Origin of the sequence: Desulfoluna butyratoxydans, from assembly GCF_900699765.1 — a bacterium.
GTDB classification, from domain to species: domain Bacteria; phylum Desulfobacterota; class Desulfobacteria; order Desulfobacterales; family Desulfolunaceae; genus Desulfoluna; species Desulfoluna butyratoxydans.
In genome coordinates this window covers 57672-115342 of the sequence record NZ_CAADHO010000014.1, presented here as the reverse complement: position 1 = coordinate 115342, position 57671 = coordinate 57672, and the positions used below count along the sequence as shown (strand labels likewise).

Annotated in this window: 48 protein-coding genes and 3 tRNA genes (2 of these 51 cut by a window edge); 32 read left to right on the top strand and 19 right to left on the bottom strand. The window is 57.4% G+C overall.

The window, feature by feature from the left end; genetic code table 11:
- From MSL71_RS24645 to MSL71_RS24635, 3 genes are all read left to right on the top strand, one after another.
- Positions 1–1033 carry the 3' portion of an RNA ligase RtcB family protein gene (locus MSL71_RS24645; RefSeq protein ID WP_180146598.1) on the top strand. Its footprint begins 101 nt before the window's first position, so the window shows 1033 of its 1134 coding nt (coding positions 102–1134); its start codon lies beyond the left edge, outside the window; the stop codon is at positions 1031–1033.
- Positions 1030–1656 (top strand): peptide chain release factor H, encoded by a 627-nt coding sequence (prfH, locus tag MSL71_RS24640; RefSeq protein WP_180146595.1) that lies wholly within the window; start codon positions 1030–1032, stop codon positions 1654–1656. Before MSL71_RS24645 ends, prfH begins: the two co-directional genes overlap by 4 nt.
- A gap of 1602 nt (positions 1657–3258) precedes the next feature.
- Complete coding sequence (locus MSL71_RS24635) at positions 3259–4917, top strand: hypothetical protein (RefSeq protein ID WP_180146592.1); 1659 nt, start codon at positions 3259–3261, stop codon at positions 4915–4917.
- Here MSL71_RS24635 and MSL71_RS24630 read toward each other — a convergent pair.
- The 5 genes from MSL71_RS24630 to MSL71_RS24610 all read right to left on the bottom strand — a co-directional run bounded on the left by MSL71_RS24630 (position 4901) and on the right by MSL71_RS24610 (position 15754).
- Positions 4901–6244, bottom strand: coding sequence for a helix-turn-helix transcriptional regulator (locus tag MSL71_RS24630; RefSeq protein WP_180146589.1), 1344 nt, complete (start codon positions 6242–6244; stop codon positions 4901–4903). The two genes, MSL71_RS24635 and MSL71_RS24630, sit on opposite strands and share 17 nt — an antisense overlap.
- 1419 nt (positions 6245–7663) lie before the next feature.
- Complete coding sequence (locus MSL71_RS24625; RefSeq protein ID WP_218951131.1) at positions 7664–11788, bottom strand: OmpA family protein; 4125 nt, start codon at positions 11786–11788, stop codon at positions 7664–7666.
- A 659-nt stretch (positions 11789–12447) separates the two neighbouring features.
- Positions 12448–13557: a hypothetical protein gene (locus tag MSL71_RS24620; protein ID WP_180146586.1), complete on the bottom strand. Its 1110-nt coding sequence runs from the start codon at positions 13555–13557 to the stop codon at positions 12448–12450.
- Between the two features lie 875 nt (positions 13558–14432).
- Entirely contained in the window at positions 14433–15101 is a 669-nt protein-coding gene (locus MSL71_RS24615; RefSeq protein ID WP_180146583.1) for a 3-oxoacid CoA-transferase subunit B, read from the bottom strand.
- A 5-nt stretch (positions 15102–15106) separates the two neighbouring features.
- On the bottom strand, positions 15107–15754 hold the full coding sequence (locus tag MSL71_RS24610; RefSeq protein WP_180146580.1) for a CoA transferase subunit A: 648 nt from the start codon (positions 15752–15754) through the stop codon (positions 15107–15109).
- Between the two features lie 593 nt (positions 15755–16347).
- Between MSL71_RS24610 and MSL71_RS24605 the strand changes: the two genes are divergently transcribed.
- The 10 genes from MSL71_RS24605 to MSL71_RS24560 all read left to right on the top strand — a co-directional run bounded on the left by MSL71_RS24605 (position 16348) and on the right by MSL71_RS24560 (position 27701).
- The gene (locus MSL71_RS24605) at positions 16348–16941 is read left to right on the top strand and encodes a TetR/AcrR family transcriptional regulator (protein WP_180146577.1); all 594 of its coding nucleotides are present in this window, start codon (positions 16348–16350) and stop codon (positions 16939–16941) included.
- A gap of 87 nt (positions 16942–17028) precedes the next feature.
- Positions 17029–18084 (top strand): L-erythro-3,5-diaminohexanoate dehydrogenase, encoded by a 1056-nt coding sequence (gene kdd / locus MSL71_RS24600; protein ID WP_246317917.1) that lies wholly within the window; start codon positions 17029–17031, stop codon positions 18082–18084.
- Between the two features lie 141 nt (positions 18085–18225).
- Positions 18226–19494, top strand: coding sequence for a lysine 2,3-aminomutase (gene kamA, locus MSL71_RS24595; RefSeq protein ID WP_180146574.1), 1269 nt, complete (start codon positions 18226–18228; stop codon positions 19492–19494).
- 185 nt (positions 19495–19679) lie between these two features.
- A complete protein-coding gene (locus MSL71_RS24590; RefSeq protein WP_180146572.1) occupies positions 19680–20651 on the top strand; it encodes a hypothetical protein in 972 nt (323 codons plus the stop codon).
- Positions 20641–22221: a P-loop NTPase family protein gene (locus MSL71_RS24585; protein WP_180146569.1), complete on the top strand. Its 1581-nt coding sequence runs from the start codon at positions 20641–20643 to the stop codon at positions 22219–22221. Before MSL71_RS24590 ends, MSL71_RS24585 begins: the two co-directional genes overlap by 11 nt.
- 52 nt (positions 22222–22273) lie before the next feature.
- A complete protein-coding gene (kamD, locus tag MSL71_RS24580) occupies positions 22274–23836 on the top strand; it encodes a lysine 5,6-aminomutase subunit alpha (protein WP_180146566.1) in 1563 nt (520 codons plus the stop codon).
- Positions 23829–24572, top strand: coding sequence for a lysine 5,6-aminomutase subunit beta (kamE, locus tag MSL71_RS24575; RefSeq protein WP_180146563.1), 744 nt, complete (start codon positions 23829–23831; stop codon positions 24570–24572). The genes kamD and kamE overlap by 8 nt, the downstream gene beginning before the upstream one ends.
- A gap of 83 nt (positions 24573–24655) precedes the next feature.
- The gene (gene kal, locus MSL71_RS24570; protein WP_180146560.1) at positions 24656–25057 is read left to right on the top strand and encodes a 3-aminobutyryl-CoA ammonia lyase; all 402 of its coding nucleotides are present in this window, start codon (positions 24656–24658) and stop codon (positions 25055–25057) included.
- Complete coding sequence (gene kce, locus MSL71_RS24565; RefSeq protein ID WP_180146557.1) at positions 25050–25871, top strand: 3-keto-5-aminohexanoate cleavage enzyme; 822 nt, start codon at positions 25050–25052, stop codon at positions 25869–25871. The genes kal and kce overlap by 8 nt, the downstream gene beginning before the upstream one ends.
- A 345-nt stretch (positions 25872–26216) precedes the next feature.
- The gene (locus tag MSL71_RS24560; RefSeq protein WP_218951130.1) at positions 26217–27701 is read left to right on the top strand and encodes a Na+/H+ antiporter NhaC family protein; all 1485 of its coding nucleotides are present in this window, start codon (positions 26217–26219) and stop codon (positions 27699–27701) included.
- A gap of 112 nt (positions 27702–27813) precedes the next feature.
- Here MSL71_RS24560 and MSL71_RS24555 read toward each other — a convergent pair whose 3' ends face one another.
- The gene (locus tag MSL71_RS24555; protein WP_246317915.1) at positions 27814–28161 is read right to left on the bottom strand and encodes a nucleotide pyrophosphohydrolase; all 348 of its coding nucleotides are present in this window, start codon (positions 28159–28161) and stop codon (positions 27814–27816) included.
- The gene (locus MSL71_RS24550) at positions 28158–28331 is read right to left on the bottom strand and encodes a hypothetical protein (protein WP_180146551.1); all 174 of its coding nucleotides are present in this window, start codon (positions 28329–28331) and stop codon (positions 28158–28160) included. The genes MSL71_RS24555 and MSL71_RS24550 overlap by 4 nt, the downstream gene beginning before the upstream one ends.
- Before the next feature lie 109 nt (positions 28332–28440).
- On the opposite strand from MSL71_RS24550, the gene MSL71_RS24545 reads away from it, so the two are divergent.
- The 5 genes from MSL71_RS24545 to MSL71_RS24525 all read left to right on the top strand — a co-directional run bounded on the left by MSL71_RS24545 (position 28441) and on the right by MSL71_RS24525 (position 30423).
- Positions 28441–28527: transfer RNA gene (locus tag MSL71_RS24545), tRNA-Leu, on the top strand.
- 221 nt (positions 28528–28748) lie between these two features.
- Positions 28749–28835 (top strand) — tRNA-Leu (locus tag MSL71_RS24540).
- A 222-nt stretch (positions 28836–29057) separates the two neighbouring features.
- Positions 29058–29144: transfer RNA gene (locus MSL71_RS24535), tRNA-Leu, on the top strand.
- Between the two features lie 158 nt (positions 29145–29302).
- On the top strand, positions 29303–29890 hold the full coding sequence (locus tag MSL71_RS24530) for a hypothetical protein (protein ID WP_180146548.1): 588 nt from the start codon (positions 29303–29305) through the stop codon (positions 29888–29890).
- A gap of 11 nt (positions 29891–29901) precedes the next feature.
- Complete coding sequence (locus tag MSL71_RS24525) at positions 29902–30423, top strand: GNAT family N-acetyltransferase (protein ID WP_180146545.1); 522 nt, start codon at positions 29902–29904, stop codon at positions 30421–30423.
- A 136-nt stretch (positions 30424–30559) separates the two neighbouring features.
- Here the strand turns inward: MSL71_RS24525 and MSL71_RS24520 are convergent, their stop codons facing one another.
- The 4 genes from MSL71_RS24520 to MSL71_RS24505 all read right to left on the bottom strand — a co-directional run bounded on the left by MSL71_RS24520 (position 30560) and on the right by MSL71_RS24505 (position 33727).
- Entirely contained in the window at positions 30560–30973 is a 414-nt protein-coding gene (locus MSL71_RS24520; RefSeq protein ID WP_180146542.1) for a hypothetical protein, read from the bottom strand.
- Between the two features lie 94 nt (positions 30974–31067).
- On the bottom strand, positions 31068–31520 hold the full coding sequence (locus MSL71_RS24515) for a hypothetical protein (protein ID WP_180146539.1): 453 nt from the start codon (positions 31518–31520) through the stop codon (positions 31068–31070).
- A 120-nt stretch (positions 31521–31640) separates the two neighbouring features.
- Positions 31641–32210 (bottom strand): GNAT family N-acetyltransferase, encoded by a 570-nt coding sequence (locus tag MSL71_RS24510; RefSeq protein ID WP_180146536.1) that lies wholly within the window; start codon positions 32208–32210, stop codon positions 31641–31643.
- Positions 32211–32830: 620 nt separating this feature from the next.
- Positions 32831–33727, bottom strand: a complete 897-nt coding sequence (locus MSL71_RS24505) for a DMT family transporter (protein WP_218951129.1) — start codon at positions 33725–33727, stop codon at positions 32831–32833.
- A gap of 587 nt (positions 33728–34314) precedes the next feature.
- Between MSL71_RS24505 and def the strand changes: the two genes are divergently transcribed.
- The 9 genes from def (at position 34315) to MSL71_RS24460 (ending at position 42487) form a co-directional block, all read left to right on the top strand.
- Positions 34315–34824: a peptide deformylase gene (gene def / locus MSL71_RS24500; RefSeq protein WP_180146533.1), complete on the top strand. Its 510-nt coding sequence runs from the start codon at positions 34315–34317 to the stop codon at positions 34822–34824.
- 3 nt (positions 34825–34827) lie between these two features.
- Positions 34828–35769: a methionyl-tRNA formyltransferase gene (gene fmt / locus MSL71_RS24495; RefSeq protein WP_180146530.1), complete on the top strand. Its 942-nt coding sequence runs from the start codon at positions 34828–34830 to the stop codon at positions 35767–35769.
- A gap of 362 nt (positions 35770–36131) precedes the next feature.
- Positions 36132–37487, top strand: a complete 1356-nt coding sequence (rsmB, locus tag MSL71_RS24490; RefSeq protein ID WP_180146527.1) for a 16S rRNA (cytosine(967)-C(5))-methyltransferase RsmB — start codon at positions 36132–36134, stop codon at positions 37485–37487.
- Between the two features lie 63 nt (positions 37488–37550).
- On the top strand, positions 37551–38516 hold the full coding sequence (locus MSL71_RS24485) for a PASTA domain-containing protein (protein WP_180146524.1): 966 nt from the start codon (positions 37551–37553) through the stop codon (positions 38514–38516).
- Positions 38517–38600: 84 nt separating this feature from the next.
- A complete protein-coding gene (gene rpe / locus MSL71_RS24480) occupies positions 38601–39266 on the top strand; it encodes a ribulose-phosphate 3-epimerase (protein WP_180146521.1) in 666 nt (221 codons plus the stop codon).
- Between the two features lie 90 nt (positions 39267–39356).
- Positions 39357–39797, top strand: coding sequence for a type II 3-dehydroquinate dehydratase (gene aroQ / locus MSL71_RS24475; RefSeq protein ID WP_180146615.1), 441 nt, complete (start codon positions 39357–39359; stop codon positions 39795–39797).
- Between the two features lie 14 nt (positions 39798–39811).
- Positions 39812–40453: a TetR/AcrR family transcriptional regulator gene (locus MSL71_RS24470; RefSeq protein ID WP_180146518.1), complete on the top strand. Its 642-nt coding sequence runs from the start codon at positions 39812–39814 to the stop codon at positions 40451–40453.
- The gene (mqnB, locus tag MSL71_RS24465) at positions 40450–41187 is read left to right on the top strand and encodes a futalosine hydrolase (RefSeq protein ID WP_180146515.1); all 738 of its coding nucleotides are present in this window, start codon (positions 40450–40452) and stop codon (positions 41185–41187) included. The genes MSL71_RS24470 and mqnB overlap by 4 nt, the downstream gene beginning before the upstream one ends.
- A gap of 472 nt (positions 41188–41659) precedes the next feature.
- Positions 41660–42487, top strand: coding sequence for a 1,4-dihydroxy-6-naphtoate synthase (locus tag MSL71_RS24460; RefSeq protein ID WP_180146512.1), 828 nt, complete (start codon positions 41660–41662; stop codon positions 42485–42487).
- Between the two features lie 1668 nt (positions 42488–44155).
- Here MSL71_RS24460 and MSL71_RS24455 read toward each other — a convergent pair.
- From MSL71_RS24455 to mqnE, 4 genes are all read right to left on the bottom strand, one after another.
- Positions 44156–45046: a menaquinone biosynthetic enzyme MqnA/MqnD family protein gene (locus MSL71_RS24455; RefSeq protein WP_180146509.1), complete on the bottom strand. Its 891-nt coding sequence runs from the start codon at positions 45044–45046 to the stop codon at positions 44156–44158.
- A gap of 293 nt (positions 45047–45339) precedes the next feature.
- Entirely contained in the window at positions 45340–46503 is a 1164-nt protein-coding gene (locus MSL71_RS24450; protein WP_180146506.1) for an amidohydrolase family protein, read from the bottom strand.
- Entirely contained in the window at positions 46500–47561 is a 1062-nt protein-coding gene (mqnC, locus tag MSL71_RS24445; RefSeq protein WP_180146503.1) for a cyclic dehypoxanthinyl futalosine synthase, read from the bottom strand. The genes MSL71_RS24450 and mqnC overlap by 4 nt, the downstream gene beginning before the upstream one ends.
- Before the next feature lie 12 nt (positions 47562–47573).
- Positions 47574–48656 (bottom strand): aminofutalosine synthase MqnE, encoded by a 1083-nt coding sequence (gene mqnE / locus MSL71_RS24440; RefSeq protein ID WP_180146500.1) that lies wholly within the window; start codon positions 48654–48656, stop codon positions 47574–47576.
- A 295-nt stretch (positions 48657–48951) separates the two neighbouring features.
- Here mqnE and MSL71_RS24435 point away from each other — a divergent pair, with 295 nt between their 5' ends.
- A complete protein-coding gene (locus tag MSL71_RS24435) occupies positions 48952–49347 on the top strand; it encodes a thioesterase, FlK family (protein WP_180146497.1) in 396 nt (131 codons plus the stop codon).
- A gap of 260 nt (positions 49348–49607) precedes the next feature.
- Here the strand turns inward: MSL71_RS24435 and MSL71_RS24430 are convergent, their stop codons facing one another.
- The 3 genes from MSL71_RS24430 to MSL71_RS24420 all read right to left on the bottom strand — a co-directional run bounded on the left by MSL71_RS24430 (position 49608) and on the right by MSL71_RS24420 (position 52051).
- Positions 49608–50858, bottom strand: a complete 1251-nt coding sequence (locus MSL71_RS24430; RefSeq protein WP_180146494.1) for a hypothetical protein — start codon at positions 50856–50858, stop codon at positions 49608–49610.
- Positions 50859–50949: 91 nt separating this feature from the next.
- On the bottom strand, positions 50950–51300 hold the full coding sequence (locus tag MSL71_RS24425) for a hypothetical protein (RefSeq protein ID WP_180146491.1): 351 nt from the start codon (positions 51298–51300) through the stop codon (positions 50950–50952).
- 13 nt (positions 51301–51313) lie between these two features.
- Complete coding sequence (locus MSL71_RS24420) at positions 51314–52051, bottom strand: ParA family protein (RefSeq protein ID WP_180146488.1); 738 nt, start codon at positions 52049–52051, stop codon at positions 51314–51316.
- Between the two features lie 288 nt (positions 52052–52339).
- On the opposite strand from MSL71_RS24420, the gene MSL71_RS24415 reads away from it, so the two are divergent.
- From MSL71_RS24415 to MSL71_RS24400, 4 genes are all read left to right on the top strand, one after another.
- Complete coding sequence (locus MSL71_RS24415) at positions 52340–54463, top strand: SUMF1/EgtB/PvdO family nonheme iron enzyme (protein WP_180146485.1); 2124 nt, start codon at positions 52340–52342, stop codon at positions 54461–54463.
- Between the two features lie 84 nt (positions 54464–54547).
- On the top strand, positions 54548–55663 hold the full coding sequence (locus MSL71_RS24410) for a M24 family metallopeptidase (RefSeq protein WP_180146482.1): 1116 nt from the start codon (positions 54548–54550) through the stop codon (positions 55661–55663).
- A gap of 101 nt (positions 55664–55764) precedes the next feature.
- Complete coding sequence (gene xerD / locus MSL71_RS24405) at positions 55765–56664, top strand: site-specific tyrosine recombinase XerD (RefSeq protein WP_180146479.1); 900 nt, start codon at positions 55765–55767, stop codon at positions 56662–56664.
- Positions 56665–56966: 302 nt separating this feature from the next.
- A complete protein-coding gene (locus tag MSL71_RS24400; protein ID WP_180146476.1) occupies positions 56967–57458 on the top strand; it encodes a hypothetical protein in 492 nt (163 codons plus the stop codon).
- 88 nt (positions 57459–57546) lie between these two features.
- Here MSL71_RS24400 and galE read toward each other — a convergent pair whose 3' ends face one another.
- Positions 57547–57671 carry the 3' portion of a UDP-glucose 4-epimerase GalE gene (gene galE / locus MSL71_RS24395; protein ID WP_180146473.1) on the bottom strand. 889 nt of this gene lie beyond the right edge of the window, so 125 of the gene's 1014 nt are visible here — the last part of the coding sequence; its start codon lies off the right edge, out of view; it ends in the stop codon at positions 57547–57549.

Below are 57671 nucleotides of genomic sequence, written 5' to 3'. Positions count from 1 at the left end.
TCCCGGCATGAAACTGGCCATTGGTCTGCCGGACCTTCACCCTGGAAAAGGAACCCCTGTGGGGGCGGCCTTTTTCACCCTCACCACCCTCTACCCCTTCCTCATCGGCAACGATATCGGATGCGGCATGGGGCTGTGGCAAACCGACCTGAAGCACACCAAAATCAAACGGGATCGCTGGGTTAAAAAACTAACCGGGCTGGATGCACCGTGGAACGGAGACCCCGCGCCTTTTCTTGATGAAGAGCGCCTGACGCAAGGCGAATGGGACCCGGCCCTGGGCACCATCGGCGGCGGAAACCATTTTGCCGAATTGCAGACCGTCAATACCATTGAAGACGACGCACTCTTCCATAAGGCAGGCCTGTCCAAAGACGCATTGATGCTGCTGGTTCACAGCGGTTCGCGGGGCCTTGGGGAATCCATTCTGAGGCGCCATGTGGCTGTGTACAGAAACAACGGCCTTGAAGAAGGGTCAGAAGAAGCCGCGGCCTACCTTCGGCAGCACGACCACGCCCTGGCCTGGGCACGCGTCAATCGAGCCGTCATTGCCCATCGGTTCTTATCCGCCCTGGGCACCCGGGGAGATCGCATCCTCGATATCTGTCACAACAGCCTCACACCCCAGACCATCCAGGGGCAAGTCGGTTGGCTCCACCGCAAAGGCGCAGCCCCGTCCGATCAAGGACTGGTGGTGATCCCGGGTTCCCGGGGCAGCCTGAGCTACCTTGTGTTCCCCACAGCTCCCAACGAGATGCACGGGTTTTCCCTGGCCCACGGCGCAGGCCGAAAATGGAAACGAAGTGAAAGCAAAGGCCGCCTCCAAAACAGGTACACCCTGGAGGCACTGACGCAGACGGCCCTGGGTAGCCGGGTGATCTGCAAAAACAGAGCTCTTCTTTACGAAGAAGCGCCCCAGGCTTACAAAAACATCGACGTGGTTATACAGGACATGCTGGAGGCGGGCCTCATCACCGTTGTGGCCACCCTGAAGCCCCTCATCACATACAAGACCCGGGAGGTGCAGGCATGAGCACCTGGATACAGATCACCGCAGGCAAAGGCCCGGCAGAGTGCTGCTACGCCGCCCACCATGTAATGAAACGGTTTTCCGGCGATGCCAGGGCGCGCCAAATCAAGGTCGTCACCCTGGAAACAATCGCGGGGCCACGGCCCGGCACCCTGAAGTCGGCCCTTCTCTCTCTGAATGGCCCGGACATTGAAGGGTTTGTCGCCTCCTGGGCCGGAACCATTCAATGGATCGGGCAGAGCCCTTTCCGGCCCGGGCACAAGCGGAAAAACTGGTTTGTGGGTATTTACGCTGTCACGCCCCCTGAAGAGACGGATTTCCGGGATAAAGACCTGAGAATCGACACCATGAGGGCTTCGGGGCCCGGCGGGCAACACGTCAACACATCCAACACGGCGATTCGCATCACCCACCTCCCCTCACGGCTGGTGGCCGTGGCCCAGGAAGAGCGGTCCCAGCACCTCAACAAAAGGCTTGCCATGGCCCGGCTGAAGGCGCTGCTTCAAGCAAGAAACGACCAGGCAAGCATGGCCGCCCAGCACGCCCAATGGGAAAGCCACACCACCCTTGAGCGGGGCAACCCGGTTCGGGTTTTCCATGGGCCGGGGTTTAAAGAGAAAAGGTAAGTCCAGGACATACAAAAGCCGCACGGGAGTGCGGCGCTCCATGGTGGTGGCGGGCCACGTTCCTGTGAGGTGTTCATCGCAGCACATGATGGGCACGGCGCCGAGGGTGTCGCCACTCCTATGGAGCGGGCTTGCCTTTGCCCATCCTACATGCTCTCGGCTTATCGCCATTGGTCGCCATATGTCACCCCGTAGGCTGGGCAAAGCGGAGCGTGCCCGTCGTTGCGCGGGTTGCCAGCGTATTACAAAGGCCATGGCAGAGACCTTCGCCACACACGATGGGCACGGCGCCGAGGGTGTCGCCATTCCAAAGGAGCGGGCTTGCCTTTGCCCATCCTACATGTTCTCGGCTTATCGCCGTTGGTCGCCATATGTCACCCCGTAGGATGGGCAAAGCGGAGCGTGCCCATCGTTGCGCGGGTTGCCGCACCTTCCCAAAGCCATCATGGAATTGGTTTCCCCACACATCATGGATATCTTCGGTGTACGTGATGGGCACGGCGCCAGGTGTGTCGCCACTCCAATGGGGCGGGCTTGCCTTTGCCCATCCTACATGTTCTCGACTTATCGCCATTTGTCGCCATATGTCACCCCGTAGGATGGGCAAAGCGAAGCGTGCCCATCGTTGCGCGGGTTGCCAGCGTATTACAAAGGCCATGGCAGAAACCTTCGCCACACACGATGGGCACGGCGCCGAGGGTGTCGCCACTCCAATGGAGCGGACTTGCCTTTGCCCATCCTACATGTTCTCGGCTTATCGCCGTTGGTCGCCATATGTTACCCCGTAGGATGGGCAAAGCGGAGCGTGCCCATCGTTGCGCGGGTTGCCGCACCTTCCCAAAGCCATCATGGAATTGGTTTCCCCACACATCATGGATATCTTCGGTGTACGTGATGGGCACGGCGCCAGGTGTGTCGCCACTCCAATGGGGCGGGCTTGCCTTTGCCCATCCTACATGCTCTCGGCTTATCGCCATTGGTCGCCATATGTTACCCCGTAGGATGGGCAAAGCGGAGCGTGCCCATCGTTGCGCGGGTTGCCGTACCTTCCCAAAGCCATCATGAAATTGGGTTCCCCACACAACATGGATATCTTCGGTGCACGTGATGGGCACGGCGCCGAGGATGTCGCCTCTCCAATGGGCGGGCTTGCCTTTGCCCATCCTACATGCTCTCGGCTTATCGCCATGTGTCACCCCGTAGGATGGGCAAAGCGGAGCGTGCCCATCGTTGCGCGGGTTGCCGCACTTTCCCAAAGCCATCATGAAATTGGTATTAATGTCTCTCTCAACCCAATATATGGGGCCGGTACCAAGGTTTGCATCCTTTCTCCACACCAGCATAAAGGCCGTTAGACGCCTCAATACGCCCCTGCGCAAACAATTGATTTTAAACACAAGACGACACCAGGGATGACATAAAATCACCTCGGTTTACAGTGGGACGACTTTACCGCCTTCTTAAAAACGTGAAATCTGATCCCATAGGTTACCCACGGATGGGGCATGCCTGATACGGGCGAAGGATCGTCGCCCTGACTGAGGGTGTCTCCAAAGGTCATGGAGCCACACAGACAAACCCGACAACTGGAGAGGTACGTTTATGAAGATTCACGGGAAGAAAAACTGGATAAAGAGGCTGCTGGTGGTGCTGGTGGCCCTTACCCTCGTGGCCTGCGGAGACAGCGACAACGACAACCCGGTCAGCACGCCAGCGACGTCAAGCACCATCACCGGTGTAGCAGCCAAAGGGGCTGCCATGGCCAATGCGAATGTGATCCTTGTGGACAGCACCGGGAAACGCCTGGCCGCCAAAACCGACGGGAATGGAAAATACATCATCACCGGCAATGATCTCACCCCGCCCTTTGCCGTGGAGGTAACCGACGGCAATGGAGACACGTTCTATTCGGTCTCCATGGACTTCGGGTGCATCAACATCACCCCGTTGACCGGGGCTATCACCTCGGCGCTTCTTGACGGGGCCGACCCTGCAACCATTATGAACCAGCTGTCAACGGTGACGGCAGCGAAGATCACCAAGGCACAAAATGAACTCAAGGCGGTCATGGCCCCCCTTCTGGAGGCATACGGCGCCAAGGACATGGATCTTATCTGCGGTGAATTCCAAGCCAACAGCCGTGGCATTGACGCTCTTTTGGACGCTGTACGGGTTGAGATCGACGGGGCGTCCGGGACCCTGACCCTGAAGTCCACATCGGATCAGGTGATTGTGGAGGCAACTCTGGACACCAACGGAGCCACGTTGACCACGCCCTTAAACCTGAACAACATTCCTGAGTTGACAGACAAAGTATACGGCCATGATTACCATGTGGTGGACTTCAACACAGCCACCACCGACGAGACCTCGGAGGTCAACTGGGGCTCGGCCCGATTTATTGCGGACGGGTACGTCACCCTCGCCATATCACAGACCAACAACGGAGATGTCGGCAGCACGGTCTATGACTACTCCCTCTCTGACACAGGCATCTTGAAAGTTGATGGTGACGCCGGTGTAGAGGGGGCCTGTAACGCGGACAAGTCCCTCATGGTCCTCAGCGATGTTTCCTCGAATGACGGGGACACGGGCATGGTCTTTTTCATCAAAAAGAGCACGGAAACGCCCGCCATCGACGGAGACTACGCCATGATGTATTTCACGCGCAACAACACAGGGGAGTTCGAGACCGACAGCTGGCCCACGGACCTTCATTTTACCTGGGACGTCAACAACAAAGAGGCTGCTTATGACGATGACGGCACCCCGGCCGCCCTAACCTACGGCGCAGACGGGACCCTTTCCGGCCCCAACGGCCTGACCGTCTTTCCGACATGCGAGGGAACCATCCTTGTGGCGCCCCATGCCTCCCCGGACGACCCCGGAGTCACCTTGCTGGTGAAAAAACCCACGGCACCCTTTCCGGATTTCTCGGACACCAATATCAATGCCATGGCGGACTTCATCACCCCGGGCTTTGTCATCAACACGGAATCCAATAGCTTTACAGGGCAGCGCAATATGATGTTGATTGCAAGACAAACCGATACAAGCGGGGCATTATCATTGGGAAGCATCATCAGCGGGGCAACGGTTCAATGCGAGAACGGGGTCTTTCAAAAGATGAATGGCGCAACTGCCGTGGAAGGGTCTTTCGGGGTTTATCCCCACGAAGGAATTTTCCTTTGGGTGGATGAAAAGGAAGACGATGCCGATCACAACTTCGGTTTTCATATGGGATTCAGGACAAATCCATAGATTTGGGGACGCAGGAGCTCTCCTCTGAAGAGGCTCCGTAGGCATAGACCTTTTCCAGAAGTTCCTTGCGATTCTTGCAATCGAACTTCTGGAAAAGGCGCTGCATGTAGGTTTTCACCGTGGATTCGGCAATGCCCTCAATCTCGGCGGCCTCTTTGTAGGTCTTGCCCGCCACCACATGAGAGAGCACAGCCTTCTCTTTGCCGGAGATGCGCTTTAACATCCCTTTGGGCAGGAGTTCCGACAGCACAGAGGCAGGCTCTTCGGCAGCGCTGTTTCCGTGGCGATGGACCAGAACCTGGATCTTCAGATGGGAAAAAAGGGCCAAGGTGAGCACCAGCACCACGTTAGCCACCACGATGAAAAAGGAGAGGTACGGGCTGAAAAGGGAGACGATAAGGCTGCCGAGAAATATCCCTCCGCACATGGACCCCATCATGCAGAACTGCTCGGACAAGGTCCGTCTCGGAGCGATGACCAGGGCAATAACCAGCAGGTCAAAAACCCCGAAGGAGGCATAACTGGCGAACATGCCGACCTGAAGCAGCAACAGGGTGTTAAAGGAAACCATGGAGAAGGCGACGATACCCAGGATTACGGCAAGGTATATGGCTGCGTCATGGGAAGATTTCAGGATAAAAACGGTGAGGGGCAGCATCGCGAGATACGCAAGGGTATAAAGACGGCTTGTATCCCCGGCTTCGGCAAGGGCAGGCGCGATATACCCGTGCATGAGCCCGCCGGTGATATAAAAGACAGCGAACAGAAGATACACAGCTAAAAAGGGGCGCGCCCACAGGGTCGGAGTCGGGGCCGTGGGCTTAAAACGGACATGTGAAAACGAAACCGCCCCCTGTATCCAGAGCCCGGCAAGAAACATCACAACGCTGAGCCCCACCACCTTCAAGGGCAGGTCCCCCGGCAGCCAGTGGACCGACAAAGGAATCAGGTTCCCTGCAAGGCAGGCAAAGGCTGCGGCAAACAGAGGTTGCGGAGCAGCCCGTAAGGTATTCATCACACCCACCACAAGGGGTGCGGACAAAACGCCCATAATCATAAACAAAAAAACGGTGTGAGAGGTCACCACCAGAAGCGTGGCACTGAGCACCCCAAGCAGGGGAAACGCATACCGCGAGGCAGCAGTCAAAAACGAGGTGGAGACCCGGGAACACAGAAAAAGGGCCACCGAGTGAACAGACAGGAAATGGTACACATGCAGAGAATCGGCCCACGATGGCAGCAGCACCCCTTCAAGGGGTATGGCATTGAGCCATGTCAGATAGAGGGCAAGTCCGGCCGTTGCCTTTAAAATCCCTTTATGAAACATAACGCCCCCACCGATACCTACCCGTAAATAAACACCTGTCCCTCCCACACCCGGCCCCAATCTAAACCGAGCCGGGATCCCCGACCGTTTGAATGCATTATATAAACTTAATACAAAACAAACCGGACCTTCAAGGGCGATTTCTCTGATTTTAAATTGCAGGAGATGTCGTAAGACGGCATAAATGCGAGGTGTTAAAGGCGGGAAAGCCCATCAAGATTACATCTATTTTTATCTCAACAGGGAATTCGTCACGTTCGATGGGCACGGCGCAAAAGGTGTCACCACCCGGCTGGATGCGGCTTAGCCTTTGCCCATCCTACATGGTCTCGGATTCTCGCCACCGGTCGTCGGGTGGCGCCCCGTAGGATGGGCAAAGCGGAGCGTGCCCGTCTTTGCTGCGAGGGCCCATGGGCTCGGCGCCAAGGCCGTCACAACCCCAATGGATGAGGCTTGCCTTTGCCCATCCTACATGGTCTCGGATTCTCGCCACCGGTCGTCGGGTGGCGGCCCGTAGGATGGGCAAAGCGGAGCGTGCCCATCTTTGTTACGAGGACCGATGGGCACGGCGCCAAAGCCGTCACCACCCCAATGGATGCGACTTTGCCTTTGCCCATCCTACATGGTCTCGGATTCTCGCCACCGGTCGTCGGGTGGCGGCCCGTAGGATGGGCAAAGCGGAGCGTGCCCATCTTTGTTACGAGGGCCCATGGCCACGGCGCCAAGGCCGTCACCACCCCAATGGATGAGGCTTGCCTTTGCCCATCCTACATGGTCTCGGGTTCTCGCCACCGGTCGTCGGCTGGCGGCCCGTAGGATGGGCAAAGCGGAGCGTGCCCATCTTTGCTGCGAGGACCCATGGGCTCGGCGCCAAGGCCGTCACAACCCCAATGGATGAGGCTTGCCTTTGCCCATCCTACAGGGTCTCGGGTTCTCGCCACCGGTCGTCGGATGGCGGCCCGTAGGATGGGAAAAGCGGAGCGTGCCCATCTTCGCTGCGAGGACCCATGGGCACGGCGCCAAGGCCATCACCACCCCAATGGGTGAGGCTGAGCCTTTGCCCATCCTACATGTTCTCGTGTTCTCGCCACCGGTCGTCGGCTGGCGCCCCGTAGGATGGGTAAAGCGGAGCGTGCCCATCTTTGTTACGAGGGCCCATGGGCACGGCGCCAAGGCCGTCACCACCCCAATGGATGAGGCTTGCCTTTGCCCATCCTACATGGTCTCGGATTCTCGCTACCGGTCGTCGGATGGCGGCCCGTAGGATGGGCAAAGCGGAGCGTGCCCATCTTTTTGTTGCGAGGGCCGATGGGCACGGCTGGCCTTTCACCACCAAAGGCTACAAACCGGCTTATCGATGTTTATCGACACGGGTTATACAAAATGAGCTGTTAAAACGGATCAATGCTCAGGTTTCTATCAAGACGGATCAATGGGTTCCATGCATCCGGCCCGCCTCACCGGTTTGATCACCTGGCTGTAATCCGTGATCCACTCTTTCACGGTCAACGGCTCCTGCTCATACAAAAGGGGCTTGGCCGGGCTGGGGACACGGTTCCACGGGGCCTTCTTGTCATCGGGGCTATTGTAGTTGCTCGGTGCAGGGAATTTGAATGTATAGGTGCTTGCGTTGATCAGGTCTATATCGTTATGCTCCCGGCACCGCTCACACTTAAGCCCCGATTTGTCCGGCGTGCTGACCTCAAGAAAATACTTATAGTATTTTCCAGGCTTTTTCATGTCCCCAAAGGGACGGAGTCCATTTACACGTGCGCCTTTCAGGGATATGTAATGCATTCTGAACCGAGCGGCAAAGACATCTCTTTCCTCCCCCATCTTGTAGATGTTCAGGTCATATTTCGCCTGCTCAGCGCCAAGCTTGGATGCCATGCTGTTATCATGAAGGAGCCATCTGCTGATCAGCGCGGCTGCACGTTTATGTTTGGAAGGCGTCTCAAACCAGGAGATAATTTCATCAAACGGTCCGGCTTGGTCGCCCTTCGCCTTGTATTCATTTGTAAAATCAATTCTATTGTGCATCAACTTGGCAACACCGAGATGTTTCATGTTCCCCGGGCATGAGTACGTGGGCCCCTGGATATTATTAAAAGGCCCGTCCTGAAAAAGAGTGAGAGTTGCAGGAATGGACTCCCAAGAAAAACCCCTCTTCTTGTAGATCTCCTTGGAGGACGCTTTCACCTTCTCACAGGATGCAACCACCATGAACTCCACGGGTTCACCCCACGTGAATCCGTCCAGCTTCAGGGCTGTACCATGGTTTGTTCCATCCTCACGGAACAGACCATGGCCGTTCATCCATTCACCGTCTCCAACCCTGACCAGGGCAGTTACGTGAATCTCGTCTTTCATCAGCTCAGGATACGCATCTGAAGAGGTAAGGGATCTCAAAAAATTCTTTTCAAGGAACAGGTCTTCGTCCTTCACAAGGTAATGCCCGTCGCCGTTTGTTTTATACCCGGCATCCCCATACATCTTCTTCTCAAGAACAGAGAGACATGCGGGGTCGATGACATGCGCTCTGTCAGGGTCAACGGTCAAATGGAAGCACCCGTCGTCGCTACTGCCTTTTTCCATCATCGACGTGAAGTCATCATGGCTTTCCGGATAACAGATCACCCGTCTGCTTCTCGGTGCATGGGCAACCATGACCGTCAGATAATACGGAACGTTCGCCAGCAATCCCATGGCCTCGTACAGAAACATGGGCATCAGATTAATCGTAAATCCTGCCATGGGCTTGATGCCACGGACGGTCTGGGACGCCAGCTGGTAAAACGGCTCAAACACCAATCCAATGCGGCCTTCAAAAGCTTTCTCCTCATCGGTGATAAGCTCAGCCTTGGTCAGGGGGCGCATGATGGTTTTAAACTTAATGCCTGCTCTGTTCTCATCCCACCTGTGGAGCTGGATGGAGGCTGTGCAGGTTAAGGCATACTCCTTTTTAAGAACCACGATCACCCGCACCTGATCAAAGGGGCTCAGGGCATCAAAATGATATTTCTCATCCATGGGCGATCCGTCGGGCAGGTATAAATTGGCAAGACCACTCTCACGGCGCCTCGTTGCCATGGGCACCCAGTCTTCATCTTTTTTCTGTTCACGTCGCCGGGTGTAGATGTTCATGTATTCATAGATATCCTCACCGTATTCACCGGCACGTGTGGGCGCAAACATCTCGGAGAGCTGATTGACATCCTTTGAATCCATGGTGTGTATCGGGAAATTCTTCTGGAAATCAGACACCACATGGTCCCCGCGATGCATCATGTAGGCAATCTGGTAGGACGAGGGGATAAAAGGATCTCCGCCCCTGGAGCTCCCATGGAAGGATAGGGGCTCGGCCTGTTTCTCAGACGTACTATCCGCCCCGGGAGGAAAATTCATACGCCCCGTGGTGCGTCCCTCGCCAAGAAAGAAAAAATCCTTATCAAGAAAGAAATTCCCCCTGTAGCTAACGGACAGCACACCTTTTTCGTCCTGCTCAACGCCTTTTGTGTTCACGGCAAGCTGCCAGAACTCGGCCAGGGATGAGCGTTCATGGCGCTCCAGGGGAAAGGACCACCCGTCGTTTAAGATAAAATTGGCGATGTATTCGGCAACCCGGTTCTTTCGAAGTTCATGCTGAACCCGTTCAATGGGGGACTCTTTCGGGTTTTCACCGGTATCCCGCCGGTACTTTTCACAGGCCGACAGCTGTGCCCTGTAGAGGAGATTGAATAACCCGGCAACGGCTTCGGAACGGATACGAAAATTGGTGTCCATCAAATCGATGCTCTCAACGAACTCATCGGCGGAGAGCTTCTGGTTGTCCGCCACCTTCTCATCAATGATGAGAAGGGTATTTCCGTGGGAGTTCTTGGTAAACGACTGAAGTTCCTTTTCCAGGGTTTTGATTCTGTTCATCAACCCGTCAAACATCCAGTTGTCCACAACGGTAAAGGCGTTGTCGTAAAGTTGAAGCCCTGCCTTGCCCAGTTCCAAGGTCGCCGCAAGAAAAAGGGCAGGGGCTGCTGTCAACGGCACAACGGATGCAACGCCCAAGGCCGCATCAAAAATGGCCAACAGCGACTTCTTCCGGGCGTTATCCATACCCAGCATGTTGGCAACGGTGAGTTTTCGCTGCTTTTCAAGATACTCCATGCCCTCACGGAATCCACCCTGGGACCAGGCCCCCACACCCAAATGGATATCAGACCGCCTGTTGGCCGCTTTCTTGGCTTCGTCCCCTGTGTCCTGACCCGCGTATTTTTCTCCGTACCCCAACGTGAGGATGCGATCCGAGAGAGCATTCAGGTGAAACTTTTCACCGGCGTCTTTGCGGCTGCGGAGTTCTTCAACCATGGCCTGCTTCACCCCGGAGGCCCGACTGAACGAAAGCTCCAGGTTATGGGCCGCCGATGCCGTGGAATCCGTGTACCCCTTGACGAACACAACCCGCGACACGTCGTCACGGTGAGCAAGGAGATACCCAACCGCCGTGTTCACCGGCTCCTTGTACTGGGCGGTTACCTCGAACAGGTCACTGTCGTAAAACACCTGCGCCATGGACTCTTCCGCAAAAAACGTCTCCCCGCCCTTCTCCTCTTCCTGATCGATGAAAAAGGTCCTGTTGAAATAATCCCGCACTATGTGCTGGTACTGATCCACCGACACCTCAAGGGAGTGGGACGCGGATGAATAATCCTTAAGGCTTCCGATGGCACTTGAGATGCTCGACGCGATCTCAACGGGCTTCATCAGGCGATTGATGGGCGTCAAAATATGCTGACTCGCCTTGGGAAGGTCAAACCGAAAAACCCTCTTGCTTATCTTCGAAGCCACGGTGGCATCAAAATGCTCAATCTCCTGCCCGGTCGTGAGAAACCCCTTCCCCAAATAACTCTTTTTGAGCGCGTTCCGCACGGTATCTACTTTGTGGTCGCCCTTGGCATACGAGAGCACCCGGGTGCCGCACTCTTTAAAGGATTTCATGCTCTCCCAGGTCTTCATGGTGCTGAAGGCGAGGTTCATGGCAGCAATGTTTGACTTTTCGCCTCTGTCTATCCGGTCCTGAAGTGCTTTTCCCAGGGCAAACGTCAGACTGGTTCCCGAATCCGCAAAGGCCACCCCATGGATAAGCCCTGCAATCTCTTTTTTACGCTTGAGCATGGCCGCACACCTGTCGAATCCGGCGGGAGGAACCTTTTTACCGCCCTCCTTTTTACCGTCGGCCCCCTCATCAACAGCGTCCCTTACAAGATGCATGTACTGTTCCGGAAACTGTGTGACCAGGGCCTCCTCGGCAGAAACCGGATCACACAAAATCACGTCCATCTCCGTAAAGTGACTTCTTATGGGAAAGCGGACGTAATCAATGATGGTGTATCGGCCGGATTCTGCGGTTCCCCGGTGCCAGCGTTTGGATTCTGACTCGGGTCGTTTGCCGACTTCAACGTCGATGCGGTATTGTCCCACAGGGAGGGTTCTGTCATTGCCGTAGAGAACGTACCCATACAGGTCCTTTGATTTGGTAAATCGTGACACCTGAAACTTGGCAAACGTCCTATCATGATACTTTTTGCCATTGATATAAATTGTTATCCACGATGTTTCATATTTCGCATCCACCAAAAAAAACACTGCTCGGGTTTTGGGGATAACGATCCCCTTGATGCCGTGACTATTATTTTTTTTCTTCTGGTACCACTTTCGATAACCCTCATCCTCATCGTTTCCATCTTTGGGAATGTCCCTTGGTTCACGAAGATGATCAAAAGGGATCCACTGGGACTCGAAGGACATCGTTTCCAAATCAGGTGTCTGGCGAATTGCGTCCCCGATCTGCTTCGCCCAATTGTAATCATTCATCTCATATGTGTAGGCCGCCGATGCCTGTGCAATCATCCCGGCGGGGGGCATCACCAGATGATGGGTCTCCACCAAACCAAGGGGCGCTACCCCCCTGAATGTCTTGGTGATGGGTTTCAGGGCCCCGTAGCTGTTGGTGGTGCAGGCAACCAGAGGTGTCGTTTTTGTTGAGGCTTCACCATTAGAATTATAACTAACATTGCTGTAGACAAAAAAATGTTTCACCGGTTCTAGTTTAGAAATAAGCGCTCCGCGGTCATAGTATCCGGTTAATACAATCTTTTCATAGATCACCCCGTCAACCCGTTTTTTTGGTGTCTGCACAGCAGCCTCCTTCAAATATTAATCAGCGTGAGTTTTCGGCATTTAATCGGAAGTTTTACGTCAAGAACAACTTTTCCATCAGAAATCTGTTTTTTCTCAAAGCCATCATAACTCGGAACATATATATGGTCCGAGTCCTCCGAAAAAATGGGTATATATCTGTCGCTTTTGAATTTTGAGACACCCGCTCCGTTTTTTGTTGAGTAGACCGTAAAAAAATCCAACGCATTTCCCCGAATAATCTTGTGCCCGTCAGGTGACACATCAAAACAATACCCGCCATCGGTGATTAACATCCTGTGCTTGGACCAATCGGGGTTAAAAATACAGACACCATAGGTTTCGACCAAGTCATCCGGTCTTTTTTTTATCCCGCCACGATTTAGCGGGTGAGACCGCTCATACCCGCTCGCGAAAATCATATTTTTTTCAGGATGAATGAGAAACTCCTGCAACCAAAAGTAAGTATTTTTTGTTTGGTCATAGAGGGTTATTTTTTTCTGTATTATATCGTACTTGTAACACTCATATAAGCGGCCTGAAGTTTTGGAAAACCCTCCGCCGCCATAAAAAACGATCGTCCTGCTATCGTTCATCCACCCGAAACCTCTCGATTGCCCATGCCTAATAATCACATCACGCTGCCCGGTTTTCAAATCAAATACCACCTTATGAAACCCGTTGGCGTCATCATCAAGGGTAAGACAAATATACCGATTATCGGGCGAACGACGAGGGGTATCCATGATGATGGCATCACCTTCCGGTGAAAGCTGCGTATTGGAAAGCACTCGCCTGAGGTCTGTCCCGTCGGTTTTTACGCTCCAAACCGAATCACAGTTTTTTTTCTCTGGATCCCTATGCATAAACTGAATCCTCGGGCTATCAAAAATATCCTGATCACCGTAGATCTCCTCTTTGATCTCGAATGATCCGTCGGGCGCTACCTCATATAAGGACGGTGGTTGGACAGACTCTTTTTTCGCAACGGTTTTGGTGTTGCTTGCCTCTGCCCGCCTTTGGTCATCCTCGTCCCCTCCGGAAAGCAAAAAGACAAGGCATGCGACAACAAGGGCTACCATCGCGATTTTCTTCAGGACATCCACCTTGCCATTTTCCATGGTTTTCTCCTCTCTCGATCATGTTGATTCAACGCAGTATAATCATTAAGGTAACATTCAATTTTAAATCAATTAGCTTTTCGTGACGTTCGATGGGCACGGCGCCAAGGGTGTCACCACTCCAATGGGTGCGGCCTGGCCTTTGCCCATCCTACAGGGTTTCGGGTTATCACCGCGGGCATTGGGTGGCGGACCGTAGGATGGGCAAAGCGGAGCGTGCCCATCTTTGTTGCGAGGGACGATGGGCACGGCGCAAAAAATGTCGCCACCCCGGTGGATGCGGCTTGGCCTTTGCCCATCCTACGGGTTTCGGGTTATCGCCGCGGAGCGTTGGGTAGCGGACCGTAGGATGGGCAAAGCGGAGCGTGCCCATCTTTGTTGCGAGGGCCGATGGGCACGGCGCCAAGAGAGTCGCCACTCCAATGGATTCGGCTTGGCCTTTGCCCATCCTGCAGGGTTTCGGCTTATGGACGCGGACGCTGGGTGGCGGCAAAACGTAATAATGTCTTTTATGAAGACCGCCCATGCAGAGGATATCTTATTGTCGCAAGTAAAGTATGGCCCTGTTTCGCAGCAATTCATGACGATTTTCAACCGCGAATCATTGCTCAGATAACTACAAGGAAACTTGAATGTCAAGAATTATAGCAGCAAGATATTATGGCGCAAAAAGGAGTCGGCAATTTAGGCGGTTATGCCGACATGCACACACAGGCAAAAGAGGAATAGGCTATAAACAAACGGAGCATGACACGTGGCCGAGTGCTTCAGGATAGGCGCAATCAAAAAAGCCGCCCCCGACATAATCGGGAGCGGCTGAGAAGCAAAAAATACTGGTTATTGAGGTCGGGCGCGTTCTTACTGAGCGATCCGGGTCAACACACCTGCATGACGGGCACCTCATCGGGGATGATCAGGTCGGCATCGGTGTGTGCCACCACGTCGTCTACGGTGAGGCCCGGAGCAACCTCTTTCAGGACCAGCCCCGCATCGGTGACCTCCATCACTGCCATGTCCGTAACGATAAGGTTTGCCTGGCCCACGGCGGTGAGGGGAAGGGTGCAGCGCTTGAGGATTTTGGAAGAGCCGTTTTTGTTCACATGGTCGGTGGCAATGATCACGCGGCGGGCACCGGTGCAGAGATCCATGGCGCCCCCCATGCCCGGCACCATCTTGCCGGGGATGATGTAGTTGGCGATGTTGCCCTCCTGGTCCACCTCAAGGGTTCCCAGGACCGTGGCGTCCACGTGGCCCCCGCGGATGATGCCGAAGGAGGTGGCGCTGTCGAAAAAGCAGCCGCCCTGCTTGATGGTCACCGGCTTGTTCCCGGCGTTGATGAGATCGGGATCCTCCTGGCCTTCGGGCGGACAGGGGCCCATGCCGATGAAACCGTTTTCGGACTGGAGAAAAATCTCCACATCGGCAGGGACGTGGTCGGCCACCATGGTGGGCATACCGATACCCAGGTTCACGACGTCGCCGTCCTTGAACTCCCTTGCGATTCGCTTGACGATCATCTCGCGCTTGCTGATTTTCTCTGCCATGTTGTCTACCCTCCTACCACTGCATCGACAAAAATACCCGGCAGCATCACGTGATCCGGATCAATGGCCCCCACGTCCTCCAGGAATTCCGCTTCCACAATCACATAATCACAGGCCATGGCCATGAGCGGGTTGAAGTTCTGGGCCGATTTGCGGAACACCAGGTTGCCCTGCCTGTCCGCTTTAAAGGCCTTGATGAGAGCCACGTCACCTTTGATGGGCGGCTCCAGGAGAAATTCGCGGCCGTCCACGGTGATCTTTTCTTTGCCCTCTTCCACGTGGGTTCCCACCCCGGTGGGGGTAAGGATTCCGCCGAGCCCCACGCCCGCGGCACGGATCCGCTCGGCCAGGGTGCCCTGGGGGACCAGGACCGCGTCGATTTTCTCCTCGGACATCAGCTTACCGAACTCGGGATTGAGCCCCACATGGGATGCATAAAAACAGGAAGCCATGTCGTTTCGGATCAGTTTTCCGGCGCCTTTGCCCGGGACCCCGGCATCGTTGCAGACCACGGTCAGGTCCGTCACCCCTTTCTCGACGACGGCGTCAACCAGCGCCTCGGGGGTGCCCACCGTCATAAATCCGCCGATCATTACGGTCATCCCGCTTTCGATCCGCGCCACAGCGTCCTTCATTGTCGTGATTTTGTTCATCCTGCCAAATCCTTAATAGTCGCGACCGCGTCATGGTATACGCCCCGGAAACCCAGGAACATGCCGGCTGTCACCCTTGGGAGCCTGCCGGGCTTAAGAAGGATGGTTTCGTGATCAGGGCTGCATCAAACGGATTTCGGATCTCCTTAAAAACCGATAGAAGATCCCGGGCAAAACCACCGGGAATACCCCGCACATGGCCTGCCACGATCACCTAACAAGCGTTAGGTAGAGGGTTATATAATCCTGCCATAACCATATTGTCAAGGGTCTTAAGATGATAGGAGGACACCGTCATTGGCGCCGCAACACAATAAGCAAGCAGGGGCCGCACCGATGCGCCTGTACGAGGCCCCTTGCATCTGGCGGACGCCAAGGCTCAGGAATATTTTAACCGCCCGTAAAAACATCACAACAACAAGCTAAAAGCATGCCAAAACAACCATTTTTCCAAGGGAGATTTATTTCAGCACTTCTTGTGTTTTTTTCTTGACTTTAACCGATCCGAGAACCTACCCTAACAAACGTTAGGTTTTGTATCGGCAACTCGCCGTCCGTATGATCTGCAACCAGAAGAACAAGGATCGCCGGCCATGAGCACCACGACCATCTCCACACGCAAGACCATCATCTTCCGCGAAGCCGCCCATCTCTTCCGAGAAAAAGGCTACAGCGGTTCCACCCTCCGGGAACTGGCCAAGCGTGCCGGCGTCAAGGGCGGCAGCATCTACCACCACTTCAATTCCAAGCAAGAGATCCTCTTCATGATCATGGAGTACACCATGACCAACCTCATCACCAAAGTCTCCAGTGAGATCGAAGGTGTGGAGAGCCCCCTTGCCAAGCTGCGCAAAGCCATCCGCGTTCACGTGGAATACCACACAGTGGATTCCGACGAGACCTACGTGGCAGACGCCGAGCTCCGCAGCCTGGAAGTCCCCAACTACAAGAAAATCGTCAAAATGCGAGACCGCTACGAGCGGCTGTACAAAGATATGCTTCAGGAAGGAATAGATAAGGGGGAGCTGGCCATGGACAACGTCACCATCTCCTCCCGGGCCCTGCTCCAGATGTGTACCGGCATCTCATACTGGTACAACCCGGAAGGCCCCCTCTCCATCAAGGAGATTGCCGACAGCTATGTGGACCTCTTTTTTCACGGGGTCTGCGGCAATGTGGCCAACTGAGCGGCCACCGACACCGGCTCAAACTGTCGTACCCCATATTCTGGGGACCATACCGCAGCTATTCAATAATGTAAGGAGTGTGTTACCATGTCTTTGGAAGTGATCAAGAACGGCAACCCCTTCGGCGCCCACAGGGTGGTGGAACCCAAGGGGGTCCTTCCCCAGCCCGCCCGGAAAATCGACAACAATTTAAACCGCATCTGGGACAACGAACTCCTCATCGACGTCCAGTTCCTCAACATCGACTCTGCCAGCTTTACCCAGATCAAGACCGAGGTGGGGGCCGACGACGACAAGATCAAGGCAAAAATCCTTGAAATCGTAAGTGATCGAGGCAAGATGCACAACCCCGTCACCGGCTCCGGCGGCATGCTCATCGGCACTGTCCAGGCCGTCGGGGAAAAGCTCAAAGAGACCTGCCCCCTTAAAGAAGGAGACCGTATTGTCAGCCTCGTCTCCCTGTCCCTGACGCCCCTTGCCATCGAGGAGATCCTGGAGGTGAAGAAAGAGACCGACCAGGTCAAGGTAAAGGCCAAGGCCGTTCTCTTTGAAAACTCCCTCTACGCCAAACTCCCCGAAGACATGCCCGAGACCCTGGCCCTGGCCGTTCTCGATGTCTGCGGCGCCCCCGCCCAGACCGCCCGCCTCGTCAAGCAGGGCGACACCACCGTCATCATCGGTGCCGGCGGAAAATCCGGCATCCTCTGCGCCTGGGAAGCCAAGCGCCGTGCAGGCGTCACCGGACGCATCATCGGTGTGGAATACTCCGATGCAGGGGTGGCCTCACTTGAAGCCCTCGGCATCTGCGACGACGTCGTCAAACTCGACGCCTCGGATGCCCTCACCTGCTACGACACCATCAGCACCCTCACCGACGGCAAACTGGCCGACGTCATCATCAACTGCGTCAACATCGAAAACACGGAACTGGCATCCATCATGATGTGCCGGGACAAAGGCGTGGTCTACTTTTTCAGCATGGCCACCTCCTTTACCAAGGCCGCCCTCGGCGCCGAAGGCATCGGCAAGGACGTGGACATGATCATCGGCAACGGCTACACCGCAGGCCACGCTGAGATCGCCTTGAATGTCGTCCGGGAATCTAACGATATCAGAGAGATGTACGAAAAGCTTTACGTATAAGACAAATTAAAATACGCCAAGGGACCGCTCCTCCTCCTGCTGATTCTCCTCCCACTCTCCTTCTCCCTCACGCACTCCCCTCCGGCGTCGGCATAGAATCGTCACTGTCAGCTCAACAGCACACAAGAGGGTTTTCACAGCATGAAAGAGTACAAACGTCACAACTACAGGGAAATTGAACTTTACAAGGACGTCCCTGAAGAGGATTGGAACAACTGGAAGTGGCAGCTCCGAAACGTTGTCACCGACATCCCCACCCTGAAAAAAATCATGCCCATCGACGCGTCCATGGAACAGGATCTCGAAAAATGCCTTGAGAAATTCACCATGGCCATCACCCCCTACTACGCCTCCATCATGGAGAAGGACTACCACCGCGGCGTCATCCGACTCCAGGCCGTCCCCTCCATCAATGAACTCCATGTGGCTCCCGATGACCAGGATGACCCCCTGCACGAAGATGTGGACTCCCCGGTTCCCGGCCTTACCCACCGCTACCCCGACCGCGTGCTGCTCCTGGTCACCCACATCTGCTCCATGAACTGCCGCCACTGCACCCGGCGCCGCATGGTGGGCGACCACGACACCCACCTCTCCCGAGCCTCCATCGACAAATGCATCGACTACATCCGCGAGCACAAAGAGGTTCGTGACGTGCTCATCTCCGGCGGCGACCCCTTCACCCTCACGGACGACTCCCTGGAATACGTCCTTAAAAAGGTCCGCGCCATCGACCACGTGGAGATCATTCGCATCGGCTCCCGCACCCCGGTGGTCATGCCCCAGCGCATCACCGACGACCTGTGCAACATGCTGAAGAAGTACCACCCCCTTTACGTGAACACCCACTTCAACCACCCGGACGAGATCACCGCAGACTCCAAAGAGGCCTGCGAGCGCCTGGCCAACGCAGGGATCCAGATGGGCAACCAGACCGTGCTCTTACGGGACGTCAACGACTGCCCCAACATCATGAAAAAACTCATGCACGAGCTGCTTCGCATCCGCGTAAAGCCCTACTACATCTACCAATGCGATCTCTCCATGGGCATCTCCCACTTCCGAACCTCCATCACCAAGGGCATGGAGATCATTGAAAACCTGCGCGGCCACACAACCGGCATGGCGGTGCCCACCTTTGTGGTGGATGCCCCCGGAGGCGGCGGCAAGATCCCTGTGATGCCCAATTACCTGCTCTCTCAGTCCGACCGGCGATTTGCCCTGCGGAACTACGAAGGGGTCATCACCACCTACACCCAGCCCGAAGAGGTCTTCTCCAACTGCGGGCGCTGCAACATCTGCAAGGAAAACGAGAAGCAGTACAAACCCCTGGACGGCGTGGCCAAGCTCCTCTCAGGCGAAAAACTCTACCTGGAGCCCGCCAACCTCCAGCGCCGCAAGCGGGATTAACAAGGCAAAAACGCCTCCGGCGACCCTGCCGGGGGCCAACCTTTTAAAAAGGTTTCCAAACAGGATTTTGATTGTTTCAGAGATTAACTTCGCGCTTGCCCTTGCCCCGAGGAACGAGGGGCAAGGGCAAGCGCAACCTGGGGTCCAGGGGATCATCCCCTGGCCGCCGGAGGCATCGTCCCTTCATGAAAACGTATTGTTTCATCGGAACCGATAAAAATGCCGGAAAGACCACGGCTTTCAACGCCGTGTATGCCGAACGGGTGCGTAAGGGCCAGGCCCTGCTCCTCACCTCCATCGGCATCAACGGCGAGACCACCGATGAATTCGACGGGGGGATCAAGCCCGGTATCCGGGTGGTGCCCGGTTCTTTTTTCGTGACGGCCGGAGAGCACCTCACCGGCCACACCGGCAAATACGATACCTGGGCCACCTTTGTGCCGCCGCGTTTTGCAAAGCCCCTGGTGCTGGGTCGGTGCACCCTGGCCTTTGACATCCTCTTGGAAGGGCCCAACACCGGAACGGAGCTGTCCCTATTAAAAGGTGAACTCCAAGGTCTCATCCCTTCGGAGTCCATCCTCCTTGTGGACGGTTCCATCGACCGGCAGTTCCTGGCAAGCCCTGACCTCTGCGACGCCTTCTACTTCTCGGTGCTTTTTTCCAAGCGGGAGCCCCAGAGGCGCAAGGCCGAGGCCTTTCTCTCCGCTCTCTCCTTCCAGGGCTGCAGCGGCAACGTGGCCCGGATGATAGACGAAGAAAAAGAAGAATCCACCCGCGCCATTCTTTTTGATGAAGACGGCACGATCATCCATCACGGAGAGCTTATGCCCTTTGCGGACAAGGCCCTCCACGACAAACTGGGCAAACTGGGCTCACAGCCTGCCGTACTCTACTTAAACGGCGCCCTCACCCTGACCCTGGCCGAGTACCTGGCGCCCCTGAAAGGGCTCACCCTGGTTCTCGACAACATGACCCTCTACCAGAACGTCTCCGCAGGCCCGAGAAAAGCCCTTCTCTTCAAGCCGGAGGTTCGTCTCCTTCACACGGTGAAGGTCAAGCGGATCTTCATCCGGGAAGAGGCCCCCTTTGATCGCAGCCTGCTTCCGGCTAACGCACACGTTGAAAACCTCTTCAGGGACGGTACCCATGGCATTTGAATTTAGACAGGACCTCATACCCCGCGCTCTTAAAGAGGAGCTGGCCTTCGACGCCTATCTCGCCCTCTTCGATCTGGGCCTGCCCCTGATCCCCGCAACCATCCTGGAGCCCATGGGAAAAGCCGAAGGGGCGGCGCACTTTGAGTCCCTCGGAAGGATCGAGTCAGCCTTCTCCCCGGAGACCCTTTCCGAACTCATCACGGTAAGCGCAAGGCTTCCCCGCCTGGAGTCTCTGCTCCCCCATTTTGAGGGGGCGGGCCTCCAGCAGTTCCATCTCTTTGAGTTGAACCGGTTCCTCTCCGTCACGGCAGAGCTCACCGCCCTTGAGCACACCCTGCCCACGGCGTTGGAATCCCACGGGGCCTTGAACGGCATGCGCGAGGTCCTTTTCCGCCATACGGAGCGGGAAGGCGCAGCCCTTTCCGTCAACCAGGCCACGGCACGAATCAGAAAAAAGCTGGAAGAGGTTGAAAAAAGCCTGAACAAAGAGATCATCGCCCACGAACAGGCGGTGGAAAAGGCCATGGGCCTTCGCATGATCTACCCCTTTCCCCGGGAGGTTCAAGGGAGTGATCCGCTCCTTGAAAAGGCCCTGAGCTGCTCGCTTCTGCAGGTCACCGAAACCGGGGAGACCCTCCGCCTGGACCACCGCCCCGGGGCCTCCCTCCTGGAAAAAGTCGCGGCCAAAGAGGCCCTCACCGCAGAGCTGGAAGCCTGCACCGAAGGTCTTCTGGCGGAGATCAACGCTGAGATGGTCCCTTTTTTCAACGCGTTTTACACCCTGTACGAAGAACGGAAAAAACGCTGCCTTCTCTACACCCTCGTGTTTGTAAAGCAGCGGGAGGGGCTTGCCTTCCCCAAATTTGTGGACGGGTGCCGATTTCACCTTGAAGAGGGGCACTCCTTTGCCCTTGCCCTAAAGAAAGGCAGGGGCTGCGTTCCCCTCTCCATCGATCTGGCCCCGGGCTCCAATGTGCTCTACGGAGCCAACATGAGCGGCAAGACCACGGTCCTCAAGACTCTCTACTTCCTGCTCACAGCCATCCGCACGGGCCTTCCGGTACCGGCTGATGCCATCACCCTGCACTACCCGGAGTCGGTGCGGTTGCTCCTCAAATCGTCCGGGGACATGGGCAAAGACCTCTCCTCCTTCGGGGAAGAGCTCCAGTTCTTCGCCCGGGAGCCCGAAGAGGGAGCTTTTATCCTGGCCGATGAGCTCTTTCTCTCCACCGACCCGGTAAACGGTGCGGAGCTCTCCCGCATCTTCATCGACAATTACGGCAAACGCCCCTTGATCTTCTTCTGCACCACCCACTACCCCAGGGTGCTGGAGATGAACACCCCCCGCCTCTTCCGCATGCTCGACGTGGAGTTTGCAGATGAGGCAGGACAAGCCATGGATCTCTCCAACCTGGCATCCCTGATGCCCTACAGGCTGGAGCACATCTCGTCTGAACATGCCGCGTCTGCGGTGCGCGCCAACCGCAAGCCCCTGGAGCTTGCCCTCTGCTTTCCCCTGCCCGAAAGCATCAAGGCGCGCATCAGGGAAACGGTTGAAGGCACGAAATAACCCGAAGCCGGGGATGTCACCTCCGGCGGACCCATGAATCAGGATATGCACTATGGCAACAATTGATTTAAATCACGAGCAGATCGACCGACTGAAGTCCAAGGCAAAAACCATTGCCGATCAGGTCCAATCCATGATCGACCGCTACTCCTCGGTCTCTGTTGAACGTGCCGTGCTGAGGTTGTACGGCGTGGACGGCGTCAACGAAGAGGGCACGCCCCTTCCCAACCGGCTGGTGGAGATCCTCCAGGAAAAGGGCCGCCTTGACGACGGCGTCTCCGGTCACTTTGCAGCCGCCGTCCTGGACTCCGGCCGAGATCCGGTCACCACCGCCGAGCTCATCGAACAGGGCCGCATCGACTTCGGGAACCTCACCCGGTTCTCCCAGGACGAAGTCGCCCTTAAAGAGAAGCAGCTTTGCGCCGCCGCCATCAGCCGCCTGGATGCCACCCGCAGGGCCAAGGCCGAAAAGCTGAAGAAATACCCCGAGGGGCCCCAGCCCTGGAAGTACCTTATCGTGGCCACGGGCAACATCTACGAAGACCGCCTTCAGGCCAAGGCAGCTGCGGGCTCCGGCGCCGACATCATCGCGGTGATCCGCTCCACGGCCCAGTCCCTTCTGGACTACGTGCCGTACGGCCCCACCACCGAAGGGTTCGGCGGCACTTTTGCCACCCAGGCCAACTTCAAGATCATGCGCGAAGCCCTGGACGAAGCCTGTGAGGAGAATGACCGCTACATCCGCCTGGTGAACTACGCCTCGGGCCTCTGCATGGCCGAGATCGCCGCCTGCGCAGCCATGGAAGACCTCGACATGCTCTTGAACGACTCCATGTACGGCATCCTCTTTCGGGACATCAACTTAAAGCGTACCTTCATCGACCAGCACTTCTCGCGGCTCATCTGCTCCCGGGCCAAGATCATCATCAACACCGGGGAGGACAACTACCTCACCACCTCCGATGCCGTGGAGAACGCCTACACCGTCACCGCCTCCCAGCTCATCAACGAGGCCATGGGCAAGAATTCTCTGCTCACCGACGACCTGCTGGGTTTGGGACATGCCTTTGAGATCAACCCAAATATCGAAAACGGCTTTCTCTATGAGCTGGCCCACGCCCAGATCGCGCGGCAGCTCTTTCCCAACGCACCTTTAAAGTACATGCCGCCCACCAAGTACAAGAGCACCGACATCTTCTTCTCCCACTGCATGGACACCATGTTCAACCTGGCTTCGGTCACCACCGGCCAGGGCATCCACCTGGCGGGCATCCTCACCGAGGCCATCCACACACCGCTCCTGCAGGACCGCTACCAGGCCATCGACTCCATCAACTACGTCTTCAACAACGCCCGTGGCCTGGGGGACGAAATCGAGTTCAAAAAAGACGGCATCATCGCCAGGCGGGCCCAGGAGGTCCTCGACCAGGTGGAGCACTTCCTCACCGAGGTTTGCCAGAAGGGCCTCACCGTTGCCATCAACGAAGGCCGGTTTGCCGATATCAAACGTGCCGACGACGGCGGAAAAGGGCTTGAAGGGGTCTTTGCCAAGGGTCCCTCCTACAAGAACCCCATCCTGGAACAGCTTGAGAAAGAAGGAGTCATCAATGAGTAAGGAGATGATCAAGCCCTATGGCGACACACTGAACGACGGCATTGTCCAGCTGGCCTTCACCCTTCCGGTCAAAGACGGGGCCCGGGCCAAAAAAGCGGCGGAGCTTTACGCCGGAAAACTCGGTCTCACCGATGTCTCCGTCTCCTTTTCCAAGGAGATAGCCGAGGGCTTTACCTATTTCGTGATCTTCGGCAAGGCCCAGCCCGAGCTGGACTTCTCCCAGGTCCACGCCTCCGAGGCCAAGGTGGAGCGTCTGGATTTCTACGAGATCAACAACCTCATCAAAACCAGCCTCAACCGCAAAGTGGCCGTGGTGGGAGCTTCCATCGGCACCGACGCCCACACCGTGGGCATCGACGCCATCATGAACATGAAGGGCTACAACCAGGACTACGGCCTGGAACGTTACCCGGAGATGGACGCCTGCAACTTAGGGGCCCAGGTCCCCTGCGAAGAGCTTCTCAAAAAAGCCGTTGAGATGGATGCCGATGCCATCCTGGTCAGCCAGACCGTCACCCAGAAGGACGCCCACATCCGGAACTTCACCGAGATGATCGAGCTTCTCGAAGCGGAGAACATGCGGGACCGGTTTGTCCTGCTGGCAGGGGGCCCCCGGGTCACCAACGACCTGGCCGTGGAGCTGGGCTACGACGCGGGCTTCGGCCCGGGCACCGTGCCCTCCCACGTGGGATCCTACATTGCCACCCAGCTGGTGAAACGCAAAGGCAGAAGCTAATTGTTCGTGAAACCAGAAAAATCAGATGCACGAAACACACCCGGTTCATCCATTGAGATGACGACGTTAATTCAGGAGACGACATGAACACACTGGCAGAATCACTGATCCGAATCAGAATAAGCGCACACGACGCACATTACGCGGGGTCGCTTGTGGACGGAGCGCGCATGCTCAATCTCTTCGGAGATGTGGCAACAGAGCTGCTCATCAAGTACGACGGCGACGAAGGCCTCTTCCGCGCCTACGACAGCGTGGAGTTCCTTGCCCCGGTGCGGGCAGGGGATTACATCGAGGCCAAGGGCCGCATCGTCAAGGTGGGGGGCACCAGCAGGCGCATGGAATTCGAAGCGTGGAAGGTCATCGCCCCCACCCCCGAACACGGAGAGACCGCAGCGGAACTGCTTGCCGAGCCTGTTCTTGTGTGCAGGGCAAGCGGCACCTGTGTCACCCCCAAAGAAGCCCAGAGGATTCGCCATGAGTAACACGCCCCTGATCATCTCGGCAGCCATTGTGGGAGCGGAGCTTACCCGGGACACCTACCCCAACCTGCCCCTGACCCCCGACGAGATTGCGGAGGCCGCAGAAGAGGCGGTAAACGCCGGTGCCAGCATCATCCACCTCCACGTACGCGATGAAAACGGGCTCCCCACCCAGCGCGTCGACGTGTTTGAAACCGTCACCGAAAAGATCCGCAACCGCTGCGACTGCATCCTGCAGTACTCCACCGGCGGTGCCGTGGGCACCCCCGTTGAGCTGCGCTGCAACCCGGTATCTTTAAAGCCCGACATGGCCACCCTGTCCATGGGCACCATGAACTTCGGCTCCGAGATCTATGAAAACACCGAGGAGACCATCACCACCATTGCCAGGGCCATCACCGACAACGACGTCATGGCCGAACTGGAGGTGTTTGACTTCGGCCAGCTCGAAACCGTCATGCGCATGGTCAAAAAAGGCCTGGTCCCGGAAAGACACCACATGGATTTTGTCCTTGGGGTCCCCGGGGGCATGGCAGCCACCATCTCCAACCTCGTGATGCTGGTAAACCGCCTCCAAGAGGGCCAGACCTGGGCCGTTGCGGGTTTAGGGCGCGGCCAGCTTCCCATGGCCATGCACAGTATCGCCATGGGCGGCCATGTACGCGTGGGCATTGAGGACAACATCTATTACCGCAAAGGCGAGCTTGCTGTCTCCAATGCCCAGCTCGTGGAACGCGTGGTGAGAATCGCCCGGGAATACGATCGCCCGGCAGCCACCGTGGACCAGGCCCGTCAGATCCTCGGATTAAGCGAGTAGCAACACAACCAATGCATCACCCCGTTCTTTGACAAAACACAGGACACAACGCTGCCCAATACATCTGGTCTGTTTCTCTGCGCTGAAGCGGCAGCTCCCATGGATGGTCCCCCCATTTCAGGCCGAACGTGCCGTGAAATGAGACGATAGCCCCCCCCCAACCACCCAAAGGAAAGAGAAGGAGAAGAAGAAAAAAGTGAAAGACCGCCCCGTCTGACGCAGTCGTTTTGCAAGGGTCTCCCTTGAAACAACAACACCACGAACCTGAACATGAAGTGACAAACACGCCGGACAACGAGGTTCGGCAGAAACAAAAAACTCCAAGCACAGGTAAGGATGAGATTTATGTTTTCCGGTTTGTTGAAATTAAGTCCTGTTTTTGTCATGGCCGGCCTGATGATTTCAGGCTTTGACGCATTGCTCGCAGCACCCCTTGCGACCATTTACGCAGCCATCGTGGCCTTTGTTACAGAAAAGATGAAGTTCCAGAAGATTGTCGACGCCGCCATCGACAACGTCAAAGAGATGCAGCTTGTCTTTTTTATCCTGATGCTCGCCTATGCCATGGCAGAGGCTTTCATGGCAACGGGTGTCGGCGCATCCATCATCACCATCTCCCTCAACCTCGGCCTCACCGCCAAGACTGTTGCCGTCACCGGCCTGGTGGTTACCGCTATCCTCTCCGTGGCCACGGGAACCTCCTGGGGAACCTTTGCCGCGTGCGCGCCGGTGTTTCTCTGGCTCAACCACATCGTGGGCGGCGACATCGTCCTCACCACCGCCGCCATCGCCGGTGGCGCCTGCTTCGGCGACAACATCGGCCTCATCTCGGACACCACCGTGGTGAGTTCCGGTATCCAGAAGGTGGAGGTCATCGACCGAATCCGCCACCAGGGCATCTGGTCAGTGCTCTGCCTCATGGCCACGGCCGTGGTCTTTTATATGGTCAGCGCCATGATGGGCCTGCCCAGTGAGGTGGGCAACGCCACCGAGGCCATCAGCCAGATTCCCGACACGGTCTGGAGCGCCCTGGCCGAAAAGCGGGCCTCTGCCGTGACCCTGCTTGAGCAGGTACAAAACGGTGTGCCCCTTTACATGTGCATCCCCCTTCTTCTCGTCCTCGTGGTGGCCATCATGGGCCTTCCCACCCTGGTCTGCCTGGGCATCGGCCTGATCTCTTCCCTGCTCTTCGGCCTTGTGGCCGGCACCGTGGAATCCGTCCAGAGCTACCTCGACCTTATGTACAGCGGTTTTGAAGGTGCCGGGTCCTGGGTTATCGTCATGATGATGTGGGTGGGTGCCTTCGGTGGCATCATGGGCAAAATGCATGCCTTCGAGCCCGTCTCCAGGCTCATCACCACCCTTGCTGGCAGCGTGCGCCAGCTCCTCTTCTACAACGGTGTCCTCTCCATCCTGGGCAACGCAGCCCTGGCCGACGAGATGGCCCAGATCGTCACCATCGGTCCCATCATCCGAAACCTCACCGACGAAAACGTGGAAGCACCGGAAGAAGAGATGTACAAACTGCGCCTGCGGAACGCCACCTTCGGCGACGCCCTGGGTGTCTTCGGGTCCCAGCTCATTCCCTGGCACGTCTATGTCGGGTTCTACGTGGGCATTGCAACGGCCGTGTACCCCTTGCACACCTTCGTTCCCATGGACATCATCAAGTTCAACTTCATGGCCATGATCGCCGTGGGTTCCATCCTGATCCTGACCCTCACAGGCCTCGACCGGCTGATCCCCCTCTTCGGGCTTCCTTCAGAGCCCGACGTCAGCCTCAAGGACAAAGAGAAGTATGCCGGTAACCTCGCCCCTGAAAAACTGTAGCGAGCCCGGCCCTGCCTTACCGGGAGCCTGAACCCAAAACGCCCCTTCCACGCATGTGAAAGGGGCGTTTTGCCTGGCGGGCCCCCTGGAAAGGGCCCTGACTACGGATGGATCACCTGTATTCCGTGTATTTTTTCGCCTTCCCCCGAACCATGTCTGCCGGGTATTTGGCCTCGTTGAGTGCCATCTTGCGCTCCACGGCCCCTTCAATGTCGATCTTCAACAGGTCGGCCAGTCGGCAGAGGTAGACCTGGACGTCGGCAATCTCCTGAGCCACCGCCTCTTTTTTGTCGGGCTCCAGGTCAAAAGAAGCCTGCTGGGTCAACCACTGGAAATGCTCAAGGAGCTCTCCGGCCTCCACGTTCAGGGCCATGGCGATGTTTTTGGGGGAATGGAACTGTTCCCAGTCACGTTCCTGGGCAAAGTCTCTGAGCTTCGCCTGTATGGTATCTATATTCAAAACGGAATATCCTCATTATAAAGTTCGTCATTGGTGCCAACGCCCTTGGAAATACACCCACCGAAGCCCGGTGGCGAGCCCTTTTTCAGGAACCCTGCATTTTTTGACCCCATGGTTCCACCGCCCCCCGGCAGGATGCAGGCGCCTATCCCATGAAATTCGTTATCCATCTCCGCCATCCCCTTCGAGCCCCTTTTTTCCCTGACAATTTAAATGGGGAAAAAACGTGAAAAGCCTTGATTGGCGGGTAAAGCGCTGCTATAAGTCTTTTCACAAATCGCCGAAGTGGTGGAATTGGTAGACGCGCTAGTTTCAGGGACTAGTGAGAGCAATCTCGTGGGAGTTCGAGTCTCCCCTTCGGCACCAGTTAAAAAGCAAAAGCCCTTGTATGATCATGCAGGGGCTTTTTTGTTTTAAGCGCCCGAAACCCGGAATCAAGGCCCAATAAAGAGGCACCGCAACCGGAAGTATCCGCCATTGCATACGTTCCCGGAACCACCCCTTTTCCGGGTGTCAAAAAAATACGAAAAACCCATGAAAAGCCTTGATCCACGAGCAAAGCGCTGCTATAAGTCTTTTCACAAATCGCCGAAGTGGTGGAATTGGTAGACGCGCTAGTTTCAGGGACTAGTGAGAGCAATCTCGTGGGAGTTCGAGTCTCCCCTTCGGCACCAGTTAAAAAGTAAAAGCCCTTGCATGATCATGCAGGGGCTTTTTTGTTTTTGAGCACCCGACACACAGAATCAAGGCTCAAAAAAGGGGTACCGCAGACGGAAGTATCCGCCATTGCACATGTTCCCCGAAACACCCCTTTTTCGGGTGTCAGAAAAATACGGAAAACCCATGAAAAGCCTTGATCCACGGGCAAAGCGCTGCTATAAGTCTTCTCACAAATCGCCGAAGTGGTGGAATTGGTAGACGCGCTAGTTTCAGGGACTAGTGAGAGCAATCTCGTGGGAGTTCGAGTCTCCCCTTCGGCACCAGATAAAAAACAAAAGCCCTTGCATTCACCTGCATGGGCTTTTTTTGTTTTGCCCCCCTCGCCTCTTTATCTTTTATGGTTCTCCGGCTGGCTCAGCCGTGGTAAAGATAACCTGCGTTTCCCGAAAAAGATATCCCCACACATCACAGGAAGGTTTGCATGAACAGATCCCGTTTTTACAGCCTTGCCCTTGTTCTGTTGTTGGGAATCACGCTGCCCCCCGCAACACAGCGCAGCGTTGCCATGGAATCCGATGAGCCCAACACAGCCTTTGTGGAACTCGCGGGAAACCGCAACCCAAGCTTTGGCGGAGGCGGCGGCGGACTCTCCCTTTACGGAGATCACACAGCCTTCCTTGCCGGGATCGCGACCTTCGGTTCCTCCTCCTTTGACGACTACTTTGTAGGGTTCACCCTCGGTGCTCGCTTTCATCGGCACAACCCCTTTGAGTCTACCGTGACTCCCTTCATCGGCGTGGGAAGCTTTCTCGGGTTTACCCAGGAGGAAGAGGAAGCCGAAGACGACGAGATCGACAACAACATGGACGGTGACGTGGACGAAGAGGGTGAAACTAAAACGTCCATCTCAGATACCCTGGCCTCCATCTACCCGGAGGTGGGCCTCCACATAAGAATCCCGGGCTCCGGCCTGCTCACCCTCTCGGCGCGATACAACGTAACAAGCAAGGGCAGCGAACTCGACAGCTGGATATATGCCATAGGGTTTACCATCCCCTTCTATTTTTAAGGAGAACCGAAATGCCTCCGCAACACCTGGAACTGGCCCCGTTCGAGCCGGAAGATTACGCCACCCTGGCTTCCTGGATTACCGATGAACGGACACAGGCCGTCTGGTCGGCCAACACCTTCCCCTACCCCCTGACCCGGAATGACTTCGAAGATTTCCTGAGCATCTGCCGCACAGACACCCCCCACCGGGAGTTCATGAAGGCCACAGACCAAGATTCCGGGGACATGGTGGGGGTCTTCAGCCTGAAGCGCATCGACAGCCTGGGCCGCACCGGCCACCTCAGCCTCATCATGGTTTCCCCCCAGAGCCGGGGCCGGGGAACGGGCTCGGCCATGGTCCGGGCAGCCCTGAAGCGGGGGTTTGAAACCAAGGGATTTCGCCGCATGCAGCTTTACGTCTTCAACTTCAACACCGCAGCAAAAACATGCTACGAAGCCTGCGGCATGACCAATGAAGGAACGGGTAAGCTGAAGATGACGTATAAGGGAGAGAACTGGCAGGTGGAGGTGATGGGGGTGGAGAGGGGCTAAAAGGCTAAGGGCTAAGGGCTAAGGGCTAAGGGCTAAGGGCTAAGGGCTAAGGGCTAAGAAATGTAGCTCACCAAGCGTTTCTATCAAGGAAAAAGGCCCTACCCGTTCCCCGGGATTGGCCGAAAATGTCCAGACCTCAGTCATCCGTCGCCTCTATCCTGCGTATCTCAAGGGTGTAGTCGCTCACGGGGTGGGCGGAGAGCTCGATGGTGATCAGGGCGTCCAGGGAGAGAACCTCAACGATGCAGGTGTCGTCGTCCCGGGTTGGGATCAGCCTGGCGGAGGTGCCGGGATCAACGCTCATGTAGAGACCTTCTCCGCGGCCGGTGATGAGATACCTCTCCCCTTCAAAACCCAGGATGCGGTACCGTGTGATGTGCTCACCCCCCACGATGTCGCTCACCACAAAAGGTTTTTTTGCCTCTTCCACACGGATCCAGGTGGTGTCCCGGGAGACACTTTCGTGGGTATGGATCACATGGCTGACGCAGCCTGGGGCGAGCAAGAGGAGCGCTGCCAGAAGCACAGATGCCATCGTTGCTTGTTTCATGGTGAATCCTTTGTGACGTGGAACCACGCTGTCAAGCCGGATAACCATTGCCCCTGGTTATCCGGCTGCGCATTTGCGCAAAAGACGCCTTCAATCAATCCTCTTTGATGACGATGCGCTCCAGGCCGTGGGCCTCGAACTCGGTGTCGTATTTGGCGCTCATCTCCCCGAGTTTCTCCATGAGAACCTCGGAGCCCATCTCCTTGATCTTCTCTTCGTCTTCTTCTTCCTCAAAAAGATCCCGCATGCCCAGGCGCTGGGAGAGCTGTGCCCAGAATTCGTTTTCCACGAAGTTTTCCATGATAGCCATGTGACGGCTCTCGGCCAGGGAGTCTTCGGTCTCAATGTAATCGTTGTGCTTCTCGCTGAAGGTAAAAAGGGACTCCAGGCCCATCTTTTTGTAATGGGAGAAGATCTTCTTGCGCAGCTCGCGGTAATCCGCAGTCTCTTCCGAGGGCTCAAGCTCGTGGGAGTGCATCACGTAATCGGCCACCTGGATCATCTCCACCAGCAGGCGGTATTCTTCTTTGGATATGTTCAACAGCATAAGGTGCTCCTGTGTTTTTGTACTATCTATATTAAGGATTATATTCAAACGCTCCGAAACGGGGCGCTAAAAATCATATCAAACTTTAACATGCAACCGGGCCCGGCCCAATAACTGGCATTACAACACCAGCCGATACCGCCTCTCAGGCAGGGGCCGCCCCCACTGGACACCCTCCCACCTCGACTCAAGGACAAACCCGGACGATTCGTAAATGGCGCAGGCAGCTTCAAGGCCTTCAAAGGTCTCCACCACCATCTCACGGGCGCCGGCCTCCCTGGCAAACCCCACGGCCCTTGCCATGAGGACCTTTCCAAGGCCGTGCCCGTGTAGGGACGGGTGAAGAAAAAACCAGCGAAGCGCCACCTCACCGGGCTTTTCTCGGCCCGAACGATCCACGGCAAGAGAGCCCATGACGGTATCACAGAGAGGCATGGGACAGCCTGGGCTCTCTGTATACTGCATCACCCGGAAAAAAGCGTCCACCCCGGCCTCATACCGATTGAAAAATTCGGAGAGACCGGTGGCAATCACCCCTTCGAAACGCCGGCCAAGTTGCCAGTTTTCGCGATAAAAAGAGGCTTCAAGGGAGGTGATCCGGCCGATGAGGCCCGTAACGTACCCTTCCTCCACGGCCAGACCGCCCATGGGCAAAGGAGAAACTGATTCAGTTGATGCATGGGCCTGCATGGGCCAAGCCTCCTTATTCAGTCAGATTGCAAAAAAAGCCAAATCATGCCTTCTATGGTTAAAGGGACCGACAAAAAGCGTGCCTCCGGCGGCGAGGTGAGCCACCTCGAAAGCTTATTGCCCTTGCGCTTTGTCCCTCGTTCCTCGGGCCAAAGCGCAAGGGCCTTCGGCTCGGGCTTCGCCCGACATAAATGCTGATGGTTTATACAGGATAGCTCTCAAGCTTCGACGTCACAGGATACATTGTCGTTACTTGCTCATTGTTAATTTAACCGCACTGCCTCCGACGGCAAGGTGTGCCACCTTGAAAGCAGGTTGCAAAAGCGCTTTGCCCCTCGCTTGTCGCGCTGTAGCCCATCAATGGTGACCCAATGGTGAAATGCAGACAAGGACAAAGACGGATTCCTCGGGTCAACTCACATCCGCCTTTCAAACACACGTCGACCTTGATCATCGTTTGGACCGCCGGCCCATTTACATTACCCGCCCGAGCCCCCTTGGCCCCTTGGCCCCTGGAGCACCTCACTCCTGTGCGGCACGGGTAACGACGGACTAAAAAGCCGCACCGGAGTGCGGCGCTCCGTTTTATTTAGATCGCGGCAGGGCCACCGGAAACAGTTTTAACCGGACGACCGGCTTGAAAGCGCCACACCGGACAGAATAAGCCCGGCGCTGGCCAGATGAATCCAGCCAATGGGTTCCCCTAAAAATATCATGGCCTCCACCCCGCTGAACAGGGGCAGCAAATAGTAACAGACAGCAGTACGCCCCGGGCCGATGAGCATGATGGCCCGGTTCCACAGGGCAAATGCGGCCACAGCAGCACAGACACCTAAGTAGAGCAGCACCCCCATGGAGGTCAGGGGCATCAGTGGAGCCAGGGAGAACCCCCGTTCCCAGAGATATGCGGGAACCAGCATGATCAGCCCCAGGCAAAAGGTGGCCCCGAGAAAGGTCATCATGGAAAGACCCGGGGGCTTCTGCTTCACCAGCAGAGAATAAAAGGCGAAAATCAGGGCCGCCACCACCATCAGAAGATCTCCGATGTTGAAGCGCAGCTCAAGGAGCACACCCGGTGAGCCACCCGTAAGAAGCAACAGCACTCCGAAAAACGCCATCAGGGTGCCCGCCACCTTTGCCCCGTGCATTGTCTCCCCCTGAAACAGCCAGGCCAGAATCACGATAAACAACGGAGAGACCATGGCGATCAGGGACAGGTTCAAGGCGGTTGTGGCGAGGCCGGCCACATAGACAAGGGTGTTGAACAGGGTCACCCCTGAAAAAGCGGTGAGGAAAAGATAGCCGGCGTGTGCCTTAATCCGGGCCCTCTCCCTCACAAGATGCGGCAAGGCAAAGGGCAGCAGCACCGCAACGGCAATGACCCAGCGCCAGAAGGCCAGGGTCACCGGAGGGAGGCTGTGGTGGAACCCCCGGGCCACGATGAAGTTCCCCGCCCAGAGGGCCGTGGCTCCCAACGCGCACATGATTCCAAGCCAGCGTGTTTTCCGATCTTCCACACCATACCCCTTTTCTATATTTTCCGCATCTTCAACGGATCAGCTTACTCCGGCGGTTGGTTTGATTCGGGAAATGCCTTCGTATCGCCCTGCCTTACGGCATCACACGCCTTGCCGCCATAAAAAAGTAAGTGGTTATCCCAATTTCCACGGCAAGGCAAGCACATACAGGGGGCATTGGGGTTTTCCACGGGAACACCGTCCCTTAGGCCGGATATTTCACGAGTCGAGTGCACCCATATTCAAGGCATCAGAGCTGCAGATGTAGTGGTTTACCTCAACGCTCTGATAACGCAGAAGATGGGTGCACTCGGCTCGCCCGAAGGGTGAGAAAATCAAACAGCAAACCTCGATTTACATTTTGTATTTTCAACATAGCCGACATTTTTATTGTAGCCATTTGAAATAGTGGTGTTTTTCTTTTGACTGGTTGTTTTCTCATGAAATATCCGGGTTAGCCTCCCCACGGTTTAAAACACCTGTTGTTCGGCCCATCAAGACGTGATACTCTGCAAAATGGTCATACGGCCCATTGCCGGTCGTTTTGACCGTTTTTGAACACACTGACACACAAAGGTTTATGAACCATGACCATACTTGACATCGTAACGTACCCGGACAAGAGCCTTGCCCAGCCTTCAGAAAAAATCACCGACATCGACGAGACCTTGAAAACCCTCATCGAAGACATGGCCGATACCATGTTCGAGGCTCCCGGCGCAGGCCTGGCCGCCGTGCAGGTGGGCGTCAGCAAGCAGCTCATCGTCATCAACACCACGGAAGAAGGCCAGGAGAACAGCTACATGGCCCTGATAAACCCCGAAATCGTCGAAGCCGACGGCGAGTTCATCTCCGAGGATGAAGGGTGCCTGTCCGTGCCTGAATTCCGCGCCACGGTCAAACGGTTCAACCGCGTGAAAGTCACGGCCCTGGATGTGGACGGCAACCCCATGGAGCTCAACGAAGAGGGCTTTCCCGCCGTGGTACTTCAACACGAAATCGATCACCTCAAAGGCGTCCTTTTCATCAACCGCATCAGCGCCCTGAAGCGGGAGATGTACAAGCGCAAAGTCAAAAAATGGATGAAAGGCCGCTAAAACATGAGCAAACCCTCCATCATTTTTATGGGGACCCCCGACTTTGCCGTCAACGCCTTGAAGGCCCTCCACGAAAGCGGACTCTTTGAGATTGCCCTGGTGGTGAGCCAGCCCGATCGGCCCAAAGGCCGAGGCCGAAAGCTGGAGCCCACCCCGGTGAAGGCCTATGCCCAGGCCATGGGATACCGGGTGGAACAGCCGGAGACCGTAAAATCCGACGAATTCATCCGCCTGGCCGAGGAAATCGCTCCGGACTTTTTTGTGGTGGTGGCCTTCGGCCAGATTCTCAACCAGCGCCTCCTGGATGTGCCCAGGGTATGCCCGGTGAACATCCACGGATCGCTGCTGCCTAAATACCGGGGGTCTGCCCCCATTCAACGGGCCGTCATGAACGGTGATGCCGTCACCGGCGTCACCACCATGGTCATGGACCGCGGCATGGACACCGGCGACATGCTCCTCACCGTGGAGACTCCCATCGGCCCCGAGGACACGGCAGCCACCCTCCACGACCGTCTCTCCGAGCTGGGGGGCGAGCTCATCGTCAAGACCCTTCCCGGCCTTCTGGACGGCAGTGTGGTGCCCGTGCCCCAGGACAACGAGGCAGCCACCCATGCCGCCATGCTCTCCAAAGCCGAAGGGGAGATCGACTGGAGCGCACCGGCCCGTATCATCGACTGCCGCCTGCGCGGCATGACCCCCTGGCCCGGCGCCTTCACGTTTCTGGACGGCAAGCGGTTGCGTATCCACAAGACCCAGCCCCTGGAAACAGCGGCCACTGACGCCCCCGGCACCGTGGTGACCGGCGGCTCCGACCTGGTGGTAGCCACCGGCGACGGGCTCCTGCGCATCGTGGAACTCCAGGGAGCCAACGGCAAGCGCATGCCAGCCGAAGCCTTCCTCCGCGGCAACCCCATTGAACCGGGTGCCCGCATGGGGAGCTGAAACGGCACATCAATATTGCGTCACATTATAAATCAAGCGCCGCCGATGGAACCATGGGCGGCGTTTTTGATGGGTTGAATACCAAAGAATAACACCTTTACAGCAGCCCAGCCCGTAGGGTTCCCTCGGTGCACCCTGTTCGGATCACCAGGACCTTCGACTTTACCGCCCCCTGTGCCTTGGAAATATCACAGCATTGTTTGGTGTACGGAGCGCACCCGACAGTTCGGCGGTCCCCGCAGGTTTCAGGTTTGGATAGCCGGTTTCGCAGCCCCTCAGCCCGCAGGATGCACTCTGTACAGCATGTGCGGGTCACCCAGAGAAAACTAATTTTTCACTCACTTTAAAAAGCAGGACAACACATGACCCAAGACGCCCGAAGCCTGGCCTTTGAGATACTCACCACCTTTGATAAAAACGCCGACGCCACCTTAGACTCTGTGATGGACCGCATCACGGGCAAGGTCGAGCTTGACCGGCGGGAGATGGGCCTTGCCAACGCCCTTGTTTACGGGGTGCTTCGACACAGGGGGCAGCTGGACTACACCATCGACCACTTTGCGTCCAAGGGCATCGCCAGGATCGATAAAAAAATCCTCACCATCCTGCGCATCGCCCTGTTCCAGCTCCGATTCATGGACAGGATCCCTGAATCCGCAGCCGTGAACACTGCCGTGGAGATGGCCAAGGTCCACGCGTCTGAATCGTCCGGAGGGTTTGTCAACGCCCTGCTGCGCACCTGCCTCAGGAACCCGGAGGAACCGTCCCTGGAGGGACTCGCCCCAGAAAAGAAACTGGCCGTCACCACCTCCATGCCCCAGTGGCTGGTGGAAAAATGGATTGCCCGCATGGGCCTTGAGGAGACCGCAGCCCTGTGCCGGGCCTCCAACGACATCGCTCCCATCACCGTGCGCACCAACACACTGAAAACAACCCGGGAGGAGCTCTCAGAGCGCCTTGCCCCCCAGGTGGAGACCCTTTCCCCCACCCCGGCCTCCCCTTTGGGCCTCTCCTTTACCTCGCCCAAAACACCCATCTTTGAGATGGACGCATTCAAGGAGGGGCTTTTCCAGGTCCAGGACGAAGCCGCACAGCTCATCGCCCTGATGGTGAACCCAAAGCCCGGTTCACGGGTTCTGGATGTCTGTGCGGGGGTGGGCGGTAAATCCGGCCACCTGGCCCAGGTGATGGAAAACCAGGGGGAGCTTGTCTCCATGGATGTGGAGGCCTACAAACTCAAAAGCCTGGCCCGTGAGATGGCTCGCCTCGGTATCACCAACATCACCACCCACGCCTGCGACCTCACCCGTGAGAGCCCCGATATCATCGGAGGCGGATTTGACGCCGTCCTCGTGGACGCCCCCTGCTCCGGCCTCGGCGTCATCCGCCGAAACCCGGACACCAAATGGAAATACTTCAAGCGCAACGCCACCCGGCACACAAAAAAGCAAAAAGCCATTCTCTCGGCAGCGGCCCGGTGCGTGCGCCCAGGCGGTACCCTGGTTTACGCGGTCTGCTCCATGGAACCCGAAGAAAACGGAGCCGTGGTGGAGGCCTTCCTTGAAAAACACACGGATTTTCGTATGATGAAACCCTTTGACGCCGCCCCCCAAGGGGCCGAGGCCTTCATCACCCCCAAAGGGTATGTGGCCCCCCTGCCCCACAAAAACGGAATGGACGGCTTCTTTGCGGCTCGCATGGTGCGGGAAGAAAAGTAATATTTTAAAAGCAGTATCTTTTTGCCGGCACGTCTCATGCCGGATACACATCGGGGAATCATCATGTTCAAGGGTCTTCTCAAATTCTTCTCTCTCTTCATTCTCTTTGTCGCAGCCGCCGGGATCACCTCCTTTGTGACCCTGACCTACATCATCGGAAACGAAAAGAGCGTGGTGGTCCCCGATCTGGTGGGACGTGACGTCATCTACGTCCTGGAGACCCTCTCCACCATGGAGCTCAACACCAAGGTCAAGGGTTCGGAATTTTCCCCCCGCATCCCCAGGAACCGGGTCATCTTTCAGGACCCCGAGCCCGGTACCCGCATCAAACGGGGCCGGGACGTGCGGATCGTCTTCTCCAAGGGCCCGCAACTGGTGGCCATGCCCTCCTTCAAACACCTTGCCCTGGCCGAGGCCAGGATCCAGCTTACGGCAATGGGCCTTGAGTTCGGAGCCACCTCCACCCTCTACCACCCGGAGGTGGAAAAAGGTGCGGTCATCGCCCACGTTCCGGCTCCCGGTGCCCTGGTGACCCGGGGAGACAAGGTGGACCTTTTGCTGAGCAACGGCAAAGAGCCCAAGGCCATGATGATGGCAGACCTCACCGCCAGCCCCCTGGATGTTGCTTTGGAGCGCATCGAGACCATGGACCTCAAAGTGGGCACCATCACCTCCACTCCGTCGGACACCGCCGAACGCAACAGTGTTCTCGACCAATTCCCGAAGCCAGGTTTCAAGGTGACCCGGGGCCAGACCGTGGACATCACCATCAACCGGTCCCCGCGTCCCGATGATGAGTCCATCAGAACAGGCGCCACAGGCTCGCGCCTCTTTACCTGGCGCATGGACGAAGGGTTCCTTAAAAAACGGGTCAAGATCCAGCTGGTTGGGGACCGTCACACCGACACCATCCTGGACCGGGAGGCCCTGCCCGGAGAAGAGCTGTGGGTCCTTGTGCCCACCTTTGAGCGCGCAACCCTCTTCCTGTATGAGAACGGCCATCTCAAAGAGACACGTTTTTTTGATTAAGGCGATTGATTTTCAAGGCTGTTCGGGATAAAAAAGCAACAAATCTTCATTTTATCAACCCCATGAAATATCAGGATGTTATTCATGTCCATCATTGCACCTTCCATATTGTCGGCAGACTTTTCGAAACTTGGAGACGAAATCAAGGCGGTTGAGGCTGCCGGAGCCGGCTGGATCCACATCGACGTCATGGACGGCCACTTCGTGCCCAACCTCACCTACGGCCCCATTATTGTGGAGGCCTCAAAAAAAGTGACGGACCTCCCCCTGGACGTCCACCTCATGATCGAAAAGCCGGACCTTCTCATCCCGGACTTCGTCAAGGCAGGTGCCGACTGGATCTCCGTCCACGCCGAGGCGTGCACCCACCTGAACCGCTCCATCCAGCTCATCAAGTCCCTGGGTGCCAAAGCAGGGGTGGCCCTGAACCCGGCCACGCCCGTAAGCGCCATCGAGTGGGTCTTGGACGAGCTCGATTTTGTCCTGGTCATGAGCGTAAACCCCGGCTTCGGCGGGCAGTCCTTCATCGAGAACAGCCTCGACAAGGTGCGCAAGATCAAGAAAATGATCAAAGACCGGGGCCTGTCCACCCTCATCCAGATCGACGGCGGGGTAAACAAGAAAACTGTCCGCGCCATCGCAGAGGCCGGTGTGGACTCCTTTGTGGCGGGCTCCGCCATCTTCGGCAGCGAAAGCTACGAAGAGACCATCTCCTTTCTCAAAAAAGAGATCGAAGAAGCATCCAACTAAAGGCACCGCCCCGCGGCGGTCTGCCCGAACCACACAACGTGCGGCGGCTTCGGCCGTCGCCATCTAAAAGGGAGGCCCCTTGTGAAGCCCATGGTCATCGACGTCATCCACGGCCCCAACCTCAACATGCTGGGACGAAGGGAGCCTGAGATCTACGGCACCACCACCCTTGCCGACATCGACCGGGAACTCAACACCCTGGGTGCCTCACTCGGGGCGGACGTGGAGAGCTTCCAGTCCAACGCCGAAGGAGAGATCGTGGACCGCATCCAGGAGGCTTACGGGCGCGTCAGCGGGCTCATCATCAACCCGGCGGCCTACACCCACACCAGCGTTGCCATCCGGGACGCCCTGGCCATGCTCTCCTGCCCCATTGTGGAGATCCACCTCTCCAACATCCACAAGCGGGAACCCTTCCGCCACCACTCCTACGTCTCGGGAGTGGCAGACGGGATCATCGCCGGTTTCGGCGCCAGGGGATACACCATGGCCTTAGAAGCCGTCCTTGAAATGATCCGGGACAAGAAGTGACAAGGCATACCTGAATGGAACCCAACCAGACCTTCCTGAACCTGCCCGATGAAAAAAAGCGCCGCATCGAAGATGCGGCCGCCGATGAATTTTCCGACAACGGATACCGAAGTGCCAGCATCAACGCCATCGTCTCCAGGGTCGGCATTGCCAAGGGCTCCATCTTCCAATACTTCGGAGACAAAAAAGGACTTTTCCTTTTTATTTTCGGGCAGTCCGTGGAAAAGGTGAAGAGCTACTTAAAGGACGTCCGGGACGCCACCGCCGACGCGCCCTTAAGAATTCGCCTGGAAGAAACCTTAAAGGCCGGGGTCGGGTTCACCCGAAAACACCCGGTGATCTACCGGCTCTATGTGAGAACCCTCGCAGAAAAGGAGATCCCCTTCCGCTCCGAGATCCTCACCTCCATCCGGCGCTACAGCCTGGAGTACCTCCGCTCCCTCCTCGAAACAGCCCGGGACAAAGGCGAACTCCGGGACGGGGTGAACATCGAGGCCGCCTGTTTTATCATGGACGCGGCCATGGACAGATTCCTCCAGGCCCTGACCCTGCCCCACATGGACGGCGGACTGGGCATCCACGACGCCGACGACACCGAGCTGGAACAGCGGATCCAAACCCTGTGCGCCAGCCTTCTTACCGGGGTGACACCATGAGACCTGTCCTTGTCCTTTCCGCTGTCCATGCAGAGCTCGCCCCCATGCTGGCCCGCCTCGACAACCCGGAACCCATGGAAATTGCCGGTCGCACCGCCATGGCTGCCACCGTGGGCACAAAAAAGCTCATTGCCCTTGAGGCCGGCCCCGGAGCCGTGAACACAGCCCTGGGCCTCACCGCCGCCATAGAACGCCTCTCTCCCTCCCTCATTGTCCAGGTGGGGTGCGCCGGAGGGTTTGCCAACGCAGGAGTCTCTGTGGGGGACGTGGCCGTGGCCACCGAAGAGATCGACGTCCACATGGGCCTGGAACCCAACACCGAGGAGAAAAGCGTGCACATCTCTCCCCTGCCCTTTCCCCTGATGGAGAGAAACGGAAAAGAGTACAGACACCGCTTCCTCCTCGACCGGGACCTCGCAGGGGACGCCATGGCCGCCATACGCACACAGGGAATTTCGGGCTTTCAGCTCCACAAAGGCTCCTTTGTGAGCGGCTCCACCATCACGACTACGGCCTCACGGGCCAAGGGCCTGTTTGAGCTCTACTGCCCGGTCATGGAATCCATGGAGGGAGCCGCAGCCGCCCACGTGGCCCTGCACTACGGCATCCCCTTCCTCGAAATCAGGGGGGCCAGCAACCTGGTGGGCCGGCGGAACCGAAACGCCTGGAACCTGCCCCTGGCCTTTGAAAACAGCTGCGCGTGCCTGATGGCGGTGTTGCAGGAAACCATGTAACGACTCAGCTCAAAAACGCCTCCGGCGGGCAGGGGATAAATCCCCTGCACCCCAGGCTCGCAAATGCTCCGTCCCTTCGTTCCTCAGGGACCTCACATTTGCTGACGGGCTGTGCCCGTGGCTGAACAGCTTCCTTTTTTGTAACTATTCAGCTTATGCCTCCGGCGGCCCTGCCGGGGGGTAAACCTTTGCCTGATTTTATAAAGGCGGGTTTAACAAACAGGTTTTAAAAAATCTTTTTGGGTGAGTTTTGCTTGAAAGGCGGATGTGATTTGACCCGAGGAACGAGGGGCAAAACGCATCCGCAACCTGCTTTCAAGGTGGCACACCTTGCCGCCGGAGGCTGTTTTTTTTAGCTGATAAGTTACCTTTTTTTAAAATAATAGAGACCTGTTTGAGGCGATTTTCATAAAGCTGATCACGGAATCACGCCATAGAACACAAACGACATTTAGACCCACAGGCACATGCAATGAATCGAACCCTGGCATACTCCACCTGCCCCAACGACACGTTCATTTTCCATGCCCTTGTCCACGGACTTGTAAAGGCCGGCGACACAACCTTTGAGACGCACCTCCACGACGTGGAGGCCTTGAACGGCTTTGCCACAGAGAGAACCTTTGACGTCACCAAGCTCTCCTTTGCGGCATTGGGCCACCTGCGCCACCGCTACGCCCTCCTGCGCAGCGGCGCTGCCCTTGGCAGGGGCTGCGGCCCCCTCATCGTGGCAAGGCCCGGGTTCGATCCCAAGCGCTTAAGGGAAATTCCCATCGCGGTGCCGGGCCTCATGACCACGGCCCACCTCCTGCTGGGCCTCTACCTCGGCCAAACGCCCAACGCCATCCCCATGGTCTTTGACACCATCATGCCCAAGGTGTCCTCAGGGGAGTTCGAAGCGGGCCTTATCATCCACGAAAGCCGCTTCACCTACGCCGACCACGGCCTCACCTGTGTGGACGATTTAGGGGCCTTCTGGGAACGGGAAACCGATCTCCCCATCCCCCTGGGCGGCATTGCCGCAGCCCGGGACCTCCCCAAAGACGAAATTGTCCGCATCGAAGCTGCCATTTCCCAAAGCGTCACCTACGCCTTTGCCCGCCCCGACGCCTCCCGCGACTACATCCGCAGCCACGCCGTGGAGCTCTCCGACGAAGTCACCCAGAACCACATCGACCTCTACGTCAATAATTTCTCCATTGATCTTGGGGATGAAGGCGTGGCCGCCGTGGAAGCCCTCATGGACCGGGCAGAAAAGAGCGGGCTCATTCCCCGGTCCGATATGCCCTTGTTCATATAGGGCTCGCCACACCCATGGCATCACAGATATTCGTAATTTCGCAATGATTCCGAGGGTCGAAGCGATAACGGTGCGCACGGAGCACCCTACCATACCAAACGTAGGGTGCGGCCCCCGCACCGACTGACGCAACGTGAACCGCCACCGCAGCACAACACCCTGGCATCACAGGGACCCGTAATTTCGAAATGATTCCAAGAGTCGAAGCGATAACGGTGCGCACGGCGCGCCCTACCATACCAAACGTAGGGTGCGGCCCCCGCACCGACTGACGCAACGAGGACCACCACCGCAGCACAACACCCATGGCATCACAGATATCCGCAATTTCGAAATGATTCCGAGGGTTGAAGCGATAACGGTGCGCACGGCGCACCCTACCATACCAAACGTAGGGTGCGGCCCCCGCACCGACTGACGCAACGCGGACCACCACTGCAGCACAACACCCTGGCATCACAGGGACCCGTAATTTCGCAATGATTCCGAGGGGCGAAGCGATAACGGTTCGCACGGCGCGCTCGACCATACCAAACGTAGGGTGCGGCCCCCGCACCGACTGACGCAACGTGAACCACCACCGCAGCACAACACCCTGGCATCACAGGGACCCGTAATTTCGCAATGATTCCAAGGGTCGAAGCGATAACGGTGCGCACGGCGCACCCTACCATACCAAGCGTAGGGTGCGGCCCCCGCACCGACTGACGCAACGTGAACCACCACCGCAGCACAACACCCTGGCATCACAGGCACCCGTAATTTCGAAATGATTCCGAGGGTTGAAGCGATCACGGTGCGCACGGCGCGCCCTACCATACCAAACGTAGGGTGCGGCCCCCGCACCGACTGACGCAACGTGAACTGCCACCGCAGCACAACACCCTGGCATCACAGGGACCCGTAATTTCGCTATGATTCCGAGGGTTGAAGCGATAACGGTGCGCACGGCGCACCCTACCATACCAAACGTAGGGTGCGGCCCCCGCACCGACTGACGCAACGTGAACCACCACCGCAGCACAACACCCTGGCATCACAGGGACCCGTAATTTCGCAATGATTCCAAGGGTCGAAGCGATAACGGTGCGCACGGCGCACCCTACCATACCAAGCGTAGGGTGCGGCCCCCGCACCGACTGACGCAACGTGAACCACCACCGCAGCACAACACCCTGGCATCACAGGCACCCGTAATTTCGCAATGATTCCGAGGGTTGAAGCGATAACGGTGCGCACGGCGCACCCTACCATACCAAACGTAGGGTGCGGCCCCCGCACCGCCTAACGCAACGAGGACCGCCACCGCAGCACAACACCCTGGCATCACAGGGATCCGTAATTTCGCAATGATTCAAAGAGTCGAAGCGATAACGGTGCGCACGGCGCACCCTACCATACCAAACGTAGGGTGCGGCCCCCGCACCGACTGACGCAACGCGGACCACCACTGCAGCACAACACCCTGGCATCACAGGGACCCGTAATTTCGAAATGATTCCGAGGGTCAAAGCGATCACGGTGCGCACGGCGCGCCCTACCATACCAAACGTAGGGTGCGCCCCCCGCACCGACTGACGCAACGTGAACCGCCACCGCAGCACAACACCCTGGCATCACAGGGACCCGTAATTTCGCTATGATTCCGAGGGGCGCACCGCCATTCAATCACACCGCAAAGGCGCGATGGTGGGGCATGGAATGGGAAAATTCCCTTGAAGGCAGGGTTTCAAATGAAGAGGCAAAGGCAGGAACCACTTTTTTGGGAAGAAGGCCGTATCGGTAGAGCTGCTCAAAATAGAGGGAGAGACCTTTGATCTCCTGATCCCCCAGGCTCACCACCAGGTGGTTGAAGTAGCGTGTCAAGGTCTCCCTGGAAAGACCTGTTTTTGCATGGGCATCCGTTACAATGCCATGCTGATCTGTAAGCCCGGCTGCACGGGACCTGTGAAACAATTCCACAAGACGGTCCACCACGGCCGGAGCCATGGCACAAAAGTCTTTTCGTATGGCCCACACCGCAAAGACAAAGGGCAGACCCGTCATCTGCTTCCACTCCATCCCCAGGTCATAGACGTATGGAAACCGCCCGTGCCAGTCGGCAAGGAGGGCTGAATCCCCAATGACCAGGGCTCCTTTCACGCCTTCGGGAAGGTCTGAAGGGTCGTGGACCCTTCCGGGTTCGATGACCGGACGGCCTCCTTTCTTCCGAAGGAGAATGCGCAACAGCTCCACCGAGGTGGCCGATTCCTCGGTCACCATCACTCGGTCCCCGTCCAGAAACTCCATGGGCTTATCCGACACAAACAACACGCTCAGCACCTTGCCGTCACATGCAATGGAAAGATCGGGTAACAAAAGCCACTGGTCTGCGTTGCGTGCATAGGCCACGGAGGAGACCGGGCTCATCACCACCTCCCCGTCCCTGAGCATGGCGTTGAGGGTCGCCGGGGGCTCGGTCACCATGGAGAGCCACGCCGGGCAGTCCCCATGGTCGATACCATGGTAAACCGGGGATACGTTGATATAGCTGATACGTCCTATGGGAATCTTGCTCATGACGTTGCCTTCTCTGGTTAAAATCTTAAAAAACGGGTAACTATTCAGCCCCAAATGCCTCTGGCGGCCCTGCCGGGGGCTAAACTTTTAAAAAGTTTAACAAACATGTTTTAAAAAATCCTTTTGGGTCAATTTTACTTTAAAAGCGCATCCGCAACCTGCTTCAAAGGTGGCACACCTTGCCGCCGGAGGCTTTTTTTTTGAGCTGAATAGTTACAAAAACGGAAACCATTCCGTTGTCTCCGGCGGGTCGCTTTTTGAAAAAAGCGCCGCAAAAACATTCCGCTTGGGTTTCATTCCAGAACCCGCACAGCCACGTCCTCGTCCAAAAACCAGCCGTACGGAAAAAACGGCGGCGTTGATGCCCGGGTCACTTCAAGGCACCGGGCCGAGCAGCCGGGGGCAAGACGCCCGAAGCGCCCCGTTAAGCCCAGGGCTTTGGCCCCGTGCTCTGTTGCCATGCGGAAGATCTCGGCCGGGGCAAGCCCCGGTGCCTCGGCGGCCACGGCACGCATCTCATCCAGAATGGAGAGGCTGTCGCAACTGGCAAGGCTGTCGGTACCCAGGGCCACGGTAAGCCCGGCCCCAACCATGGCCTCCATATCCGGCGTTCGGCCATGGAGAAGATGGTTGCTGCGCACGCAGCAGACGGCCGTGGCACCGACCTCTGCCAGTTGCCTGAACTGGGTCGCCTTGGTCTGCAGGAGATGAACCACAAGGGTCGATGCATCCACCACCCCCAAATCCAGGAGGTAGGAGACCGGGTCGTCTGCGGGCAGAGGCCATGAAGAGAAATCGATGCCCCGCTCCGTGAGAAAGTCGGCCCAGGCCCCCTTTCCGGTGGTGAGGAACTCACGCTCGGCGTCGGACTCGTCCAGATGAACGCTCAACGGACGGCCTGCCCGGGCGGTAAGGGCCTTCATGGCCTGAATGGCTTTCGGTGCCGTGGTGTGGGGGGCATGGGCGGCAAGGCTCGCGCAAGGCGCCCCCTCGGCCCCCGGGGGCATGGCCAGGGGATTTGGGTTTCCCAGATACTCTTGAAACCAGACGCCCTGTGCCCTTCCCTCTTCAAACAGGGGCCTTGTGATGCCCAGGGTCGAGATATCGCCAAAAAGGAGAGTTCCTGCCGCCTCAGCATGACAAACTGCCTGTTGCGCCGCCTCCACCAGCTCATTTCTGGGAATACTCTCCCGAACCGCCAGAAGGTCCCTCACCCAGGGGGCAAACCCGGCGTCGCTTTTCACGCGGCCGGAAAGGGCCGAGAGCTCCAGGTGGGTATGGGCGTTGACAAAGGCCGGGACAAGGGCGGCGTCTCCGTGCTCTTCAACCTCAATCCCCTTGGGCCCCTTGCCGGTGCCCACGGAGACAATGGTCCCGTCTTCCACCACCAGGTACCCCTGGGTCAGGACGGTGTCGGCGTCCACCACCACCCACGCTGCCCGGTGCACCCGTTTCATGCACACACCGCAAGGTGGTTGTAAAAGCAGTCCCGCTGCACCGGGGTGAACCCGGCGGAGGCCACCACACGGATCAGCTCATCCTTGGGCAGCATGTGATCCACGCCTGCGGCGGAGACCACGTTCTCCTCGATCATGGTGGAGCCCATGTCGTTGGCACCGAAAAAAAGCGCCACCTGAGCAATTTTCTCGCCCTGGGTGACCCAGGAGGCCTGGATGTTGTCCACGTTGTCCAGAAAGATCCGGGAGAGGGCCAGAACACGCAGGTAGGCGTCGGCCGTGGCTTTCTCCACGTCAAGGTCGGTGTTGGACGGCTGAAAGGTCCAGGGAATGAACGCGGTGAACCCGCCGGTCTCGTCCTGAAGGTCTCGAATCCGGGTAAGGTGCTCCACGATCTGGGCCGGAGTCTCCAGGTGGCCGAACATCATGGTGGCCGTGGACCGCATGCCCGCAAGGTGGGCCTGCCGCATCACCTCCAGCCAGTTGTCCACCCCGCATTTGTTGGGGGAGACTTTTCGGCGCACTTCGTCCACGAGGATCTCTGCCCCGCCACCGGGGATCGATTTGAGACCTGCGTCCTTGAGGGCCTTGACCGTCTCGGCAATGGAGAGCCCGCTCTGGTCCGCGAGCCATGAGATCTCAGGGGGTGAGAATCCGTGGACATGAATGGGAAAGGTGGTGGTGAGCCAGTCAAGGAGGTCCACGTACCAGTCCAGGGTCAGGGCCGGATTCATGCCGCCCTGGAGAAGGATCTGGGTTCCTCCCAGTTCCAGGGTCTCCTCGATCTTCTGCCGGAACGACTCCCGGCTGAGAACGTACCCCCCGTCTTCACCCACTTTGGAATAAAACGCGCAGAACTTGCACTCCGAGGTGCAGACGTTGGTGTAGTTGATGTTTCGGTCCACCACAAAGGTCACGTCAGGACCGGGGTGCTTGGCCAGGCGCACAGCATGGGCCAGGGCCCCGAGTTCCGGCAGGGTTGCGCGATCATAAAGCTCAAGCATCTCCTCAGGGCTTACCCGGTAACCCGATGATATTTTGCGTGATAGGGCTTCCAAAAGTCGCCTCCCTTAAGAGATATGGTTGTAAAAGGAATCCCGCTCCACGGGCTCGAACCCGGCCCCACGGATCATGGCGGACATCTCGGTCCGGGTGAGGCCCTTGGCAGAGGTGGCACCCGCTGTATGGGTAATACGCTCCTCGATGATGGTGCCGTCCAGATCATCCGCCCCAAAGGAGAGGGCCACCTGGGCCAGCTTCTCACCGATCATCACCCAATAGGCCTTGATGTGATCGAAGTTGTCGAGCATCAGCCGGGAAACAGCCACGTTCTTCAGGTCATCCACCCCGCCGGTGGGCGGAATGTGGGTGAGCTTGGTGTTCTTGGAATGAAAGGCCAGGGGAATAAACGAGGAGAACCCGCCGGTACGGTCCTGGAGATCCCGAAGGGTCATCAGGTGAGTCACCCGCTCCTCCAGGGTTTCGATGTGCCCGTAAAGCATGGTGGCGTTGGTGGGGATGCCTGCGGCATGCACCGTCTCCATCACTTCGAGCCAGCGATCTTTGCCGATCTTCTTGGGGAACAGCTCATCGTGGACCCGCTCGCTCATCACCTCTGCGCCGCCGCCGGGCATCATGGCAAGGCCCGCAGCCTTGAGTTCCGCCACGGTTTCAGCAAGGGAGAGGCCGGAAAGACGGGAGAGGTAATCGATCTCCACCGCCGTAAAGGCCTTGATGGTGGCCTCGGGCCGCACCTCGGCCATGGCCTTGAGCAGGCCGGTAAAATAGTCGAAATCCAGGTTTTCGTTAAGGCCGCCCACCATGTGGATCTCCCGTACGGGCTCATCCATGCGCTCCATGAGGCGGGCCTTGACCTCTTCCACGCTCCACGTATAGGCGTTGTTGGTCCCTTCATCCGTGGCAAAGGCGCAAAAGGTGCACCGGTTGGAGCAGACGTTGGTGTAGTTGACGTGCTGGTTGTAGACGTAATAGGCAATGTTGCCGTGGCGCTGCCTGCGCACGTAATCGGCCATGCGCCCCACTGCGGGCAGATCCGGGGACGCGTAAAGCGCCATTCCGTCGTCAAAGGACAGCCGCTGCCCTGCTTTTACCTTGTCCCATACGGGAGCCAGTGCTGAGTCAATAAAATCCATATTCCCCTCTTCCGCGAGGTTTCAGAAGGGCCGAGGTAACACAAGCCCCTGTTTCGATTTAAATCCCTGCATGTGACCACCCGGTCAGTGACCACGTGGTCATATATACAGGGGTTTTCAGCCCATAGCAAGGGAGATGCGCCGCACACGGCAAAATGGCCCTCTTTGACGCCTTGACCCCGCACCAAAACCGAATTAAAGATGTAACGATTCTATCCGGGCTATGCCACGACCAGAGCGTCCGGTGGCAAGGCCCAGTTGCCCCCGGCACAGTCCCACAACCAAAGGAGCCACCATGAACTGCACCACCCACCTTGCCATCAACACCGACCTGTGCGGCACGGTCACCGCCCTTGAAGAGGGACGCTGCGTCGTGACCCTTACCACCACCTCAGACATGGCCGCCGACGCACAGCAGCTTGTCCACGGAGGATTTGTCTTCGGCATGGCGGATTACGCGGCCATGTGCGCCGTCAATGATCCGTATGTTGTCCTGGGAGCAGCCGAAACCAGTTTTCTGAAACCTGTCCGGGTCGGGGAAACCCTTACGGCAGAAGCCGTGGTGGAAGAGGTGAAAGGAAAGAAACGTATGGTGCCCGTCACCGTGAGACGGGGCGTGGAGGAGGTCTTTAAAGGGACCTTTACCTGCTTTGTACTGGAGTCCCATGTGTTGGGGGAGTCCAAAGCGTAACGCAACCATTCAGCTCAAACAAGCCTCCGGCGGCCCTGCATAACGTTTGACAAACAGATCTTAAGTCATCATTTCGAGACCCCGCCGAAGCACGGTCCATTGGAAACGTTTTTGCGGAGCTTTTTTCAAAAAGCGACCCGCCAGCTCAACGATCACAGCATAAACAAACAGCCCCTTATGCCTTGCGGCAAAAGGGGCTGTTTTTGTACCATTCCAGTATATTATTCCGCATTCTTCATGCAGACCATCACCGGATACTGTTATCTTTTTTTTCGCACCACGCGGCGGACCTTGCGCACACGCCGGGTACCGGCAGGTGCCGCCGCCTTTTCCTGAGGTGCTTCCAGCCCCTCTTGTTTGAAGGAACACACGGACCTCGGGCAGGCGAGGCCGTCCCCGGCATCATTTTCCACAAGGAACGGGTTCTTGCAGACGGGGCATGCAAAAGGATAGGGCCGCTTCCAGGTGACAAAGCCGCAGGACCTGTTGTCGCACCGGTAAAACGTCTTGCCGTGTTCCGTGGAGCGGGTTTCCAGTTTTCCCACCTTGCAGATGGGGCACACCAGAGAGAGGCTCTCTTCGAAACGGGCGATGGCGGCGGCAATGTCTTCGTCGGTTTCACCGTGGGTCATGTGCTCCACGGTCTTTTTCTCTTCATCGGCCCCCTCAAGCTCTGCCGCGCCCTTTCGCTGCCGTTCCTCCTCAAGGCGTTTTTTCTCAAGAAGGAGTTCGTTCTTCTGGCGTTCCAGCTCCATCTTCTCACGCTGAATGGCCAGAAACGCTTCCCGCTGAATCTCCTCCTGGGAAGGTTTCGGAACCTCGGGTTCGGGGGCTTTGGGCTCTTCCGCAGGCTCTGCCCCACGGGGAGGCGGATCGTCCGAAGAGACCACAAGGGTCCTTAAAGACCCTTTGGCAGCCTGGGGTGTCACCTCCTGAACGTTGAGGGCTTTCCCCTTCTCCTCGGTGAGCCGCTTTCGAATGGAGGCGATCCGCTTGAGGAACCGCTCACGCCGGGCTTCGGCTTCGGCTGGATCTTCCCTGTGCGGCGAATCATCGTCATCGGCTCCACGGTCCATAAGGGTCTGGTCCACCTGATTCAAGGCTTTGTCGAGGTCGTTGCGCCCGTCCATGAGCTCCTGAAGGATCTGCACAAGAAAGGCGGGAAGAACAATTCCGGGCATCTTCGGGTAGGCGGCATCCAGACCGGCCATGAGGAACCGGGCGGTTTCGCCCACCTCCGGAGCTTCTTCGGAACCGTCCAGGAGCCCCTCCTGGCGCAACAGGTCCACCACCTCCGTGGTCCGACCCTCGGTTATCAGGCCCAGCTCCACGGCCTCCCCCACCACGTCCTGAAGGGAAAAACCGGACCCCTCTTCGGCATGGACCAGCACAAGGACGGCAAAGGCGTCGATGCTGGGTCCGATGCGTTGCCATACCGGGGTGTACCCATCCACACCGGTCAAACATTTCTGGACATGGAATTCAAAGGTATCTTTCAAACCGACATTCATCAATCACACTCACTGCATAAGCTGACGGTATCATGAAAGGTGGCCGCCCCAGGGGTCCCGGGGAAGCCTCCGCCTCACAAGCCGTTCCGGTTCATTCGGTCTCCTGGGAGGCATCGTCCGGGGAGACAACGCCGGCCACCACATCCACACAGCGGCCATCCCGGCCGATCATCAACGAGAGGGTAATGCGAGCCTGAAAATCCATCTGATAGGCAATCCGGTCTTCCTTGACCGTAAGGTGCCCCTCTTTGAACTCGATATCATCCTGAAGTGAGAGCCCGTACTTCTCTTCCAGCAGCTTTTCAATGACATCCCAGTCAAGGCTGCCGGTCACAATGTCCATCAAATCCCGTTCGCCCTTTTGAAAGGCGTCGTCGGGAACCAGCTTTTTCTCTTTTTCTTCTTCGGCCATCGTCTTGCCATCCAAATCGGCCTGGTACATCACATTCTCTCCATCATGGGACTGTCGCCGCTTCCCTCATCTCCCGGGCCAGATCCAGAAACGCTTGGGCCCCGGGGGACATTACATCCACCAGGGCAACGGGAGTATCGGTTGCCATTCCTTTCCGAACGGCATCGCAATCGGGCAGTCGACCGACGAATTGCCTGCCGGCGTCATCCGGGACCGGATCTGAAGACCCCATCGACACGAACCCAAGGCCTTTCAGGTCCGGGTTCAGACACTTTAGTACTTCATCGACACAATCCTGCGCCTCCTTAAGCTGCGAGTTTTGGTCCCAGCCCGGATACAAGGGGACCAGGGCCAGATCCGAGGCGGCCAGGGCGCTTTTCACATAAAAGCCGTTCCCCGAAGGGGTATCAATGATTACGCGATCATACCCTTCCCCGGGCTTGCGAAGGCTCAAGGCCAGGACCTTCTCTTTTTCGGGATTGAGGGCCAGCCATTTTTCCGCTTCTTTTTCACCGGACAACGCGGGAAGCACGTCCAGATAAGGCGTCCGGCCAGGGACCACAGCCCCCCGCAGCCCCACAATCCCGCTGATCACATCCGCAACGCCCCAGTCCGGTCTTTGCCCTTCTTCCATCATCATCCGCGACCCCGCACCGGACGAGGTGCAGTCCACAAAAAGGGTTCGCATCTCAAGGAGAGCGTAAGAAAACGCCAGGTTAACAGCCAGGGTCGTCTTGCCTGAGGCGCCCAGTGGATTAAGCAGTGCGATGGTGTGATACATGGCACGAGCCTTTGCTTTGGATGCGTGGAAACAAGAAAAACAAATAATTAACAGGAATTACCTACGTAGGCATAGCATACCTGACCGGTAAAAGAAACCGGCATCGCCATGGCTTCCCCCATGGAACCGCGTTCCGCCCGCACCGCCCGGCAGGCAAAAACTGGGCCCGCACACCCTCCAGGCTCCCCGGTATTGTGACCCGCGGCCGATTGGGTTATGGTTCGTCCAGGGATATGACATGCCGAACAGGACTCATCAGGGAGTAGGAGCAGCGCCGAGACGCACCACATGACTTCAAACGATTTCAACAACGTCACATTTTCTTCGGACGCCATGGACGAGGTCATCGACAACCTCGGCTACTCCAGGCACTCCCGGAACATGGCGTACCTCAAAGTTCTCCTCTCCCACGCAGGCCGGGACAACGGGTACAGCTCCGATCCCGTGGACTCCGACCTTCTTGTCCAGGCCATCTGGCAGACCGACGACCCGGCACAGCTCAAGTCCAGGCGAAAAAACCTCAGCACCATCCGAAATTCCGTCAACCGGGACCTCTCCCGCCTCTTCAAGGATGGAAACAACCCCGAAGGGGTGACCATCTCAGCAGACCACGCCCTTGTGGTATCCCAGGAGGCCAAAGAGGCCCTGTACGCCCCCTTTGCAAACCACTTCACCAACGCCAACAGCCCGGATATCGAAAAGGCGAGCGCCCTGCTGGACGCCCTTGCCGAGATGGCTGAAAAAGGCGGCCCCCTCCTGGACGGCACCGAAAACCTCGCGGAAAAACTGAAACGTGCGGTACAGGCCCTTGAAAAGGGCGGCGCCCTGCCCGACTTTGAGGAGGACATCCCGGAGGAGCCCCCGGAAGAGGAGCTTGAAGAGGCCGACGAGGAAGACGACGAAGAGATTGAGGTCCTTGAGGAGGAAGATGACGTCGAGGAGATCCTCGATGAGGATATTGAAGAGCTTGACGAAGCCGAAGAAGAAGAGCTCGATATCCTCGATGATGAAGATGAAGTCGAAGAAATCCTCGACGACGAGCTTGAAGAGGTCGATGAGTCCGACGACGAAGAGATCGATATCCTCGATGATGACGAGGCGTTGGAAGAGATCCCTGAAGGCGAGCTTGAAGAGATTGAGGATGATCAGGACGAAGAACTCGACATCCTCGATGACGACGACGCCCTGGAGGAGATTTCCGATGACGACATCGAAGAGGTCGACGAAGATGACGCATTAGAAGAGATCTCCGATGATGAGATCGAAGAGATCGATGAAGACGACGCATTGGAAGAGATCTCCGATGATGAGATCGAAGAGATCGATGAAGACGACGCATTGGAAGAGATCTCCGATGATGAGATCGAAGAAGTCGATGAAGACGACGCATTGGAAGAGATCTCCGATGATGAGATCGAAGAAGTCGATGAAGACGACGCATTGGAAGAAATTTCCGATGACGACATCGAAGAGGTGGACGAAGACGACCCCTTGGAGGAGATTTCCGATGATGACATCGAAGAGATTGATGAAGATGACGCCTTAGAAGAGATCTCCGATGACGAGGTTGAAGAGGTCGATGAGGACGCTCCCCCATGGGCCGCAGACGAAGATCCCGATGCCATGCAGGAACGCGCCGATCGGTTCGACGCCCTGCTCAACGAATCCGAACGGTACTACAACCGCTACATCCACATCCCGTCCGGCCGCTATCCGGCCCTGGACCCGGTGACCGGCCAGGAGATCCTGGCCGACCTGGAAGAGTTCCTTGCGGGCAAATACCCGGTCACCAATGCCCTGTTTGAGGTGTTTATCGGTCGCACCGGTTATAAGACCACCGCCGAAGAGCGGGGGTTCGGCGCCGTGTACGAACCGCGCCTCACCCGTCAGTCCCGCGGCAGGAGAATCAGCCTCTCCACGAGCAAGGGCCTGCGCCTCATCCGCGGGGCCAACTGGTACAAACCCTCCGGTGCCCGGTCCTCAGTGCACACCAGCGCCCACCACCCCGTGGTCCAGGTGAGTTATGAAGACGCCATGGCCTTTGCGTCCTGGTCCGGCAAACGGCTCCCCACCCTGGCCCAATGGCTGGCCATGGGGGGAAAATCCGACAGCCCCTACCCCTGGGGAGATGCCTGGGCAAGCCACCTCTGCAACACCGAAGAGGTCGGGGCAGGCGGAACCCTTCCCGTGGACACCTTCCCCAAGGGAGCCAGCCCCTTCGGGGTCTACGACCTCATGGGCAACGCCCTGGAATGGGTCAGCGACCAGATCCCGGAAAAGGGCGGTGAACCCGTCAAAACAGCGGTGGGGGGCAGCTTCCTCTCCGACCGAAGCCTCATCCGCCAACAGCTCCAGAGCTTTGACACCCGGTTTTCATCCAATGTCCTGGGCTTTCGCTGCATCGGCTGGTAGACCTCGACACGGGCCTTCCGGCAGTGGTATGGTTGCATGAATGCAGTTGGCAACACCCACGTACAAGATGCGAAGGAGACACCAGTGAACGACATCTATCGGAAACGGCTCGATGCGCTTCAAGAGACATTGAGCCAGAATGGCTTCGACGCCTGCCTGATCATGCAGGAAGAGAATCGGAGATACTTAAGCGGCTTCACCGGAGAGGACAACAGCGTGGACGAGTCCGCCGGTGCCCTTCTCATCGGACCCAAGGGCCTGATCCTGGCCACGGACTCCCGCTTTGAGCTCCATGCCATCCACGAAGCCCCTCTTTTTGACGTCCATGTCTACAAAACCGGCCTGGACAAAGACCTCCCCGAGCTCCTGGACCGCGTGGGCGCCCGCCGCGTCGCCTTTGAAGAGACCCGGGTCTCCGTGGGGCGTTACAACGCCTTTGCAGATGCCCTGAAAAAAAGTGGTTCCTCCGCTGAGCTGGTGGCCCACGAAGACATGACCGCCCCCATGCGCGCCGTCAAGAGCGCCGATGAGATACAGACCATGCGGGAGGCCCTGGCCATCGCGGAAGCCGCCTTTTCTGCGGTGAAGGCTGGCCTGGTTCCGGGCCTCACCGAAAAGGCCATTGCCTGGGAGATGGAAAAAGAGATGAGGAGCCGCGGAGCCGACGGCCTCTCCTTCCCCACCATCGTGGCTTCCGGCCCCAACGCCGCCCTTCCCCATGCCGTGCCGAGCGACCGAAAGGTGGCCCCGGGTGAGCCCCTGCTCATCGACTGGGGATCCCGATACAACGGGTACTGCAGCGACTCCACCCGAACCGTTGTTCTGGGCAGCCCCTGCGATACCTTCAAACGGGTCTTCGACACCCTTTTTGAGGCACAGGCCCTTGCCATCGACGCCATCTGCGACGGAGCCAGCGGCAAGGCCGTGGATGCCGTGGCCCGTGGATTCATCGAAAAGACCTTCCCCGACGGCTTTGGCCACGGGCTGGGCCACGGGGTTGGACTGGAGATCCATGAAGCCCCCCGCCTGAGCTACCTCAAAGACCACACCCTCAAGGCAGGGATGGTGGTGACGGTGGAGCCCGGCATTTACCTTCCGGACTGGGGCGGTATCCGCCTGGAAAACATGGTCCTTGTCACGGAAAACGGCGCCGAGGTCCTCAACACCCTGGACTATCACGATCACGTGGTGGCCATCTAACCCGGATACCATGTAAAAACACGCACACGCCGGGTCAGGCCTTCCCCCTGCCCCGGCTCCCCATCACCCATAACCTGACGTTCCTATGGCCCGATTTTCCCATGTCTTCTCTTCTCAACCACCACATCGACCAGTTCATGACCCACCTCCGCGTGGAACGGGGTCTGGCAGAGCTGAGCATCGACGCCTATGCGTCGGACCTCACCCGATATGCCGGCTTCATGGAGGACAACGGCATGGCCGATGTCACCGAAGACGATACCTACGCCATCTTAAAGCACATGATCGGCTTGAGAGACGAAGGCCTGGGCTCCCGGTCGCGGGCCCGGCACCTGGTCTCTATCCGTTCCTTTTACCGGTTCCTTGCCGAAGAAAAAGTCCTTGTCAGTGATCCATCGAGCCTCATTGAGTTTCCCAAAACAGGCCTCAAGCTGCCCGACACCCTCTCCGTGTCCGACGTCAAAAAGCTGCTGGAGGCACCGGATCCCTCGTCGGCCAGGGGCATGCGGGACGCCGCCATGATTGAGCTGCTCTATGCAGCGGGCCTGAGGGTCTCGGAGCTTATCCACCTCTCCCTCAACGACATCAACCTGGAGGCCGGGTTTGTGCGGGTGTTCGGCAAAGGCTCCAAAGAGCGCGTTGTGCCCATGGGCCGCTTCGCCGTGGACAAGCTGCGGACCTATCTCACAACGGGTCGCCCCCTGCTGCTGAAGCATGTCACAAGCAGCACCCTGTTCGTGGCCCGGGCAGGCAAGCCCATGACCCGCCAGGGGTTCTGGAAGCTGCTCAACAAGTACACGGCCCTGGCCGGGCTCACGGGAAAAATCAGCCCCCACACCCTGCGCCACTCCTTTGCTACGCACCTGCTCATGGGCGGTGCCGACCTGCGGGTGGTCCAGGTGATGCTCGGCCACACCGACATCTCCACCACGCAGATTTACACACATATCACCGGCGACCATCTCCAGGCCATGCACCGAACCTGCCATCCGAGGGGGTAAAAACCTTTACAGACGGAGATGGCGCCTTTATGATGAAATCATGGTTTTGTTGATCAGGGTCAACACCATCGCAGCTGCAACGTCCCTGTCTTGCTCTTCCTGCGATACATTCACCCCAGAGGTGTTCCACATCTGGCCCGACGCAAGCCCCTTGTAACCGGGATGTTTTTTACAAACACTCCCCCCGGCACTTTTTTATCAATGGGTCCGGGTGGTTCATCCGAAACCCCGCATCGACGATGCCCATGCTCCGATGCGGCGGATACGGCGTGAGCCCTTCGGCAAGCAATAGATGTGAACGCATGAAAAGCAACAAACGCACCGATTCTCCCGGGGTGATGAAAAGCCTCTTTATGGTTTACCTCATCCTGGGCGGGCATATCCTCCTCATCGTCGCCCTCTGCTTTTTTGTCCTCTTCTTCCGAGGCCTCGTCAATTACCTGCCCTGGATTTTTCTGGGTGGGGTCAGCCTCATCGGCCTGTCCGCTTACCTCATCTACAAGCGCATGAAGACCGAAGGAAAAGCCCTGCGAGAGATTCTCTCCCTGCCCATGCTCCAGGGAAAAACCGTGGAGATCAGTGTCCTCGGCGGCCTGGCATCCGTTCGCGTGGAGGATCCCAACCCCCAGCAGCCCCTGGCCATTGATGCCGGTGCGCCGCCCCGGACCGCCACCATCCATGCCCTGCCCCCTTCCAGCCACGTCACCGAACTCATGGAGCTGGCTCACCTGCTGGACAACGACCTCATCACCCTGGACGAGTACAACAAGGCAAAGAAAAAAATCATCAACTAAACGCCCGTCCTTGATTCAGACAACAAAAGCCCCGATCCGCACGGCATGCGAATCGGGGCTTTTTTATGGGTGTTACACCTTGTCGGTATTAAACGGTGTATCCGTCGGGGTTCTGCGATTGCCATCGCCAGGCGTCCCGGCACATGGCCTCCACCCCCTTTTCCGCCCGCCAGCCGATCTCGTTCCAGGCCTTGTCCGGTGAAGCGTAGCACA

Bases quoted from the DNA above. Each gene is read 5' to 3' on its own strand.
- prfH (WP_180146595.1), top strand. From the start codon at position 1,030: ATGAGCACCTGGATACAGATCACCGCAGGCAAAGGCCCGGCAGAGTGC.
- MSL71_RS24635 (WP_180146592.1), top strand. From the start codon at position 3,259: ATGAAGATTCACGGGAAGAAAAACTGGATAAAGAGGCTGCTGGTGGTG.
- MSL71_RS24630 (WP_180146589.1), bottom strand. From the start codon at position 6,244: ATGTTTCATAAAGGGATTTTAAAGGCAACGGCCGGACTTGCCCTCTAT.
- MSL71_RS24620 (WP_180146586.1), bottom strand. From the start codon at position 13,557: ATGGAAAATGGCAAGGTGGATGTCCTGAAGAAAATCGCGATGGTAGCC.
- MSL71_RS24615 (WP_180146583.1), bottom strand. From the start codon at position 15,101: ATGGCAGAGAAAATCAGCAAGCGCGAGATGATCGTCAAGCGAATCGCA.
- MSL71_RS24610 (WP_180146580.1), bottom strand. From the start codon at position 15,754: ATGAACAAAATCACGACAATGAAGGACGCTGTGGCGCGGATCGAAAGC.
- MSL71_RS24605 (WP_180146577.1), top strand. From the start codon at position 16,348: ATGAGCACCACGACCATCTCCACACGCAAGACCATCATCTTCCGCGAA.
- kdd (WP_246317917.1), top strand. From the start codon at position 17,029: ATGTCTTTGGAAGTGATCAAGAACGGCAACCCCTTCGGCGCCCACAGG.
- kamA (WP_180146574.1), top strand. From the start codon at position 18,226: ATGAAAGAGTACAAACGTCACAACTACAGGGAAATTGAACTTTACAAG.
- MSL71_RS24590 (WP_180146572.1), top strand. From the start codon at position 19,680: ATGAAAACGTATTGTTTCATCGGAACCGATAAAAATGCCGGAAAGACC.
- MSL71_RS24585 (WP_180146569.1), top strand. From the start codon at position 20,641: ATGGCATTTGAATTTAGACAGGACCTCATACCCCGCGCTCTTAAAGAG.
- kamD (WP_180146566.1), top strand. From the start codon at position 22,274: ATGGCAACAATTGATTTAAATCACGAGCAGATCGACCGACTGAAGTCC.
- kamE (WP_180146563.1), top strand. From the start codon at position 23,829: ATGAGTAAGGAGATGATCAAGCCCTATGGCGACACACTGAACGACGGC.
- kal (WP_180146560.1), top strand. From the start codon at position 24,656: ATGAACACACTGGCAGAATCACTGATCCGAATCAGAATAAGCGCACAC.
- kce (WP_180146557.1), top strand. From the start codon at position 25,050: ATGAGTAACACGCCCCTGATCATCTCGGCAGCCATTGTGGGAGCGGAG.
- MSL71_RS24560 (WP_218951130.1), top strand. From the start codon at position 26,217: ATGTTTTCCGGTTTGTTGAAATTAAGTCCTGTTTTTGTCATGGCCGGC.
- MSL71_RS24550 (WP_180146551.1), bottom strand. From the start codon at position 28,331: ATGGATAACGAATTTCATGGGATAGGCGCCTGCATCCTGCCGGGGGGC.
- MSL71_RS24530 (WP_180146548.1), top strand. From the start codon at position 29,303: ATGAACAGATCCCGTTTTTACAGCCTTGCCCTTGTTCTGTTGTTGGGA.
- MSL71_RS24525 (WP_180146545.1), top strand. From the start codon at position 29,902: ATGCCTCCGCAACACCTGGAACTGGCCCCGTTCGAGCCGGAAGATTAC.
- MSL71_RS24520 (WP_180146542.1), bottom strand. From the start codon at position 30,973: ATGAAACAAGCAACGATGGCATCTGTGCTTCTGGCAGCGCTCCTCTTG.
- MSL71_RS24515 (WP_180146539.1), bottom strand. From the start codon at position 31,520: ATGCTGTTGAACATATCCAAAGAAGAATACCGCCTGCTGGTGGAGATG.
- MSL71_RS24510 (WP_180146536.1), bottom strand. From the start codon at position 32,210: ATGCAGGCCCATGCATCAACTGAATCAGTTTCTCCTTTGCCCATGGGC.
- def (WP_180146533.1), top strand. From the start codon at position 34,315: ATGACCATACTTGACATCGTAACGTACCCGGACAAGAGCCTTGCCCAG.
- fmt (WP_180146530.1), top strand. From the start codon at position 34,828: ATGAGCAAACCCTCCATCATTTTTATGGGGACCCCCGACTTTGCCGTC.
- rsmB (WP_180146527.1), top strand. From the start codon at position 36,132: ATGACCCAAGACGCCCGAAGCCTGGCCTTTGAGATACTCACCACCTTT.
- MSL71_RS24485 (WP_180146524.1), top strand. From the start codon at position 37,551: ATGTTCAAGGGTCTTCTCAAATTCTTCTCTCTCTTCATTCTCTTTGTC.
- rpe (WP_180146521.1), top strand. From the start codon at position 38,601: ATGTCCATCATTGCACCTTCCATATTGTCGGCAGACTTTTCGAAACTT.
- aroQ (WP_180146615.1), top strand. From the start codon at position 39,357: ATGGTCATCGACGTCATCCACGGCCCCAACCTCAACATGCTGGGACGA.
- MSL71_RS24470 (WP_180146518.1), top strand. From the start codon at position 39,812: ATGGAACCCAACCAGACCTTCCTGAACCTGCCCGATGAAAAAAAGCGC.
- mqnB (WP_180146515.1), top strand. From the start codon at position 40,450: ATGAGACCTGTCCTTGTCCTTTCCGCTGTCCATGCAGAGCTCGCCCCC.
- MSL71_RS24460 (WP_180146512.1), top strand. From the start codon at position 41,660: ATGAATCGAACCCTGGCATACTCCACCTGCCCCAACGACACGTTCATT.
- MSL71_RS24455 (WP_180146509.1), bottom strand. From the start codon at position 45,046: ATGAGCAAGATTCCCATAGGACGTATCAGCTATATCAACGTATCCCCG.
- MSL71_RS24450 (WP_180146506.1), bottom strand. From the start codon at position 46,503: ATGAAACGGGTGCACCGGGCAGCGTGGGTGGTGGTGGACGCCGACACC.
- mqnE (WP_180146500.1), bottom strand. From the start codon at position 48,656: ATGGATTTTATTGACTCAGCACTGGCTCCCGTATGGGACAAGGTAAAA.
- MSL71_RS24435 (WP_180146497.1), top strand. From the start codon at position 48,952: ATGAACTGCACCACCCACCTTGCCATCAACACCGACCTGTGCGGCACG.
- MSL71_RS24430 (WP_180146494.1), bottom strand. From the start codon at position 50,858: ATGAATGTCGGTTTGAAAGATACCTTTGAATTCCATGTCCAGAAATGT.
- MSL71_RS24425 (WP_180146491.1), bottom strand. From the start codon at position 51,300: ATGTACCAGGCCGATTTGGATGGCAAGACGATGGCCGAAGAAGAAAAA.
- MSL71_RS24420 (WP_180146488.1), bottom strand. From the start codon at position 52,051: ATGTATCACACCATCGCACTGCTTAATCCACTGGGCGCCTCAGGCAAG.
- MSL71_RS24415 (WP_180146485.1), top strand. From the start codon at position 52,340: ATGACTTCAAACGATTTCAACAACGTCACATTTTCTTCGGACGCCATG.
- xerD (WP_180146479.1), top strand. From the start codon at position 55,765: ATGTCTTCTCTTCTCAACCACCACATCGACCAGTTCATGACCCACCTC.
- MSL71_RS24400 (WP_180146476.1), top strand. From the start codon at position 56,967: ATGAAAAGCAACAAACGCACCGATTCTCCCGGGGTGATGAAAAGCCTC.